The organism is Levilactobacillus mulengensis (assembly GCF_003946045.1).
GTDB classification, from domain to species: domain Bacteria; phylum Bacillota; class Bacilli; order Lactobacillales; family Lactobacillaceae; genus Levilactobacillus; species Levilactobacillus mulengensis.
The window spans coordinates 57672-115342 of record NZ_RHNW01000009.1; the positions used below are offsets into that span (position 1 = coordinate 57672).

At 50.2% G+C, this 57671-nt stretch carries 46 protein-coding genes (2 of these 46 cut by a window edge); 36 read left to right on the forward strand and 10 right to left on the reverse strand.

The window, feature by feature from the left end:
• On the forward strand, positions 1 to 124 hold the end of the coding sequence (locus tag EKM84_RS09210; RefSeq protein ID WP_164511368.1) for a helix-turn-helix transcriptional regulator. The gene continues 170 nt to the left of window position 1, outside the view; only the last 124 of its 294 coding nucleotides appear in the window; the start codon falls outside the window, past its left edge; its stop codon occupies positions 122 to 124.
• Between the two features lie 93 nt (positions 125 to 217).
• Here the strand turns inward: EKM84_RS09210 and EKM84_RS09215 are convergent, their stop codons facing one another.
• The 5 genes from EKM84_RS09215 to EKM84_RS09235 all read right to left on the reverse strand — a co-directional run bounded on the left by EKM84_RS09215 (position 218) and on the right by EKM84_RS09235 (position 4654).
• On the reverse strand, positions 218 to 634 hold the full coding sequence (locus EKM84_RS09215; RefSeq protein ID WP_125765475.1) for a MerR family transcriptional regulator: 417 nt from the start codon (positions 632 to 634) through the stop codon (positions 218 to 220).
• Between the two features lie 160 nt (positions 635 to 794).
• Positions 795 to 1604: a sugar-phosphatase gene (yidA, locus tag EKM84_RS09220; RefSeq protein WP_125765476.1), complete on the reverse strand. Its 810-nt coding sequence runs from the start codon at positions 1602 to 1604 to the stop codon at positions 795 to 797.
• A gap of 21 nt (positions 1605 to 1625) precedes the next feature.
• Positions 1626 to 2438, reverse strand: coding sequence for a Cof-type HAD-IIB family hydrolase (locus EKM84_RS09225; protein WP_125765477.1), 813 nt, complete (start codon positions 2436 to 2438; stop codon positions 1626 to 1628).
• A gap of 2 nt (positions 2439 to 2440) precedes the next feature.
• Positions 2441 to 3805 (reverse strand): HD domain-containing protein, encoded by a 1365-nt coding sequence (locus tag EKM84_RS09230; protein ID WP_125765478.1) that lies wholly within the window; start codon positions 3803 to 3805, stop codon positions 2441 to 2443.
• Between the two features lie 15 nt (positions 3806 to 3820).
• Positions 3821 to 4654: a lipoate--protein ligase family protein gene (locus EKM84_RS09235; protein WP_125765479.1), complete on the reverse strand. Its 834-nt coding sequence runs from the start codon at positions 4652 to 4654 to the stop codon at positions 3821 to 3823.
• Between the two features lie 212 nt (positions 4655 to 4866).
• On the opposite strand from EKM84_RS09235, the gene EKM84_RS09240 reads away from it, so the two are divergent.
• The 3 genes from EKM84_RS09240 to EKM84_RS09250 all read left to right on the forward strand — a co-directional run bounded on the left by EKM84_RS09240 (position 4867) and on the right by EKM84_RS09250 (position 7775).
• Entirely contained in the window at positions 4867 to 5307 is a 441-nt protein-coding gene (locus tag EKM84_RS09240) for a DUF1934 domain-containing protein (RefSeq protein WP_125765480.1), read from the forward strand.
• Between the two features lie 44 nt (positions 5308 to 5351).
• Positions 5352 to 6002, forward strand: coding sequence for a DNA-directed RNA polymerase subunit delta (gene rpoE, locus EKM84_RS09245; protein WP_125765481.1), 651 nt, complete (start codon positions 5352 to 5354; stop codon positions 6000 to 6002).
• A gap of 165 nt (positions 6003 to 6167) precedes the next feature.
• Positions 6168 to 7775 carry a CTP synthase gene (locus EKM84_RS09250; protein WP_125765482.1) on the forward strand — a complete coding sequence of 536 codons (1608 nt, stop codon included), beginning with the start codon at positions 6168 to 6170 and terminating at the stop codon, positions 7773 to 7775.
• Positions 7776 to 8172: 397 nt separating this feature from the next.
• On the opposite strand, the gene EKM84_RS09255 is transcribed toward EKM84_RS09250, so the two are convergent.
• Positions 8173 to 10503 (reverse strand): ABC transporter ATP-binding protein/permease, encoded by a 2331-nt coding sequence (locus EKM84_RS09255; RefSeq protein WP_125765483.1) that lies wholly within the window; start codon positions 10501 to 10503, stop codon positions 8173 to 8175.
• A gap of 319 nt (positions 10504 to 10822) precedes the next feature.
• Here EKM84_RS09255 and EKM84_RS09260 point away from each other — a divergent pair, with 319 nt between their 5' ends.
• The 14 genes from EKM84_RS09260 (at position 10823) to EKM84_RS09325 (ending at position 32710) form a co-directional block, all read left to right on the forward strand.
• Positions 10823 to 11359 carry a TetR/AcrR family transcriptional regulator gene (locus EKM84_RS09260; RefSeq protein ID WP_125765484.1) on the forward strand — a complete coding sequence of 179 codons (537 nt, stop codon included), beginning with the start codon at positions 10823 to 10825 and terminating at the stop codon, positions 11357 to 11359.
• A 126-nt stretch (positions 11360 to 11485) separates the two neighbouring features.
• On the forward strand, positions 11486 to 12772 hold the full coding sequence (locus EKM84_RS09265; RefSeq protein ID WP_125765485.1) for a UDP-N-acetylglucosamine 1-carboxyvinyltransferase: 1287 nt from the start codon (positions 11486 to 11488) through the stop codon (positions 12770 to 12772).
• A 101-nt stretch (positions 12773 to 12873) separates the two neighbouring features.
• Complete coding sequence (locus EKM84_RS09270) at positions 12874 to 13125, forward strand: type B 50S ribosomal protein L31 (RefSeq protein ID WP_125765486.1); 252 nt, start codon at positions 12874 to 12876, stop codon at positions 13123 to 13125.
• A 672-nt stretch (positions 13126 to 13797) separates the two neighbouring features.
• Positions 13798 to 14508, forward strand: a complete 711-nt coding sequence (locus EKM84_RS09275) for a class A sortase (protein ID WP_125765487.1) — start codon at positions 13798 to 13800, stop codon at positions 14506 to 14508.
• Between the two features lie 556 nt (positions 14509 to 15064).
• A complete protein-coding gene (locus tag EKM84_RS09280; RefSeq protein WP_125765488.1) occupies positions 15065 to 15730 on the forward strand; it encodes a WxL domain-containing protein in 666 nt (221 codons plus the stop codon).
• A gap of 581 nt (positions 15731 to 16311) precedes the next feature.
• On the forward strand, positions 16312 to 16758 hold the full coding sequence (locus EKM84_RS09285; RefSeq protein WP_125765489.1) for an LPXTG cell wall anchor domain-containing protein: 447 nt from the start codon (positions 16312 to 16314) through the stop codon (positions 16756 to 16758).
• A 19-nt stretch (positions 16759 to 16777) separates the two neighbouring features.
• Complete coding sequence (locus EKM84_RS09290; protein WP_125765490.1) at positions 16778 to 17506, forward strand: WxL domain-containing protein; 729 nt, start codon at positions 16778 to 16780, stop codon at positions 17504 to 17506.
• A gap of 37 nt (positions 17507 to 17543) precedes the next feature.
• The gene (locus tag EKM84_RS09295) at positions 17544 to 18263 is read left to right on the forward strand and encodes a WxL domain-containing protein (RefSeq protein WP_125765491.1); all 720 of its coding nucleotides are present in this window, start codon (positions 17544 to 17546) and stop codon (positions 18261 to 18263) included.
• Between the two features lie 93 nt (positions 18264 to 18356).
• On the forward strand, positions 18357 to 19418 hold the full coding sequence (locus EKM84_RS09300) for a DUF916 and DUF3324 domain-containing protein (RefSeq protein ID WP_225418180.1): 1062 nt from the start codon (positions 18357 to 18359) through the stop codon (positions 19416 to 19418).
• 351 nt (positions 19419 to 19769) lie between these two features.
• A complete protein-coding gene (locus EKM84_RS09305; RefSeq protein WP_125765493.1) occupies positions 19770 to 21989 on the forward strand; it encodes a hypothetical protein in 2220 nt (739 codons plus the stop codon).
• A 306-nt stretch (positions 21990 to 22295) separates the two neighbouring features.
• Positions 22296 to 24656: a hypothetical protein gene (locus tag EKM84_RS09310; protein WP_125765494.1), complete on the forward strand. Its 2361-nt coding sequence runs from the start codon at positions 22296 to 22298 to the stop codon at positions 24654 to 24656.
• 438 nt (positions 24657 to 25094) lie between these two features.
• Positions 25095 to 27401 carry an L-type lectin family protein gene (locus EKM84_RS09315; RefSeq protein ID WP_125765495.1) on the forward strand — a complete coding sequence of 769 codons (2307 nt, stop codon included), beginning with the start codon at positions 25095 to 25097 and terminating at the stop codon, positions 27399 to 27401.
• Between the two features lie 412 nt (positions 27402 to 27813).
• Positions 27814 to 30030, forward strand: a complete 2217-nt coding sequence (locus EKM84_RS09320; protein WP_125765496.1) for an L-type lectin family protein — start codon at positions 27814 to 27816, stop codon at positions 30028 to 30030.
• A 376-nt stretch (positions 30031 to 30406) separates the two neighbouring features.
• On the forward strand, positions 30407 to 32710 hold the full coding sequence (locus EKM84_RS09325; protein WP_125765497.1) for an L-type lectin family protein: 2304 nt from the start codon (positions 30407 to 30409) through the stop codon (positions 32708 to 32710).
• Positions 32711 to 32772: 62 nt separating this feature from the next.
• On the opposite strand, the gene EKM84_RS09330 is transcribed toward EKM84_RS09325, so the two are convergent.
• Positions 32773 to 33234, reverse strand: coding sequence for a low molecular weight protein-tyrosine-phosphatase (locus EKM84_RS09330; protein ID WP_125765498.1), 462 nt, complete (start codon positions 33232 to 33234; stop codon positions 32773 to 32775).
• Between the two features lie 104 nt (positions 33235 to 33338).
• Here EKM84_RS09330 and EKM84_RS09335 point away from each other — a divergent pair, with 104 nt between their 5' ends.
• The 10 genes from EKM84_RS09335 (at position 33339) to EKM84_RS09380 (ending at position 43537) form a co-directional block, all read left to right on the forward strand.
• Positions 33339 to 33914 (forward strand): LemA family protein, encoded by a 576-nt coding sequence (locus EKM84_RS09335; RefSeq protein ID WP_125765499.1) that lies wholly within the window; start codon positions 33339 to 33341, stop codon positions 33912 to 33914.
• Positions 33915 to 33922: 8 nt separating this feature from the next.
• A complete protein-coding gene (gene htpX, locus EKM84_RS09340; RefSeq protein ID WP_125765500.1) occupies positions 33923 to 34813 on the forward strand; it encodes a zinc metalloprotease HtpX in 891 nt (296 codons plus the stop codon).
• Between the two features lie 74 nt (positions 34814 to 34887).
• Positions 34888 to 35673 carry a hypothetical protein gene (locus EKM84_RS09345; protein ID WP_125765501.1) on the forward strand — a complete coding sequence of 262 codons (786 nt, stop codon included), beginning with the start codon at positions 34888 to 34890 and terminating at the stop codon, positions 35671 to 35673.
• 216 nt (positions 35674 to 35889) lie between these two features.
• Positions 35890 to 37275 carry a UDP-N-acetylmuramoyl-tripeptide--D-alanyl-D-alanine ligase gene (locus EKM84_RS09350; protein WP_125765502.1) on the forward strand — a complete coding sequence of 462 codons (1386 nt, stop codon included), beginning with the start codon at positions 35890 to 35892 and terminating at the stop codon, positions 37273 to 37275.
• Between the two features lie 192 nt (positions 37276 to 37467).
• Positions 37468 to 39060: a DEAD/DEAH box helicase gene (locus EKM84_RS09355; protein WP_125765503.1), complete on the forward strand. Its 1593-nt coding sequence runs from the start codon at positions 37468 to 37470 to the stop codon at positions 39058 to 39060.
• Positions 39061 to 39996: 936 nt separating this feature from the next.
• The gene (locus tag EKM84_RS09360; protein ID WP_125765504.1) at positions 39997 to 41139 is read left to right on the forward strand and encodes a baeRF6 domain-containing protein; all 1143 of its coding nucleotides are present in this window, start codon (positions 39997 to 39999) and stop codon (positions 41137 to 41139) included.
• 182 nt (positions 41140 to 41321) lie between these two features.
• Positions 41322 to 41681 carry a holo-ACP synthase gene (gene acpS / locus EKM84_RS09365; protein ID WP_125765505.1) on the forward strand — a complete coding sequence of 120 codons (360 nt, stop codon included), beginning with the start codon at positions 41322 to 41324 and terminating at the stop codon, positions 41679 to 41681.
• A gap of 2 nt (positions 41682 to 41683) precedes the next feature.
• On the forward strand, positions 41684 to 42805 hold the full coding sequence (gene alr, locus EKM84_RS09370; RefSeq protein ID WP_125765506.1) for an alanine racemase: 1122 nt from the start codon (positions 41684 to 41686) through the stop codon (positions 42803 to 42805).
• A gap of 82 nt (positions 42806 to 42887) precedes the next feature.
• The gene (locus EKM84_RS09375) at positions 42888 to 43121 is read left to right on the forward strand and encodes a hypothetical protein (RefSeq protein ID WP_125765507.1); all 234 of its coding nucleotides are present in this window, start codon (positions 42888 to 42890) and stop codon (positions 43119 to 43121) included.
• Between the two features lie 35 nt (positions 43122 to 43156).
• Positions 43157 to 43537, forward strand: coding sequence for a type II toxin-antitoxin system PemK/MazF family toxin (locus EKM84_RS09380; RefSeq protein ID WP_125765508.1), 381 nt, complete (start codon positions 43157 to 43159; stop codon positions 43535 to 43537).
• Positions 43538 to 43657: 120 nt separating this feature from the next.
• On the opposite strand, the gene cbpA is transcribed toward EKM84_RS09380, so the two are convergent.
• The 3 genes from cbpA to EKM84_RS09395 all read right to left on the reverse strand — a co-directional run bounded on the left by cbpA (position 43658) and on the right by EKM84_RS09395 (position 47529).
• Positions 43658 to 44299 carry a cyclic di-AMP binding protein CbpA gene (gene cbpA, locus EKM84_RS09385; protein ID WP_048732552.1) on the reverse strand — a complete coding sequence of 214 codons (642 nt, stop codon included), beginning with the start codon at positions 44297 to 44299 and terminating at the stop codon, positions 43658 to 43660.
• Positions 44300 to 44612: 313 nt separating this feature from the next.
• Positions 44613 to 46001 (reverse strand): L,D-transpeptidase family protein, encoded by a 1389-nt coding sequence (locus tag EKM84_RS09390; RefSeq protein ID WP_125765509.1) that lies wholly within the window; start codon positions 45999 to 46001, stop codon positions 44613 to 44615.
• A gap of 562 nt (positions 46002 to 46563) precedes the next feature.
• On the reverse strand, positions 46564 to 47529 hold the full coding sequence (locus tag EKM84_RS09395; protein WP_125765510.1) for an L-lactate dehydrogenase: 966 nt from the start codon (positions 47527 to 47529) through the stop codon (positions 46564 to 46566).
• 830 nt (positions 47530 to 48359) lie between these two features.
• On the opposite strand from EKM84_RS09395, the gene pth reads away from it, so the two are divergent.
• From pth to hpt, 8 genes are all read left to right on the forward strand, one after another.
• Positions 48360 to 48917 carry an aminoacyl-tRNA hydrolase gene (gene pth / locus EKM84_RS09400; RefSeq protein ID WP_125765511.1) on the forward strand — a complete coding sequence of 186 codons (558 nt, stop codon included), beginning with the start codon at positions 48360 to 48362 and terminating at the stop codon, positions 48915 to 48917.
• A gap of 16 nt (positions 48918 to 48933) precedes the next feature.
• On the forward strand, positions 48934 to 52485 hold the full coding sequence (gene mfd, locus EKM84_RS09405) for a transcription-repair coupling factor (protein WP_125765512.1): 3552 nt from the start codon (positions 48934 to 48936) through the stop codon (positions 52483 to 52485).
• A gap of 30 nt (positions 52486 to 52515) precedes the next feature.
• Positions 52516 to 54096 carry a polysaccharide biosynthesis protein gene (locus EKM84_RS09410; protein WP_125765513.1) on the forward strand — a complete coding sequence of 527 codons (1581 nt, stop codon included), beginning with the start codon at positions 52516 to 52518 and terminating at the stop codon, positions 54094 to 54096.
• Between the two features lies 1 nt (position 54097).
• Complete coding sequence (locus EKM84_RS09415; RefSeq protein ID WP_125584007.1) at positions 54098 to 54370, forward strand: RNA-binding S4 domain-containing protein; 273 nt, start codon at positions 54098 to 54100, stop codon at positions 54368 to 54370.
• Positions 54371 to 54607: 237 nt separating this feature from the next.
• Positions 54608 to 55015 carry an FtsB family cell division protein gene (locus tag EKM84_RS09420; RefSeq protein WP_125765514.1) on the forward strand — a complete coding sequence of 136 codons (408 nt, stop codon included), beginning with the start codon at positions 54608 to 54610 and terminating at the stop codon, positions 55013 to 55015.
• A 224-nt stretch (positions 55016 to 55239) separates the two neighbouring features.
• Complete coding sequence (locus EKM84_RS09425) at positions 55240 to 55803, forward strand: S1 domain-containing RNA-binding protein (RefSeq protein ID WP_125765515.1); 564 nt, start codon at positions 55240 to 55242, stop codon at positions 55801 to 55803.
• Positions 55804 to 55875: 72 nt separating this feature from the next.
• Positions 55876 to 57243, forward strand: a complete 1368-nt coding sequence (gene tilS, locus EKM84_RS09430) for a tRNA lysidine(34) synthetase TilS (RefSeq protein WP_125765516.1) — start codon at positions 55876 to 55878, stop codon at positions 57241 to 57243.
• A 16-nt stretch (positions 57244 to 57259) separates the two neighbouring features.
• On the forward strand, positions 57260 to 57671 hold the 5' portion of the coding sequence (gene hpt, locus EKM84_RS09435; RefSeq protein ID WP_125765517.1) for a hypoxanthine phosphoribosyltransferase. The gene runs 131 nt beyond the window's last position; only the first 412 of its 543 coding nucleotides appear in the window; it begins with the start codon at positions 57260 to 57262; its stop codon lies beyond the right edge, outside the window.

Sequence of the window (57671 nt, forward strand, 5' to 3'; positions counted from 1 at the left end):
GGACTTTGCAGAGAAATTGACGACCGTCATCGCGATGGAACCGGGATTCTGGTTGCGACTGGATAAAAACTACCAGTATTTCAAGCAGCATGGCCGGGAAATACCTCCAGATTTGCAAAAATAGGTTAACAAAAAATCGGAGCTTCCCGATGGACACTCCGATATCAGGGTTGCAGCATAGCAGCTATCTCCGCGCGGCACGGACCACGGTCTCGGGTTAAACGACTTGATCGTCCAGCTCACCAATTTCTTCAATCATGGCGTCCAGTTCACCCTTGGATAGGGTGGAAGTCGTGAGGGCCTCAGCCATTTGGTCGGTCAAGACGGCGAGTTCGGCGTAAAAATGTTGGTTATCAATGAACTGCGCGTGTTTTCCTGTGATGAACCGGAGGGTATCGGCACAGCAGGTGGCACAGACGTTGGCCGAGCGTAGGTGGAGAATGTCTTGGATTTCATCCAAAGGTAAGCCTGCGCGTTTGAGACTATGGATGATGCGGTAGGTCGTGAGGTCTTCGACCGTGTATTGACGGTAATTGCCGTTGGTGCGACCGGGCACAAGAATGCCCATCTTCTCGTAAAAGCGCAGGGTGTCTGGATGACAGTCCACCTTTTCAGCGAATTCTTTTATATTCATAAGCCATTCATCTCCTCTGATTGCGACAAGATTACCACGTGAGCTAATGATAGGGTTAGGAAATGCTATCTGAATCGGGATTTTAACCGAGGTTCGGTGAGTTAATTAAAAAATCGACTTATCCGCTTAGCGGGTAAGTCGATAACGGGTCAGATTAGTTTTACTGTAGGGCATACTTGCGAATGGCAGCGGCAACCCCATTTTCGGCGTTCGTCAGGGTGACCGCTTGGGCCGCTTCCTTGACCTCGTCGATGGCATTGCCCATGGCCACGCCTAAGCCGGCGTATTTGATCATGGTCAGGTCATTGCCTTGGTCCCCCAGAGTCATCACATCGTTAGCAGTTAGGCCCAACTGGGTAACCAATTCGCCCAGGGTGCCCCCCTTGCTGGCATGGTTGTTCATGACTTCGATAAAGTAGGGTGCACTTTGGACCACGCTGAAGCGCTCCTTAAAGCTCTGGGGCATGTTGGCCTTAACCCGGTCAATCACGGCGGGATCGTCAACAAACATGGCCTTTGAAATCGTCAGGTCGCGAGGGGTCTCACTGACTTCGCGGTACCGAATCAACATCCGGACTAAGTAGCTTTCCGCAATGGTATAGGCGCTGATGTTTTTGTTAGCCGTGTAGATGTAGTCGGGCGTTTCGATTTGAAAATGCGATTGCAGCTTGCGGGACAAGCTTTCCAGGTCAATGTAGTCATCGTAGGTCAACGAGTGATTCGTGAGAACCTTGCCCGAAATTGTTTGGGCGACGGAACCATTAAAGGTGATGGCGTATTGGTCGTCACCGCTGATTCCCATGGCGTCGAGGTAAGGCTGAACCCCGGTCAAGGGCCGGCCGGTACATAAAACGACCTTGATGCCCTGGGCTTTAGCGGCTTGTACGGCGTCAATCGTTTCTTGGGCCAGCTCGTTCTTTTCGTTGAGTAGCGTGCCGTCGATGTCAATCGCAATTAATTTGATGGTCATGGATGCGTCTCCTTTAGATAATTAAAGTGATAGTGCGTATTTCAAAATGGCGTTTGCCACACCGTCTTCGGCGTTACTGCTGGTAACGGCATCGGCCGCGGCTTGCACCGTTGCGGTGGCGTTACCCATGGCGACGCCTAATCCAGCGGCCTGGAGCATTGGCAAATCATTTTCGCCGTCTCCAATAGCCATGGTCTCGTCAGCAGTAATGTTCAGCCGGTCGGCGAGTTCCGTGAGCGCGGCGGCCTTGCTAACTTGGTGGTTAAGGACCTCGATGAAATGTGGGTCCGTCCGAACCATGTAGAACTGGTGATGCATGGCAGGTGGTAAGGTCTGTTCAAAGTGGTCAATGACGTCCGTCTCGTCAATGTAGACGAAGGTCAGCAGGTCCTCCCCAGCGGGAATCTTATCAGCTGGTTGGTAGTTTAATGGCAAATGGACCAGCCGACTCTCACGAATGGAGTAGGCACTGGCTGGCCGATTAGGTGTGTAAATGGCTTGAGGGGTAATCAAATGATAGTGCACTTTCGATTGATCAGCCAGGTCAGCCAACCGCTCAGCGTCATTTAGGCTGAGCGAATGGGTAATCAGGGGGTGACCATTGGTCGTTTGAATCGAGGCTCCGTTGTGGGTGATGACGTATTGGTCGTCGCCAGTTAAATCCAGCATGTCCAGGTAGAGTTGGACCCCAGCGAGAGGGCGGCCGCTACAGAGGACGACCTTGATTCCGGAAGCGGTCGCTGCTTTGATAGCGTCGATGGTAGAGAGCGCTAATTTATCATTAGGTGTGAGTAAGGTGCCGTCAATATCGAGTAAAATGAGTTTAACCGTCATGCTTAGGACTCCTTGGGTTGGATCAATTGATTGTTCTGAATGTAGGTACCAAATTCATCATAAATGGGCTGGAAGAGCTCGGGCGCGTCGTTGCCGGGGTTCAACATTTCCTTAGGGAAGAAGAACCGTTGGTCACCCGAGAATTTACCACGAATAGCGTTGACTAGGTCGGAAACCGTGGACAGTTCTAGTAAGGTGCCATCGGGTTCCTGCAATTCAATCTGGGTCAACGGGTAGGTCATTTTCGGATCGTAGGCATCATCGTAAGGCAAGTCATAACTGTTATCGGTGGCCGTATAGTAGTCCGTGTTAAAGCCCACGGAACGAATCATTTGGCGGAGCTGTGGTAACAGGGACTTGGTGGTCTCTGAGTATTCAGCACTCTTCAATGGCTTGCGGTCGAGAAAGCGATGGGCCAAGTCAGCCAGAATCTCATCTGGAGATTGGCGCCAGTGGATGAAGTAGGTTGTCAAGACACCGTCATCCAGGTTCAAATAATCTTGGAGGTCGAATTTGTGATTGAAGAACGGTAGGAGCAAATGGGGGATGAAGCTTTCGTCCGTTTCGTTTGCTTGGTACAGTTCGTTGGCCCGGCCTAAGAGGTGATCTAAGATGACTTCCATGGACCGAGAGACCGGGTGGAAGTAGACCTGTTGATACATCTGGAAACGACTGACGATATAGTCTTCAACCGCGTGCATCCCGTTCATGGCAAAGGCAATGCCATCCTTGTAGGGCCGCATCACCCGTAGAATTCGGGTCAAATCAAACGTCCCGTATTGGGTGCCCGTGTAGTAAGCGTCCCGCAGAAGGTAGTCCATCCGGTCAGCATCAATCTGACTGGAAATCATTTGGACGACCTGCGGATTGGGATAGGTCTTTTGAATCACGCTAGCCACTTCGGTTGGGAAGGTTGGACTGACCCGGCGGAGCACCTGGTTGACCTCAGTTTCTGGTGAGGTCAGAATTTCAACGGTGATGGCTTCGTGGTTGGTATGGAAAATATGTTCAAAGGTGTGGGAGTACGGGCCGTGGCCAATGTCATGGAGTAACGCGGCACATAGCGCGGTCAACCGCTCGTTGTCATCCCAGCCGCCATCGCCCGGTGTCTTGGTTGGGTAATTCCGTTGAAAGTTATCACAGATCTGTCGGGTGATTTCGTAAACCCCCAGCGAGTGCGTGAAGCGAGAATGCTCTGCCCCGTGGAAAATCAGTGAGGCGGTTCCCAATTGCTTGATACGACGTAGCCGCTGGAACTCGCGGGTATTGATTAGGTCAAGAATAATTTGATGTTGGACGTAAATGTAGTTGTGCACGGGGTCCCGGAAAACTTTCTCCCGGGGGAGCCGTTGTTGGGCATAAGTCACACTGATTCCTCCTTACTAGTTTGAAGTGAGCCGTGGTTGGCGGCGAGCCATTTGAGCCGTAGCGTGGTCGAGTGCTGTCGTGAACTTAGGTGAGGCCATTAAGGTGGCGAGTTTTTCACGGCCAACGTGCAGGCCAGCCGATTCCGCCGCGGTGATGAAGCGTTGTTCAGCGTCGGCAACCGTTAAGTCTTGGTGCAATAGTGCTGAAGTCGTGGTCATGACTGCGGGGTCGACGTCCGGGAAGTCCCATTTATTCTCGGCATCCCCGAGGCCAGCCTGGTAAAAATCACGAATCATTTGCCCACGGGCAGGCTGATCACCGTTCACGCCCAGGTACAGCATGGTGACTAGTGCGTGTGGGCTCCGTCGTTGGGCAATTCCCGCAATCTTATGACCGTCGACGCTCAGGTCGTAGTCACCCGGACAGTAGGAACGGGTAATCTCATAGTGCTTCAGCGTCAACTCGGGCCAGGCGGCATCGACCAGCGTAGTCATTTGCGCGTAGGCCGCTTCCACGCTAATCGGTGGCGTGGCTAGTGGGGCAAATAACGAGACGTTTAGGACGCCGGCATCGCTGACAACGGCCAAGCCGCCAGAATTACGGAGCACGTAGTCGTAGCCATGGGCCTGAACGGCATTGACAGCCGCTGTCAGGTTGGGAAGCCGCTTATCCTTCAGTCCCATGATAACGGTCGGTTGCATGGTCCAGAAGTGCAGTATGGGCTCCTGAAGGTCAACAACCAGGTCTAGGAGCGCATTGGTGTAACCAAAAGCTTGATTTTTATTGTCAGCCGGGATCGGTGTGGTCACGGTTTGAATCGTCTCTGTGGGGAGGTCAAAAGGAAACATGGCGCCCGCCTTCTTTCGTTCAGTATCTTCAACCTCCCATTATACTAGAAAACGCTTGCGCCGTCATGGTTCGGACCGGTTCTTACGCGGGGCTTAATTCCGGCACGAGCAGTGGAAAACTGTTCGGAACAGGAAATCAAGATAATTGGTAGGCTTTCCGCTGAAAATGAACTATAATTAACCCAGACAATTCGCGGAAAGGAAGTGTGCAAATGGATCAATTATCTACGGGGGTGCCCGTCATGATTCACTTGGAGACGCACATCAAGCAAGATCAGGACGTTTCCGACTACCGCTTGGATGTGGATGGTCAGTTAGTCCAGATGGGACACAACCTGTATTTACGGTACTTAGAGCCCAACAAAGAGACCGGTGAACAAACGCCCGTGACCATGAAGTTTACCCCAGAAGGTGACGTGCATCTGACCCGGAACGCCGAGGCAGAATTACGTCTACACTTTGTGAGTGGCAAGCGGGTCACGGCCCGGTATAACACGCCCTATGGCATGATGCCGATTGAAACGGTCACGCCTTACTTGGAAACGAGTTTTAAGGAAAAACCGTTTAGTGGCAACGTTAAAATTGATTATTTACTCTACGCAAATGATGATCTGGTCGGAAACTACAAGATTCGATTGCAATTTACGGCATAAACGAGTATCATATTTCGTAGACTGTGGAAAGGACGTGCACCAGTTTGGAATTAAAAGTCTTTGAGGGCCAGAATAAAAAGGAATTATCAATGATCGAAGTTGCTCACGCCATTTTGTCTCAGCACGGCGACGTGATGGGGTTTGCCGATTTGGCTAACGCCGTCCAATCATATTTGGGCGACAGCGACGAAGAAATTCGTGACCGGCTGTCCCAATTCTATACGGATTTAAATGTCGATGGTAGTTTCATTTCTCTGGGTGATAACCTTTGGGGACTGCGAACTTGGTATCCGTTTGAATCCATCGATGAAGCCACCGTTCACGCCGAGGAAGATGAAGATCAACCTAAGCGGAAGAAGCGGAAGAAGGTTAACGCCTTCTTGGCTGATACGACCGATGACGATGACGTGATCGATTACGACGATGATGATCCAGAAGATGACGACACCACCAGCACTTACAGTGACGATGATGACGATGACACCACCGGTTCAACGGCGCCAGATCTGGGCAAACTCCAGACCGGCTTAGGCATCGACGACGATGATGAAGAAGATGACACGGAAGATATTCCGGACGGTATCGAAGACCAGCTTTCCCAAATGGAAGCGCCGGACGACGATGACGAGAATCTCGACTTCTCCGCCGACGACGATGAAGACGATGATGATGAAGACGACGAGGAACAGAAATAATTTCTGAACTTCGCTTGACCTCCTGCCAAAAAGCAGGTATTATGTTTTTTGGGCTCCTTGCTACTTGTAGCGAGGACAACTGGACGGTAAGCTCCCTATTCGCAATGGATAGGGAGCTTTTTTTATAGTTTTCCGACCCTAAATAATCTTACGAGGAGTTTGCACATGACCAAATATATTTTTGTGACTGGCGGCGTGGTTTCATCACTAGGTAAGGGGATTGTGGCCGCTTCCCTAGGACGGTTGTTAAAAAACCGTGGTTTAAACGTGACCATTCAAAAATTCGATCCTTACATTAACGTGGATCCCGGCACGATGAACCCCTACCAACATGGGGAAGTCTTCGTCACCGACGATGGGACCGAAACAGATTTGGACTTAGGCCATTACGAACGGTTCATCGATAACAACTTGAACAAATATTCTAACGTCACGACTGGTAAGATTTATTCGGAAGTTTTGGAAAAAGAACGGCGCGGCGATTACTTAGGCGCGACGGTTCAAGTCATTCCACACATCACTGGGATGATCAAGGAAAAGATTATGCGCGCTGGTAAGACGCTGGGCGCAGACTTTGTCATTACCGAAATTGGGGGGACCGTTGGGGATATCGAATCCCAACCCTTCCTGGAAGCCATTCGGCAAATGAAGGCAGAAGTTGGCGACGAAAACGTGGTTTACATTCACACGACGCTGGTCCCAACGCTGCACGCGGCTCACGAAATGAAGACCAAGCCGACGCAACATTCTGTACGGGAATTGCGGAGTATCGGGATTCAACCCAACATCTTGGTGGTCCGGACGGAAGCCCCAATCACCGACGAGATGCGGCGGAAGATTGCGTTGTTCTGTGACGTGAAGCCATCATCCGTCATCGAATCCATGGACGTTTCAACCATCTATTCGATTCCTTTACGGTTACAAGACCAAGGGTTAGACCAGATTGTCTTGGATCATTTCCAAGTCAAGGCGCCTAAGGCAGACATGACGCAGTGGGCCGCAATGGTTGACCATATGCAAAACTTAACGCGGACCATCAAGATTGCTTTAGTCGGGAAATACGTGGCGTTGCATGATGCCTACATTTCCGTTGACGAAGCCTTACAACACGCTGGTTACCCAGTGGATGCCAACATTGACTTGAAGATGATTGATGCCGAAGAGATCACTGAGGACAACGTGCAAGACATGTTAGGCGACGCCGACGGAATCATCGTGCCTGGTGGTTTCGGTGACCGCGGAATCGAAGGCATGATTACGTCCATCAAGTATGCTCGGGAACAAGATGTGCCATTCTTAGGGATTTGCCTGGGGATGCAAGTGGCCAGCATCGAATTTGCCCGCGATATTCTGGGCTATAAGGATGCCAACTCCACTGAAATGGACCCAAGCACGACGCACAAGATCATTGACCTGATGGCTGACCAAGCCGACGTCCACGAAATGGGTGGGACTCAACGGTTGGGTCTGTACCCTTGCAAGCTGAAACCAGGCAGTGTCGCTGCCGCAGCTTACGACAATCAGCCAATGGTTGAGGAACGTCACCGTCACCGGTACGAATTTAACAACCAATACCGTGAAGAAATGGCAGCCAAGGGCCTGGTCTTCTCAGGAACTTCACCTGATGACCACTTGGTAGAAGTCATTGAATTACCAAAGAAGAAGTTCTTCGTGGCAGCGCAATACCACCCAGAATTCTTGTCACGACCAGAACGTCCAGAAGGTTTATTCCGGGACTTCATCGCGGCAGCTAGTAAGGAAGTTAAGGATTAGAGTGCGGAGCGAGCCGTTTAGACTCTGAGCATTAGCGAAGAAAGAGCTTCTGGTCGACAACGTCGGCCAGGAGCTCTTTCTTTTGCTAAGCGCAGGAGTCTGGCTCGCGTAGCACGTTTCAAAAGCCGCAAGTTTCCGGACATAATGGCGAGAGCAAAGTTAGCGGTTTACACCAGCATCTCCAGCAAGGTGATCAGGCATTTTTAAAGTCTAACCCCAAACTGATCCCGAGTTATAAACAACCACCTGTGAATAACTTCCCCAAACTACCCAAACGCAACACGTTATCCCCAAGAACTAAGCACTTATCCCCAATCTATCCACAAACGCACATAACCGCAAAAAACTGCGCCACCCCCAAAACGGGAGTGACGCAGTTTTTAATTGACCACTAAACCTATTCAGAACGTAAGGCGGTAGCGGCATCTTTCTTCGCGGCCATTCGAGCTGGGATGTGGCCACCCAACATCGTCAGGACGGTACTGATGATGATCAGCACGATACCGTGAACGGGGTTGAGGTGTGCCACGTTGCTCAGGTCGGTGATGTTCTTCAACACAATGTTGATGGGGAACGTCAGCAGCCAGGCGATGACGACACCCAGCGCACCGGAACCGACACCGAGGATGAACGTTTCGGCATCAAAGACACGCGTGATATCTTTCTTCCGGGCCCCTAAGGCCTTCAGAATTCCGATTTCCTTGGTCCGTTCCAGCACGGACGTGTAGGTGATGATGGCAATCATGATCATACTAGTGACCAGTGAAATCCCGGCAAAGGCGACCAGTACGTAGGTGATGGCGTCCATCAGCCCCCCCGTCAAGCTGGAAACCGTTCCGGCCATATCGGTGTAGATCACCTTATCGGACTTGCTCTTCCCCTTGTTGTACTTGTCCAAGTACGTCAACACCTTATCCTTGTTCTTGAAGGTGTTGGGATAAATCAGAATGCTAGCTGGCGTGGTGGAGCCACCGAGGTAGCTGATCAAGGTCTTCTTGGTCGTGCTATCCACGGTTTGACCAGTCATGACGTTATCGCTAGCCTTCTTTTGGGCCTTAACGATTTTGGAATCTTTATTGTCTTTAATGATGTTTTGGGTCAACTTATCACTGTAAGCAATCCCGGAAGCCAAGACGTTTTCGGAAGACTTCGCTTTAACTTTCACGATTCCCGCAATCTTGAGGGTCGTGTTATGACTGTTGTTGTACAGGGAGTTGGTGGCCTTGTTTGGCAGGTAGTTCCCGGTTGGCAAGCTTTGGTAGTAATCGTTGTTGTTCACGATTTTCATCTTGGTGCCAACAATCTTGTTGTAGTTGAAGGTCTGGTTGTTCTTCACGGTGTACCCCAAATTCTTCAACGCATTGATGTTGGTCGAACCATCGCGGTCAACGATTAAGATGACGTCGTTGGCGTTCTTCGGATAGGTTCCGGACACCAGCTTGTAGTGTTTCTTCAGGAAGCTGGTCCCGCCATCGTTGGCACTAGGGTAAACGGAACCGCCGACCCCGGTCGAGGCGCTCATCGCCGTTTGCATGGCGTTAGCACTGCTGGAGCCACTGTTATCAACGTTGGAGAAGGAGACCGTTTTGGTCTTTCCGTCGACTTGACGCAGGAGGTTCATCCCGGTCGAGTAGGTGTACGTGACGTTCTTGCTCAACTTGGTGTCGAGATTTTTAACATAATTTAAGTAACTCTTGGTAAGCTTATTGGTGTGGGTCGCCTTGTCTTGCTGGCTGACCTTAGCCGTGACGACCTTCTTGTTGTTCGCCTTGACCGTATCGTTGGACTGCGCCGTGGTACTTGTGGCCGTCTGTGAAATGGTAACGGGGAACTGCGCCAAGGTGTTGGCCTGGGTCTTATTAATCTGCGCCTGGAACCCGTTGGAGAGGGCCAAGACGATGGCAATCCCGATGATCCCGATACTGGAGGCGAAGGCGGTCAGTGCGGTCCGGCCTTTCTTGGTCCGAATGTTGTTAAATGACAGCTTTAAGGCCGTCCAGAACGTCATCCGGGTCTTCTTCAATTCAAATTGTTGGGCATCAGTGTGTTCGTCGTAGGGGTTGGAATCGTGTTGAATCTTCCCATCGGCAAATTCGATGATCCGGTCGGCATATTGGCGCGCCAGGTCAGGGTTATGCGTCACCATGATGACCAGTCGTTCCGCAGAAAGTTCCTTGATCAGCTGCATGATTTCTTCACTGGTCTCGGTATCCAGGGCGCCGGTTGGTTCGTCACACAACAGAATTTCGGGTTCATTGGCAATGGCCCGCGCAATGGCGACCCGTTGCAGTTGCCCACCGGACAGTTGGTTGGGCTTCTTGTTGATGTGGTCGGACAGACCGACCCGGTCGAGGGCCTTCAGCGCCTTTTCTTTCTTCTCGGCGTTGGAGACGCCACTCAGCGTCATCCCCATTTCCACGTTGTCCAGGATGCTCAGGTGACTGATGATGTTGTAGCTTTGGAAAATGAACCCAACGGAATTGTTCCGGTAGGCGTCCCAATCGGCTTCAGAGAAGTCCTTGGTGGATTTTCCTTCAATGGCGAGGTCCCCGGAGTCGTAAATATCCAGGCCGCCAATGCCGTTCAGCATGGTCGTTTTCCCGGAACCACTGGGACCGAGAATGGCGACGAACTCCTGTGAACGGAACGCCACGGAAACATCGTCGAGGGCCTTCGTAACGGAATCGCCCACATAGTAATATTTCTTAATATGTTTTAGTTCCAGCATTTTAAAATAATCCTTCCATATTTTGGCTTTCGGCTGTTGCTCAGGCTATTTTTCTGATAAAATAAACATTAATGCAACACCGTGTCTAATAGCATAAAAATAAATTGTGGTCGTGGCAACCGTCAATGTCGACGATTTTGTCGTGAACACAACAAAATTTATGAAAATGTTGTATACATGACGACGACAGCAATTAGCTGGCTTTTACCATACCATAAAGTACCTGCTTTCGGCACGTAATGTCTCCTTGAAATTACGGGGACTGGGGATGGGAGAGTCGTTGCGGCAGTAACGCGTTGTGCAATAGGAGTGAGAATTCATGGCTGGTGTGAAAAACAATCGGCGGGCCCAATACACCCAGCAGATCATTCAAGAAACCGTGCTGGGGTTGTTGGAGAGTAAACCGATCAACGCCATTTCTGTGACGGAGGTCTGCGCCAAGGCCGACGTCAATCGAACCACGTTCTACCGGTATTACACCGACATTTATGACTGCGTGGCCAGCATCGAGAAGGCCTTTGTCGCGGGGTTACATCCGCTGGAAGATGGCTCACCGACCGCGGCCTTGGAGCACCTGTTAACGGCCTTTTACGAGGACAAGAAGCTCAGTAATCTCGTCTTCGTTGAGGGTAAGACCAAGTTGCTCGAGCGCATGCAGGAATTGATGCAGCGCACGGGCCCGGAGCCACCGCTGATCGATGACTACCAGGGGACCTATATTGGCGCCGGTTTGCAAAGTATCCTTAAAAAGTGGGTCAAGGACGGCATGCCCGAGACCCCACACCAATTAACGCAAATTATTATCAACACCATACTAGCCAAGAACCTGTCAGAGATGCGGGATGCGGTTTTGTAGCTGCCAAATATTACAATTTGCCCGAAATACCGGGAAACTGTTGTCTTTTTGCCCGGTATTATTTATCATGGTATCTGACTGTATGGAATTACAATGGAAGATAAATTAAGTGAGGAACACATCACAATGAAGAAAATGATTATTCACGGCGGCCGACCACTCTCTGGAGAAGTGACGATCGGCGGCGCTAAAAATAGCACAGTGGCATTGATTCCGGCAGCGATTTTAGCTGATACACCGGTCCGTTTTGACATGGTACCGGATATCCTTGATGTGCACAACTTAATGTTAATTTTGAAATCGATGAACGTGCATTCCACGTTTGAAGATGGGGTCCTCACCATTGACCCAACGGAAATCGTTGAAGCACCACTTCCGAGCAAGGCCATCAAGAGCTTGCGCGCGTCTTATTATTTTATGGGGTCCTTGTTGGGGCGGTTCCAACGGGCCACGCTGAGCTTCCCGGGCGGCGATAACATCGGGCCACGGCCAATCGACCAACACATCAAAGCGTTTAAGGCACTGGGTGCGGCGGTCGACGAGCATGACGGCACGGTGCGTATCACCACGGGTCCCGAGGGGTTACACGGCGCACGGATTTTCTTGGACATGGTCTCAGTCGGGGCAACGATCAACTCGATTCTTGCGGCGGTCAAGGCTGTGGGGACCACGGTGATTGAAAACGCGGCGAAGGAACCGGAAATTATTGATATCGCCACCTTCCTGAACAACATGGGCGCTCATGTCCGTGGAGCCGGCACCGATGTCATTCGGATTGAAGGGGTGCCAACGTTACGGGCCATGAACACGCACACGATTATTCCCGATCGCATCGAAGCCGGGACGTACCTGTCAATGGCTGCGGCCGTTGGCGACGGTGTCGTGGTCAAAAACGTGATTCCAGAACATTTGGAAGCCTTCACGGCTAAGATGATCGAAATGGGCGTGCCGTTGGAAATCAACGAAGACAGCATTTACGTGCCTCGCTCTGAGGACTTGAAGCCGATTCAGGTCAAGACGATGCCGTTCCCAGGGTTTGCGACCGACCTGCAACAGCCGATTACGCCGCTACTCTTTAAGGCGGACGGCAGTAGTGTGGTCATCGATACCATTTATCCCAAACGCATCAAGCACATCGCCGAGCTGCGGAAGATGGGTGCCCACATTCGTTCTGAAGAGGGCACCATTGTGGTTGACCCGAGCGATGACCTGATTGGGGGCCAAGTTCAGGCCGGAGAAATCCGTGCCGGGGCTTCCCTGGTGATTGCCGGACTCATGGCCGATGGTGACACGGAGATTAGTCAGGCAGATAATATTTTGCGCGGCTATGACCGGATTGTTGAAAAATTAACGGCGTTAAACGCCGACGTAGAAATCGTTGATGACAGTTTAGTGGAAAACGGCCAAGATTAGCCATTGCCGCTATGTCGTTTTCATGTTATAATTCAACGGTTGACGATTAAAATCAATCTCTGATTCAGTCAATGGATCAGGGCAAAGGAGCGTATTACATTATGAAGCAAGGAATTCACCCAGATTACCACGAAGTTGTGTTCCAAGATTCAAGTACTGGTTTCCAGTTCTTATCTGGTTCAACGGCAACTTCTGACGAAACGGTTGAATGGGAAGACGGCAACACCTACCCATTGATCCGTGTCGAAATTACTTCTGATTCCCACCCATTCTACACGGGTAAGCAAAAGTTTACTCAAGCCGATGGTGCTGTGGACCGTTTCAACAAGAAGTACGGTTTATCCAACGACTAATTATAAAATTTATGATTTGTCTTACCGGTTACGGGGTTATCCCCGTGGCCGGTTTTTTTGTAGAAAAGAGTGCGGAACGAGCCGCTTAGACTCTGAGCATTAACGTGGCTAAGGGAATATCCCCGGGCTTGGGATATTTTCTTAGCCGGGTTAAGCGCAGGAGTCTGGCTCGTGAAGCACGTTTCGGAGGCCGCCAGGACCGGGATAGCTCTGTGGAGGACCGACCTAGCGAACTAAAGCAATCTAAATTGAACGGAAATTCCAAACTTGGGTCATTGCTTAGTCGGGGTTAAGCGCTGGGGGAGAGAATGGTAAGAGCCAGATTGATGAACTGAACCAGTATTCTAGATGCTAGTCAGTGCTGCTATCTCTATAGGAAGAAAGTGGCTGATTCACATGCCGCAACTGACCACTCACCTGAATAGTGCGCTAAAACCCACCCACAAGCCCAACACAACGTTCTGTGGTCTCCTATGAATAATCTTGTAAAGCACTAGAAAAACCGCTTAGTGACGCTCAGAACAGCCTGTGGACCTACCCACCGTTGTCATTTTCCGAATGAATTTGTTAATTTTCTGACACCGTCGAGCCTCAGACTTTGTTTTTGTTAGTAAAAAGGGTAGAATTCAAAGTCGTAGAGACCGAATTATTTGGGGATTGGAGTAACTAATTATGGCAGACAAAAAGAAGCAGCAGCCAAAACGTCGTTGGCGATGGCTATGGAGCACGCTGTTTGTCCTCCTGATTGTCATTTCGCTGGGCTTAATCTTTAACGAACAAATTAAAAACTGGTTGATTTCTTCCTATCAGCCTAAGATTACGCGTAAGGCTGTTCAGAATAACGAGAAGAAGAAGGCCTCGTATGATTTCAGCAAGGTGAAGTCGCTGGACTTCTCGACGGTAGCCAATGCCCGTTGGAACACGGCAAACATCCACGTGGTGGGGGAAATTCTGATGCCACAGTCGAAGATTCACTTGCCGATTGCTAAGGGCGTTAGCAACGAGGTCCTGGCACTGACGGCGGGGACCATGCGGCCGGACCAGAAGATGGGCCAGGGCAACTATCCATTGGCTGGACATCACATGTCTTCGCAATCGATTCTGTTTAGCCCTCTGTATTGGAAGACACGGGTCGGCCAAATGATCTACCTGACCAATGCCAAGACCGTCTTCGTTTACAAGGTCAGCGTCCGTAAGTTCATTCCAGCAACGGACGTGGGCGTAGTTGCCCAGACGAAACAAAAACTGGTCACCCTGATCACCTGTGACGCGACTGGGGCGAACCGGTTGATGATTCGTGGGAAATACGTGAAGCAGATGGCCTATAAGGATGCCCCAAGTTCCGTGCAAAAAGGGTTCCATGGTGGTTTTAACAACAAATAAGGGTAAAAAATCAGTGATTTCTGTCCAAAAAGCAGAAAACGCTGATTTTTTTTACTTTTTTTGAATTTTTTTAAAAATATTTTTAAAAAAATCGCGTCAAACGGGTAATTGGCGCACAATCTAGACGTATCAAGGGTTTAGAGTGCATAGTACATAGGGTATCCAATAGTAACTAAAGATATCGCATACTATAAAACAAAACAAAAATAGTTAGCAAATTTCGGAAAAATGCCATAAAATGTAAACTGTTTTCATTGATAAACGTGCCTACAAACATTGTCACATAGGCATTTTAATTGTAATAGCAAACATGGTATAAATCAATTAATCGTGCATGAAAGAATTACCGAATTAGTTATTCTCCCCACAGATGATTAAGAGTGGACAAAGAACGCAAAATGATGTACTATATCCTTGTAAGGTTGATACAGAGAAAACCACCGCACGTTGGGGGAACATGATTAACTAGGGTAATCCCGCGAGGTAGTTGAACGAAGATCAGCCAATGTTGACAGAAATTTATATTTAGCCAAAAGGCTTAAAGGGGATAATAAATATGTTTAAGAAGACTTTGGGTTTCGTTGCTGTTGCTGCTGCATTTGCTGGTTTAGGTTTAGCTTCAACGACGACTGCCAACGCGGATGTTGCCGCTGACGCAACTACTGGGACTACCGCTGCTAACGTTAATTTAACTGCTGATCCTAACGGTGCCGGTGGTGTTAGCTTGGTTCAAGTACCAACATTAACTTTTGCTGACAAGGTTTTGACTGGGTCCAAGGATACGACTACTTTGGGTGTTGCTAACAACTTGGTTGTTAAGAATGCCGGGGCTAACACTGGTTGGTCCGTCACTGTTGACAGTACTGCAATGACTTCCGGCACCGATAAACTTAGTGGTGGTTCCTACGACTTGAAGAGTGCTTCAGCTAACGCCCTTCCAGTTCAGTCAGATTTTTCTACGGAAGATACCAGCAACCAGACGACTGCCACAGTTAGTTCTGCAACTGACTCAGTTACTGGTACTAGTTTTAATGGGGTAGCTGTTAATACTGGTGTTGACACTAGTGCACAATCAGTTATGAATGCTGTTGCTAATCAAGGTATTGGGACTTTCAGTGCAAACTTTGGTAAGGATTCAGTTCTGAATATCCCCGCTTCAGCAGTCGCTGGTAAGTACGAATCAACCTTGACTTGGACTTTGAAGAACGCACCATTAGCTTAATTTAAATGAATTTGTTTTATGAGACGGCTGAAAAGCCGTCTTTTTTTGTTTGCCCTTGTTTTCAAATGTAGTTGCGTGATTTCTAGGGTTATAGTTAATCGTTGTCTTTGAAATCGGATTGAGAGGAGGTCTTTGATCAATGAAGGTATATCATGCGAATAATTTTTTGCTGAAAATTACCTGTAAAAGATAGATTAAGTAGAGAAAACGGTAGCTATTTTACCTACGCCTTTAGTTGAGGGGTGTAAAACAATAGCAATTGGATAAAACAAATTAGACAATCACGTAGAAATGGGATACAAACTACTAACCAATTAACGAATCAACAAGCCTAACATAGACCACTTGAATAGGAATTAAACAGATCGTTGGTGAACTGACTAATCGTTTATACACCCCTGACAATACTTCTTATAAAAACGTTTGTTACCACAGATGATTAATTGTGGACAAAAGCTCAAAACGGTGCTATTATAACTTATGTAATCAGATGAATTCATCAGATAGCTTCATATAAGTTTCATAATTTAGGTAAGTGTTGTGGTTGTGACAAGGAACAAAGACGTGAGGATGGGACAGCGATGCGATTACGAGATTTAGGTTTGCTGGTACTGAGCCTGCTGATCGTCAGTTGGGGCATGCCAGCAACTGCTCGTGCGGATGATGTTCAGCAATCACACTATTCGGTAGCGTTAACCAAACCACCAGCAACAGGCACATCTGATGTGACCGGCGGCGGTGCGGGAGCCACTATCAATGGTAATGACGGCGATACAGTGACTGGGAACGACAATTCCGGGAGCTCATCAACATCACCCGCCACGAATACTAACGGTGGTCAAGGGGCGACCGTTAGTCCCACGAATGGTAAGGTTACGCAAGCTTCACAGGCATCACACCATGTTTTAGCGGGTCGGTTACCACAAACATCTGAAGTGTGGTTCGGCTTTAGCACACTAGCAGGAATTATCTTGTTACTACTAGCTTGGATTGGAATTCTACTTAAAAGAAGAAAACAACAAAATTAAGTTGAGGGAGATTTTCATTATGACTAAAAAAACTTTACAATTATTAGCTTCTGCTGCATTGGTTGCTGGCCTTGGATTTACGACTGTTCAAGCAAATGCGTCTGCAACTACTAATACCGGTTCTCAAGATACTACTGCTAAGGTTACCTTGAGCAGTAAGGGTGCTGGCGATAACGGTAACAACGGTAACGGTGATGGCGATGGTGGTAACGTTGCTGGTTCATTAGCTATCACTTCAGCTCCTGATGTTACTTTTAGCGATGGTAAGGGGAATGTCTTAGATGGTAAGACAGCCTTAGACTTAACGGGTACTTTTACCAAGGGTGCAAATTCTTGGAAGGACGCAGAACTTGGTGCTGTAACGGTTGTTGATCCTGGTACTGCTTCAGGTTGGAAGGTTCAAGTTTCTAACACGGCACTGACGAACGATTTGAACACAGATGCTGACAAGACTAATGATGTTGCTGGTGCCGCTGCAACTATCCAGGGTGGTAACATTAACTTCACTGGTGCTAAGGTTGCTTCAACTGATTCAACGAACCCTGCCGGGGCAACTGCAGATGCTGACAATATTTCGTTACCAACTGGTGGTACTGAAAACAAGCCTGTTTACAATGCCAAGGTTGGCGCTGGTGTCGGGACTTGGACGGATACTTTCTCAGGTGCAGATTTGACCGTTCCTTCAGGTAACGCTGCTGGTTCATACACCTCTACCTTAACTTGGACTTTGACTAACACTCCTGAATAATCGCTCAGCAGTCTAGAATGAAAAGGGGGGCTGCGCAGTGACTAGATGGACATCGGTTGTAGTGGCTTCGTTAGCCCTCGCAACGTTCACCATGAGTGCAACAGCGACAGCTCAAGCTAACGCTAGAAGCGGTGGCGGAGATCTATCGACGACTGCTAAAGTGACTTTAGTAGGTGGCGATACCTCTAAGCCGGTTAGCCCCAAAGATCCAGACGGGTCTGGCGGCGAATTTCCGGGCGATAACCTTGATCCTGACAATAAAGGGACCGGGTCGACCGGAGATTTGACCATTGATTATGCGTCGAACCTGGTGTTTGATGAAAATAGTTATGCGGACGGTTTAATTACTGCCACGGCTACCAATAATCGGGCCTTTGTGCAGGTCAGTGATCGGCGGTACACCGGTGATGGGTGGCAATTGATGCTGACGCCGAGTGTTTTGACAGGGCAATCGGATAACCAGAAAATCTATGGTGACGGTGCCTCAGTTGAAATGGGTGCGACCAAGTTTCTGGCTTCCGGCGCGACCGTTAGTCAGTACCCACACGTCACGACGGCCAGCACGACCCGGTTACCCCTGGGTGAGATGGCCAAGGTCGGTCAGGCCGATGCTGGTACTGGACTGGGGACCTGGATCTATCGCTTGAACTACGACACCACTGCACCAACTAAATTGTTAGTAAACGGCAGTCACGTCTCCGAGACGCAGACCTATACAGGTGTGTTGACGTGGACCCTGACTGACTCACTACATTAAAAATGGTAAAGATAGTGAATGCGGTGGCGACAGCTACCGCATTCTTTGTTACAATGAACATAAAGTTGAGTTTTTATGGAGGTTGGGAGAAACATGAAACGTTGGCTAAAGATTTTAGTAACATTAGGGACGTTACTGATGGCGTTTGGCTGGTATCAACAGACTGCTCAGGCCGAAAGCGTGGGCTATTCGGTAAGCGCCATTTTGCCAAAGAACCAGGACGACAAGAAGGTCACGTACTTCGCCTTGCGGGTCAAGCCTAAGCAACAGCAAAAATTGACGATTGTGATTCGCAACACGAGTAAGTCCATGAAACGATTCCAAGTTGGGGTCAATCAAGCGATTACCAACGACAACGGGGTCATCGACTACAGCAAGGCCAATCCAACCCTGGATAGTTCACTGAAGGTCGGTATCAAGGATGTCTTCAGTAAGGACAGCACCCAAAAGGTCAACGTTCCTGCTAAGAGTACCAAGAAGGTCTCCGTGTCCTACACCATGCCTGCCAAGACGATTGACGGGATGATCCTTGGGGGCGTTTACGTTAAGCAATTGAACAACGATGACAGTTCCAGCGCGAAGAAGGGTGTCACCATCAAGAACGCCTTCGCCTACGTCATTGGGGTTCGGTTACGGGAAAGCAGCGTTGACGTTGCCCCCGACATGAAGCTTAATGCGGTCAAGGCCGGTCAGATCAACTCCTACAACCAAATCCAAGCAAACTTACAAAACCCACGTCCGGGTCTGATGAGCGAGTTAAAGGTGAAGTCCAAGGTCACCAAGGCCAATGAAACCAAGACGGTTTTGAGCAACGAGAAGAGCAACATGTCCATGGCGCCTAACTCTAACTTCAACTACTCCATTCCTTGGGGTAGCACGCAGTTAAAGGCCGGCGAATACACGTTGACCCTCGATGCTTACGCTAAGGGTGGTTACCACTGGCACTTCGTTAAGAACTTTAACGTCACCCAGGCCCAAATCAACCAATTAAAGAATAAGATCAACACACCACAACAAAAGAGTTACCTCTGGTGGTTCGTGGCCGGTGGGATTTTAATCCTGTTGCTGCTGATCATCATTATCTACTTGTTAATGAAGAACCGCCGTCACGATGACGACGATGCTGCGACTGACAAGACGGATACGACCAAATAATTGAAAATCGCAAACGTCGTCGACCTGACAGCCCGTGCTGTTGGATTGGCGGCGTTTTTTTGCGTCGAAAAGTAAATAGAGTGTTGCGTCATCTATTCACAGAAATGTCTGTAAGTTTACTTAACTGAGTAAGTCTAAATTATGGGGGACAAGCCGTCCCTAAAACGGGGAGGGCCCGCAATGTGTGGGTGGAACATCGTATAATAGGATTAGATATTGAAGTTGATAATCAATTTGACTAGCGGTGTTTAAATGCATTGATTACCACGAAAATCCAGAAAAGTCACAGGCTGGCGTGACGCGAAAACCGGTTTCGTAACTTGGGGACAAAGTTGGGGGAGGCGTAAGCTTATGCGGCTAAAAGTTAAAATTGTCAGTGTGCTAACCTTGCTGCTGACTTGGGGGTTAGTTGCCTGGCAAACGGACACGGTGCGCGCAGATACCACGGACGCGGACTACGACAGTGCGTTGTCCACGATGCCAGAAGGGTTGAACATCGATCAGTACTTCACGCCGGGGAATTTTAATGGCACGAACTCGGCCTCGGTGACGGCGCCCAAGAGTTCGACCGACCCGACTCAGGCGGTACGGTTGACCTATGACCACAATCAATTAGGGACAATTTGGGCGAAGAATGATTATGACATCGATTTGACCAAGAACCAAAAGGCTTCGATGTGGATGTATTTTGGGAACAATTCGGCGAATAATCAAATGGGTGATGGGATGGCCTTTGTCATGCAAAATGATCCGCGGGGGACCAAGGCCACGGCGACCACCGATACCGGTGCGACGGCCCGAGGAGAAACGCTCGGGACTTGGGGTTATCCGTACGACTATCTGACCCAGGGGAACACGAGTAAGATTTCCGCGCTGGCCATTCAGGACAGCTGGGCGCTCGAATTTGATACGTTTATCAATAATCAAAGCATCAATACCAACCAAGCTAACGCGACCGACTTTGATTACTACACCGCCAATGCCGGGCTAGACGCTGGCACGACCAAGCAGCATATTGCCGCGGGGTATCCGGCCGTTAGTGGGACCTACGCCAAGCGGTATGCCTCGATGAATGGTGGGGCCACGGATGCCTACTTTACCGTCTTCAAGCATCAGGGCCTGGTCCCCAATCTCCCCACGCTGACCAATGGCTCATGGCATCACGTGACCTTGGCCTATACGGCCCCAACTGGTAGCGATACCAAGGGTCTCATGACCTACACGATCAATGACAAGAATCCGCTGACTGGCGCTACCCAAGCTGGGCAAAGTAACGCGTATGAAGTTGATCCGGCCAAGCTAACGCCTCAGGGCGACCCCACGGCCACCTCAGCGATGTGGGGCTTTACGGGGTCCACCGGTGATAAATATGAAAATAACCTGGTCGTCTTTGAGCAAATTCCTGGGCTGGTTGATGCGACCGCCTCAGCGTCGATGACTGACGTGACGGCCGGTCAACAGCTGACGACCGGCACCGCGATTACCGGTGGGGACCGCCTGAAGATGACGTACAAACTGACCTATAATGAGGGACGAGCCGCCTGGAAGAACATCCAGGCCGTGATGAACCTCCCCGCTAACGTGACATTACGCACGGCCAACATTGCCTACGCGGATGGGACTTCGGCAACGATTCCGATTGACGGCTTAAACGGGCGTGAGTTGGATTATACGTTGGCGAAAACGTTGAATCGGGATACCAGCGATGGCAGTGGTGGGCAAACCGCGACCATCACGTTGAGTGGTCAGGCCGACAACGTGAATGCGTCAGTCGACGCTAGCTCCAGTACCTTCCGGGGGAGTAACGCGATTGCCACGGCCGACTTGCCTAGCTTTAGCATCGTTCAAACGACCGGGACTATGGCGCTCAACTTAACCTCGAACGCGTCCGTTAGCATGGCGCCGACTGATTCGACGACCATCACCGGGAAGGCGACGTTGACCGGGACGATGCCGAGTGATCGACTGTTTACCCTGCACAGTGCCATCAATGGCGGTGCGGAAACGACCAGTAAATTTACGACTAGCGGGAATAGTGGCACCTTCAGCTTGCCAATCAAAGGGAGCGAGTTGAAGAATGGGACCAACACGGTGGACCTGTACGTCGTGGATGCCTACGGAGATTCTTCGCCGACTGTGACCGTCACCATCAACGTGGGCATCTTTGGCTTCGGTCAGGTGTCACCCAAGAGTTCGTTTAAGGAGACGGTCTTGACGGGACAGGCACAGACGATTCAACGCAGCAACGACTGGTCCCTGATTATCGACGATACGCGGGGCAGTGGCAGCGGGTGGACCTTGCAAGCCAGTGCCACCCCATTTACGGGAGCCAACCTGCCGGACAACCAACTGAAAGGCAGTCTGGTGTACGTGGATGCTGACCATAACGCTACGACACTCAATTCGACGGCAACCACCGTTTTGACGCATGCGGACGATGGCAGTGCCACGACGAACGTGGTTGACAGTTGGTCGAGTGACACGGGCCTGTTGTTAAAAACGCATAGCGATGCCTTGCAGGACACTTATTCGGGCACCGTGACCTGGACGCTGTCGAACACGGTTCACTAAGATAAATACAAGATTAAGACCATCACTGTAGGTCTCCTTAAAGGGAGCAGCCTAATCAGTGGTGGTTTTTGTTTGGGGCCATGAATGACTTAATTTCGGCAAAAGATGATGTTATACTGTATTTATTAGGATGGTTAAATATTGCATAATGCTATTTTAACTGTGAAGTAAGTTTTCCTCCGTTACTAAAGATGACTATAGGTATATTGGGGGATAAATTGCTAATCTGGACGAATTTAAATTGGATTTGCGTCGGGGCTCGTTGGTTATTGTCACGGACACCGTAATTGTGAGGGAGGATTTTGCATGCGTTTACGAGCAAAATGGCTAGTGGTCTTTGGGGTGATTATGGCTAGTTTAGGCTGGGGACTCTGGCACGGAACCGTTGTCGGTGAGGCCCTGGATGCATCACCGGACGATGTGATCAAGTCGGCGCCCCAAGGCTTAAAAGTTAAGGCCGACACCTATTTTAACTTGCCACAAAAGATTGGTCCCCAGGATTCGATTAGCAACTCTGCGACGTTCAAGACCAGTGCGACAGGGGATGCCGTGGCGCTGACGCAGGATGGCAGTGCCAATCAGGGGGGAGCTATTTGGACCAGTAAGCCCGTTTTTGACGCGTATCAGAACCAGCAAGCTTCGATGTGGTTTTATATTGGGACTAGTGGGACCACCCCCGGTGATGGGATGGCTTTTGTCTTGAATAAGAATAGTAATACGGCTTTTTCTGGGTTGGGTGAATCCCTGGGGGTCTGGGGTGTTGACCCTAGAACGGTCAATGGGACCGTGCAAGATTTGGCAGATACGGCAATTCCTAATAGCTGGGCATTGGAATTCGATACTGGTGTGGATCAGGTATTGCCGGCTAATAATTGGATTGTAAACCAGACTACGCCGGATTCGTTTGATGTGGGGAGAATGACAGAGGCAGGTGATCCGCCGACAAAGCAGTTTTTGGGATCAGGATATAATCCTGGTAGTGATAACGATAATGTCGATGAGACTATCAAAGGGGAACATATTGCTTCGGGCTACCCCGGACAATCTAGTTCCTATCTCGCCTATCAACAAACGGGGCGATACTATGCGGGCACGACTGGAGTCTTTATTAAACAGCCGAAGTATAATTACGGAACCTATAATTATTATGGGTTGGTTCACCACGGCCTGGTGCGTGATCAATTTGGCGATCGGTTCATGTCAGATGCCAAGTGGCATCATTTAACCTTAAATTATCAGGCGCCAACGGATGATTCGAATACGGGAACGCTCACATATTCCTTTAACGATCGTAACTTGACGACCGGGGCACCTCAGAAAATGGATAGCGGTACGTTTGCGAAAGAGAAAATCAATCTTAGCAGTTTAGGTGTCTCTAGGGGCGATTCGAAACTCTATTGGGGGCTTACCGGAACGACTGGCGCAACGGATACGGAAACCAGTATGGTCGCTTTCGAACAGGTCCCTGGACAGGTGGATGCGAGTGCTTCGTCTGCTTTAACGGATGAAACGACCCACTCGGCAATTACCAGCACAAACCCGACGACGAGTGTGAATGGCAATGATAAAATTAAGGCCACATATACGCTGAATTATCTGGGCGGTGGGGCCAATTGGACCGGTATCAAAGGAAAGCTCGGGCTGCCTACCAATGTTAATTGGACGAGTGGGCGGATCAGTTATCCAGACGGTTCGATTACGCCACTCGCACTGACAACCCAGAGTGATAATCAACTGGCAGTAGACGTTCGCGACCTCGGGAACAAAGATGATCTTCCTAAGCAGGCAGTTATCACGCTGGAGGGGACGGCCACCAATCAGGATGTCAAATCACCCGCGGCGGTGGCGAGCTTCGTCGGGGATAATGCGATTACCAAGACGGTGACACCGGAATTTGATATCAAGGCTTCCCCATTTACAGTTGCGGTGACGCCGACTACGGCAGCGAATGCGAATACGACGGGAACCGTGACCGGCAGTATCTCCTCGACTGATAAGCTAGTCAACGGGCAAGACACCACGCTTAAGGCAGTTCTGACCGCACCGGATGGCACGACCACTGATATTGCCAGCGATAATGTGAAATTAGACACGACGGCCAATACGAATAGTGGCTACGACTTTAAGGTGACGATTCCGAAAGTACCGGTGGGAACCTCAACCTTACAGGTCAGTGCGACTGCGCAAACTGCCGGCAATACCTATCAGGGAAGTGGCACGGGTAAAGTTACCGGCGGGACCATGGACTTTGGGAGCACCAGTGGTGACCTGACCTTTGATACGACTCAGCTGACTGGACGGGCCATGACGGGCATTGCCCGTGACGAGACTGACGGACCCTGGAAACTGAACGTGGATAGTTCCCTGGTTGCCGGTACCAGTTGGCAGCTAACGGCGCAGACGGACGGATTAACTAGCGACAATGCGCCAGGCAAGTCGTTGGATGGTCACCTCATCTATAAGGATCAGAATGGTGGGATGACCCAGCTGTCGAGTGGCAATGCTGCTCTGATTGCCAGTGGTACGGCTAATGGTCAGGTACAGACGACCAATATCGCTGCGGACTGGACGGCCAATACCGGAATCCTGCTGGACTTGAATAGTAGTGCCGCCGTTGGTGACTATAGTGGCACAATTGATTGGACATTGTCTTCGGGTCCGCAATAAATGAATGATGGATAGGTGTCGATGGCTGACCTTCAGGGATGAAGGTCGGGCGTTGGCACCTTTTTTGGTCGACGAAATTAAGTTGAGTTGTAACAAAAGTGTGTTTTCAAATCTGGACGGCCCTAACTGGGGGAAGGTTAGGGTCGTCCTTTTTTATTTCGATTGCCTCTAGTCACTGGGCAGCCTAAACAGACTTTAAGCTAGTTTTATGGTTCAGTTTGCCTTTAATGACGAGAAACGACTATAATACTTTTTTGTTCAGACGCGAAATGGTTGCGGCGGGTTCTCATTTAATCGTAATTGCAACCGGTTGTTCCTGGGAACAACGTTTAGAAAAATCACTGAAGGCGGTAACGCCCGCAACGTGGTGTTTGGGGTGGGAAAGATTGCTGGGATGACTAGTACCGGCAGGCTTTCGAGCGCTAGGAGAGGATCAATATGAAAGTAAAGGCAGTCGTGTTAGGCATCTTAACGGTCGGAACATTACTCGGTCTACAGACGATGCCCGGACTCGCTTCGACTAAGGAAAATGTGACCGCTGCGCTGGGGACGGCGCCACAGGGAATTGCTATCGATAGCTACTTTGAGAGAGGAACCATCGCCAATAATTCGGCTAAAATCTCAGATACGGATCATGGAAAAAATCAGGCCGTTCAGCTGACGGATGCGACGAATGGCGGGAATGAACTGGGAACGATTTGGACCAGCGATGCGGCGGCAATGGATTTGGGCGAAGATCAGACGGCTTCGATGTGGCTGTACACGGGGGATTCATTTACGTCTAGCGGTGACGGAATGACGTTTGTCATGCAAAATGATGATCGCGGAACTGGTGCAAGTGCCATTAATACCAGTGATGAAGCGAATCCCACACCCGCAACCGGTGAAACACTGGGTGTCTGGGGTGATGACATCAACGAAAAATATAAGAACGCTGCGGACTTGGCCGCGACCGGGATTCAAAATAGTTGGGCATTGGAATTTGACACTTATGCCAACAAAAGCCTGCCAAGCACAAACTCGGATGACAGTGCAGCGGACCAGAAAAAGACTTGGGATAGTTATTTTGCCAATTCAGCTAATTCGGCGAATCAATTTGATTTGAATGAAAATAGTATGCATATTGCCTCGGCTTACCCGGGAGATAAGTCTTCCTATGATCTGTCGGGGCAGAACCTGACCGTGACCACGTACGGGGGCTTTTTGAATCTGACGCCAACGAACACGACGTACAATTATCCTTATGCGGTGCTGAACCACCAAGGCGTGATCACCAACGGCTTTAGCCTCCTGGGGACCGGGACCTGGAAGCATTTAACTTTGAAATGGGATGCGTCGCGTAGTCAAATGACTTACACGTTTGATGACAAGGATCCCGATACCGGGGCCGCTAAGACGGGCCTGTCGCAAACGGTCACGGTGGATAAGAATAAGCTCAATCTAGGTAGCGACAATAAGATTCGTTGGGGATTTACGGGGTCGACCGGGTCCAACTTTGAAAACAACCTGGTCGTCTTTGAACAGGTCCCCGGGTTGGTCAGTGCGAGTGCGACGGCCAAGTTAACGGACAGTACGCAGAGTGACAAGGAAATCACGTCAGCGAGCGATACGGTGAATGCTGGTGACCGGATGAACCTCAAGTACAATTTGAATTATAATGGGGGCCGGGATTCCTGGCAGGACATTCAGGCGAAACTGAATTTGCCCAGTAATATTGTCTTTAACAACGCGACGATTACTTATGCTAACGGGGACACGCAAACGGTGACGGACTTGGATACGCAGAGTAGTACCGGGCAAGCCCTTAGTGAGGCCTTGAGTAAGGAGCTGTCTAGTGACAATGACGGCGCCACCATTTTATTGAATGGGAAGGCCGTGGCCGGCGATAGTAGCGAAACCACCGTGGCCGCGACGAACAACAACTTTAACGGCTCGAATGCGATTACGCAGGCGAGTCTCACGGGTTTCAAAGTTGAGAAGAACGATGACGCCACTGTTAGCATGACGCTGACGGGGGAGGGCGTTAATTCAGATAACACGACGGCCAGCAAACGATTGACCAAGGCGGCGGACGTTGCTGTGACGGGGAAAATTTCCTACGTTACGGGCACCGCCGACCCGAATAGCAGTCTGACCCTGCACCCAGTCTTAAACGGTAAGGAACGCCAGACCCAAACACTGAGTAACAGTGATGCGGCCGGGGCCTTCACTTACACCATCCCAGGCAGCGCACTAGTTGCTGGTCAAGATAACGTGCTGACGTTGTACGCAACGGACAGTAAGGGTCATGCGACTAATGACGTGAGTGAGACGGTAAATCTGTCGGCGGGGTCTCGGAGTTTGGTAGCTTCCCCGAAGTCCTCATTTAACAGTGATGATCCGCAGAGCATGTCCGGGTCGGAAATGACCTTGACGCCTGATAGTAATTGGGATGTGACCGTTGATGATACCGAGGGTACCGGTGACCAATGGACCTTGACGGCGAGTGCGACCCCCTTCATTTCTAAGTTGCGGGGGAGCCTTTCTGCGGACATGACTTACGTGACCAGCGACGGCACCAGTAGTAGTCTGATGAGTGGGGCAGTCGATGTTTTAAGTCATACGACCACTTCGGATGACGATGTGGTAAATATCACGAATGGTTGGAACGATTCGCAAGGACTGTTCCTGAATGTTCATTCCGATGCACTTGAGGGCACGTACTTCAGCACAATCACTTGGACGCTGGGTGATACCCCGACATAGGCCAATCATCTCGCGGGTTGCCGGCTCGTTAAAAAATTGAATTAGTTGTCACTTAGAGGACCTTAGTTGTGAAAACTGAGGCCCTTTTTTATGATCTGGTGTCGGAATCCTATTAAACCGCGAATGGTTGTCGGATTAATTAGGCAGGTGGAAACATTTATTGCTTTCCGGTTGTGTTTCTCCCGCAAACCGAATATAATCACATTAGTTAATAGCTAGACTGTTCTAGGGGAGTCTTTAAAATGCTGACTAGCACTTTGAGCCTTGGTTAAGCTTAAGAGTCTGCTAAATCAGCGTTTCTTAGATAGAAAAGTCAATATCTTTTCACCAGTTGAAACTATTTGTGCGATTAATGACTAGGGCGACCAAGTATCGGAGTACGGCGGAAGTTTCCGCTTAAGGAGTGACTTGAATGAAGTTGAAGCGGTTAGTAACGGGGATAGTGATTGGCTTGGCGGGAGCGACCCTGGGGTGGGAGACCTCGGCCCAAGCCGACGATTTAACAACTGTATTAAACAATGCACCGCAAGGAATCAAGATTGGCAGCTATTTTCAGGCGGGAACAACCTCAGATAACTCAGCCGTGTTAGCCAAGACACAGCATGGTGAGAATCAAGCAGTCCAATTAACTGATAAAACAAGCCAGTTGGGCACCATTTGGACTAGTGATTCGGCTGAAATGAACTTGAATGAAGATCAAACAGCGGCGATGTGGATGTACTTTGGGGATGGCAGCAACTCGAGTTCTGGTGATGGGATGGCCTTTGTCATGCAAAATGATACCCGTGGCCTCGGTGCCAGTTCGGTCGACACGAGTGGCAAACCAGGCCGTGGGGAAACCCTGGGTGTTTGGGGAGATGACACGGGAAACGGCTTTACGAGTACAACTGAACTAGCCAAGTCAGCCATCCATAACAGTTGGGCAATCGAATTTGATACGTATGTGAACAAGTTTGGCAAGACGGATGATACGAGTATGGCGGATGCGATTAAGGACGGCATTCCTAGTTATTTTGATGTCGATATTGCGGGAGCCTACCCACATATTGCGTCGGCTTATCCTGGGAAGGCTAGTACGTATTCGATTGTTAACGTGGGCGCGACAGGTTATCATTACGCTAAGATGAACCATACGGGAATTCTAACCAATAATTATAGCGGATTAGCTGACGGATTCTGGCATCACGTCACCCTTCATTGGAATCATATGGCTAAGACGATAACCTACACCATTAATGATAAGAGTCAGACAACGGGCGAACCTCAGAATTCGAGTTACGAAAAATATAAGACATTTACGACCGCACCACTAGATATGACCGAAATTGATCCACATAATACGGGGAAGATTCGTTGGGGATTCACGGGATCAACTGGTTGGAATGCTGAAAAGAACTTGGTCATTTTCGAAAAGGTCCCTGGCCTGGTCGATGCCAACTCGACCGCTAAATTAACGGATACGACCAGTGGTAATACCGTAACCAGTGGCACGACGATTAATTCCGGTGACCGCTTACGACTTGATTACAACTTAACTTATGCAAGTGGTCGAGAAGATTGGAAAAACGTGGTTGCCAATTTGAAATTACCTAAGAACGTGAGCTTTACGTCTGGTTTGGTTACTTACGCCAACGGTCAGAAGGAGACCATGGACTTAAGCGGCCTCAGTGGCCAAAGCCTGAAGACAGCTCTAACCCAAAACTTGTCCAAGACCAACGCGACGGCAACCCTGTCGCTGAATGGCAAGGCGGCGCCGGTTGACGGTTCGGGTAAGCCAGCGACCGCGGGAACGACTACGAACACGCCGGTTGCGACTAGTAATTTTGTCGGGGATAACGCGATGACTTCGGCGACGGTGAATGCGTTTAACGTGAAGGCCGTCAATAGTGCGATGACCCTGGCGTGGACCGGCGACAGTGCCAACGGCGCTAGCAACACGATTGGCACAACGTCGGTGACCGCAGGCAAGTCGGTCACGCTGACCGGGAAGACCGCGTACGTGACCGGGAGTGCGGATACCAACAGCAATATCAAATTGCACGGGGAACTGAACGGCGAGGCACTGCCGGTGACTACGCTGAAAGATACGGATGCTAGCGGAACGTTTAGCTATACGGTGCCCAGTTCGGCACTGACGACGGAGAGCAACCAGCTGATTCTGTACGCGTCCGATAGCAAGGGTAACAATAGTAACGACGTGAGCTATACCATCATGCAGGGGTCACTGAAATTGGCCGTGGCGCCGACGATTGCGTTTAGTGGAACACTTACCGGACAGCACCAGCAATTGGCGGCTAACGGTGACTGGGATGTCGATGTGCGTGACACCCGGGGAACCGGTAGTCACTGGACTTTGCAGGCGGCGGCTTCGGCGTTTACGACTGGCGCGGATGGTTCGGGAACGGTGTTGCCAGCAAATCTGATGTATCAGGATGGGGCAATTGCCGCCAACTTAAGCGCGGGAAACCAGGTTCTGATGGATCGCACGACGACCAGCGCCAACGACCTGACCAACGTGTCGGGGGATTGGGATAAGGGGCGCGGTCTGCTGCTAGATGTTGGTAGTGGTGCCACTGAAGGCCGGTATCAGGGCACGGTGACCTGGAGTTTTGTGGACGCTGTTAAATAGAGGACTGATGTGAGAGCTTGGATGACTGAGCTCTTTTTTGCGTTGGAAATGCTTATCCAGCTAAAAGTGAGTTACTAAATTATGCATGAACCCCTTATAAATATTGTTATATCAACATTTTTACTTAATTTTGGTGATGAATGTGCTATACTAATTTCAGATAGTACATGAAGTTATTATTACACGGGTGATAATATAATAAATGTTATAAGTCGCTGATGGTGAAAATCAGTGGGCAACGTTAATGGCTGCGACCGGAGAACTACCGTAACGATTGAAATTGAGATTGACGTCTGGTGTTAACCAGACTGATAGGGTGCGGTAGTCTGAGCCGGTTATGTAGCTTGGCAGATTGAGTTAAATTGGGGGAATTAACATGTTGTTAAAACACGTCTTGTTAGGGGTTATTTTGGGGTTGATGGGGATTAACTTTGGCTGGGAGATTAAGGCTAGAGCACAAGGCCGGAGTGATCAAGATCATGCTAGCTTGGAGGAAATTGTTAAAAAAGCACCACAGGGAATTGATATCAGTAGTTATTTCGAAATTGGCAGCATTCCGGAAAATTCTGCTTCTTTAGTTGGTACGGATTATGGAAAGAATCAAGCGGTTTATTTAACCAATGGACCGGATCAGTTGGGAACAATTTGGACGAAGGGCGAGGCAGCCATGCGTTTGAATGAAGATCAAACGGCATCCATGTGGATGTTTTTTGATAAGGGTGGCTATAACATGCATTCAGGAGATGGTATGGCTTTTGTGATGCAAAATGATGAGCGTGGGTTACAGGCCAGTTCAACGACTAAGGATTTGAAACCAGCGTCTGGTGAAACTTTGGGCGTTTGGGGAGACGATAGTAAAAATGTTTTTTCTAACTCTAAAGATATAGCGGCAAGGGCTATTCAAAATAGTTGGGCTTTGGAGTTTGATACCTTTTCTAATAAGGTTGAAGCTCCCAATATTGCTTCGAATTTGGACCAGGGGATTGCTTCCTTTTTTGATGAGGGCGGGTATGAGGGTAAGCCAATGATTGGAGATGAGTCAGCAGATGCTCACCATGCAATTGGACGAGGATATCCACACATCGCTTCGGGTTATCCAGGAAGCTCAGAAACCTATCAACTTAAGCAAAATGACAATAGATATTATGCTGTGATGAAGCATGAAGGTGTTTTATATAAGAATGGTAAGCCTAGTTTTTTGGCAAATGGTGAGTGGCGTCATGTGACTTTATCTTGGAAACAGGAAAAGAAAGAAATGACCTACACTTTCAATGATAAGGATCCAAAAACTGGTGAGAATACACCGGATGAGCAACAGTCTTATACGAAAAAAATCGATTTAAATAAAATCGATCCTAAAGGTAGTCACAAAGTTCGTTGGGGATTTACAGGATCAACTGGTGGAAATTGGGAAAGCAATTTAGTTGTATTTGAAAAGGTCCCTGGTTTAGTAGATGTGAATGCTAAGGCGGTTCTGACGGATACGACTGATAATAATCGTGTGGTGAAGACAGATGATAGTATAAAAGCAGGGCATCAGGTCAAACTTGATTATGACTTGAGCTATGCTAGTGGTTGGGAGCCGTGGCGAAAGGTGGAGGCCAACATCGATTTACCCAAAAATCTGAGCTTTACGAATGGGGTCATCACATATTCCAATGGTCAAACGGAAGATCTTAGTTTGAACGATCTCAAAGGACAGGACATTAAGACCAAATTGGCGCAGAACTTGTATAAAGCAATCAATGAAAATAGTAAAACACCCAAGGATAGTCAGCGCGCAACTTTGTCACTGAATGGACAGGCGGTGCTATCAGGAAAAGTGGCTCAAGCTGATTTTACTCGAGAGGTGGCTTCCGTCCCGGCAACTACCAGTAAATTTATTGGTGAAAATGCGGTGACAACGGCAACCTTAAATGGATTCAAGGTGAAATCGGTCGATGATCCAATCAGTTTGCAGTGGACAGGAGACAGCGTTACCGGGAACATGATGGTGAGTGACGGCAAAGATGTTACGCTAACTGGAAAAGTTTCTCGGTTATCTGGACTGGACGGAATTAAGTTACACGTTAATTTAGATGCGAAGATACAGATGGATGAGGAAGGAAACTTTACGCTTAAGATACCAAGTGATCAGCTGCAGGCGAAGACGACTCAGTTAAAGGTTAGCGCATCTGATACTAATGGCATTAATAGTACCAATGTTTTGGAGTATACGATTACGCAAAGGTTGTTGGAATTGTCTGCTGATTCTGACTTAACGTTTCAGCATGTCCTGAAGGGTCGGTCGGAGAAAATTTACCCCAAAAAAACTTTTAACGTTAGTGTCATTGATACGGGGGGGCCAAAACCAGGATGGCAGTTAACGGCTTCGCTAAATTCAGATACACTGATGACTAAAAATAATGCGCAGGCATTAGATGGTAAGCTCACCTATGTTGCACCAGCCACACAACAGGGGGTGGTGGCGTCTGGCCTTGAGCAATGGAAGGACCTGTCTAGACAGTCTATTGTCATTGCCACTAGTCAGGAGGTTAAGCCCGAAACTGAAAACAAAAGTGAAACTCTCATCGCAGGTGATTGTAAAGGCCCCCGTGGACTCTTACTACACTTGAATTCAAGTGCTATCCCGGGCCAATACTCAGGCCAAATCACGTGGGAACTAAAGAATGCACTCTGATGCACACAAATAGCCCAACCTGAATCAAGTCACGATTCAAGCAGGGCCAAGGTATAGGCAGCTTATTTGTTCAACGTATCTAACCAGGCAGGCAAGGCTTCAGCCAGTTCCTGATAGGTCAGTTCAAATTTATGCGTATACCAGGGGTCGTCAATGGCTTCGCCTTCACGACCGGGTAGGATGTCCAAGCACAACTTGATTTTGGCCTGGTCTTCTGCGGAAGGGGCTAACCGTTGTAGGTTGTACAGGTTGCTGTGATCCATGGTAATAATGGTGTCCGCCCACGCAAAGTCGGCGTCTGTGATGGGGCGTGATCGGTGTTGACTGGCATCCAAGCCATGAGCGCGCATGGTTTTTAGAGCACCCGGATGGGGATGATTTCCCGCTTCTTCCGGACTGGTGGCCACCGACTTAGCCGTAAACTTATCGGTGAGCTGGCGGTCGACCAACAACTGATTAAAGATAGCTTCGGCCATCGGAGAACGGCAAATATTGCCAAGGCAAACAAACAGAACGTGTTGCATGGGGTAACCTCCTAATTAATGGTAAAGACGGGCGTAGTTGCTGGAGTCCGCCTTGACCGTTTGTTATGATGAGTGTACCAGAAAAAATAGGAGGAGTGCACAATATGGTAGCAATTATTTTAGTCATCGTGCTGGTCTTATTGGTCGTTTGGTACATTAGTTCTTATAACGGCTTGATTCGGACCCGGACGCACGTTCAAGAATCATGGAGTCAGATTGACGTTCAGTTAAAGCGGCGGAATGATTTGATTCCCAACCTGGTTTCGACAACCAAGGGTTACGCCAACTACGAGCAGTCAACGTTAAAAAAGGTGGTTGCATTGCGGAACCAACTGACCGAAGTGCCAGCTGGTGATCACCAACAAACAATGGAAGTTTCTAATCAACTTTCGACGACGTTGCGGTCGTTATTTGCCTTGTCTGAAAATTACCCAGACCTGAAAGCTAATACGCAGTTTACCCAATTAATGGAAGAGTTAACCAACACCGAGAACAAGATTTCTTACTCCCGGCAGCTGTACAACAGTTCCGTGGCTAGTTTAACGGTGAAGATTCAATCCTTCCCAAGTAACATTGTCGCTAAGGTTCACCGTTTCCAAGAGAGCGACTACCTGCAAGTTCCTGAAGAAGAAAAAACGGCGCCGAAGGTTAACTTCGATGACTTTGGCCAAGATAAGTAGGCGATAACATGTTGTATGACCAAATTGCCATGAATAAACGGCGAACGGGCTACGTCATGTTTGGCTTCGGGGTGCTGACCCTAGCGATTGGCGCGGCCTTAGGCTACCTTTTCTGGAATAGCTGGTTTTCCGGGACCGTGATTGCGGCGATTGTCGCAGTTGTGTACATGCTGATTATGATTAGTCAGTCAACTAATGTGGTCATGAGTATGAACCACGCACGTGAAATTACGGATGTCAGTCAGGCACCACAGCTGTGGCATCTGATTGAGGACATGGCGATGGTGGCGCAGGTTCCCATGCCCCGGGTCTTCATTATTGATGATGCCAGTCCCAATGCCTTTGCTACCGGTAACGACCCGCAACACGCGGCAGTCGCGGTGACCAGCGGCATTCTCTCACGGCTCAATCGTGAGGAAATGGAAGGCGTCATTGGCCACGAGATGTCTCACGTTCGGAACTATGATATTCGCCTGCAAACCATTGCCCTGGCGCTGTCTGCCGCAATCAGTTTGCTGGTCAACTTTGCCAGTAACTGGTTCTGGTGGGGTGGCAGTCGACGGCGTGATGACCGCGACTCAGGCGGTAACGTGATTGGACTGGTGATTTCTGTCTTCCTGATTATCCTGGCCCCGCTTGCGGCCAGCATTGCCCAGATGGCATTGTCGCGTAACCGGGAGTATCTGGCTGATGCCTCTAGCGTGGAACTGACGCGGAACCCACAAGGCCTAATTAGTGCTTTAGAGAAAATTGACGATAGCGCACCGATGAAAGAGGCCGACCCGAACAGTGCCGCCCTTTACATCAGTGACCCCTTCAAGCACAAGCAGAAGTTTGCGGATCTGTTTGCGACCCACCCACCAATGGCTGCCCGGATTGCCCGGTTAGAAAAAATGTAAAAATAGTGAGCGGTTGTGGTCGGTTTCGTAGTACAATTAAGTGTGATTGAAACTAGGGGAAAGAGTGTGCGACCATGCGCGGAAATTTTATCTATTTGAGTCTAGAACCCGTTACGAATATGATCTATTCGCTGGGCATTTCACCAGCTGATTTTTTGAATGGGGTGCCAGCCATCCCCAACCAACTGCTCTTGCTGAACGAAGAATCGGGTAACGATGTCGAAATTAATCCGCACACCCGGTTGCAGACCGTCACGGGGCAAGCGCAGATTCGGCGGTATTTATTAGCCAAGCACGAGCACGCTGTGAAGTGGTTAGACTACGCGCACGGCGATGACTTGGACTTTTTGTTGCCCAGCGAAATCGCTGAGCTCCTTTACCTAGCACACATGGAAACACACCTGCGAACCCCATTTTACGCCAAGCTTCAAAATGAGTATGCGTACCTGACCTTGCGGGATGGCTTTTACAAGACCTACTACCGGCACCTGTCAGACTTTGACCACGTGCTGGAGGTTAGCATCAAACGCCACTTGCGGTCGATGCACAATAACCGGTGGGTCTTTGCCCGACCATTAGCTATTTCGGATGTGCCGCACGAAATTTTACTGCAGTTAATTCAGGGCCTACTCGATGGCATGATTGTGGCCTTTGACCAGTTGGTTGAGCGCCACCGCATCTACGTGATTCCGGTACGGGCTATTACCCATCCGGAACGACAAAATACCTGGTACTCACAGGAAGAAGTCTATGCGGATTCTCGTGAAGTAGCGAGTCTGCGGTATGATTTAGCCACCCGTGAATGGGCATTAAGCATTCACGATAACCAAGTTTTTAGTGACGTTGGCGATTTAATTTAATGCGTGTTAAGGGGAGCTGGACCGGTGTCTGGCTCCTTTTTTGCGTCCACAACCGGGAAGTTTTTGCAGGACTTTTAAGTTAGCCGGTGGCAATCCATGGTATAATGTGACTCAGAATCTAATGCGGAACAAACCGGACGGCCACGCTGCTGTCTGGCTAGTAATTTGAAACCGGGGCGATCGAGGGGATCGTTTCGTTAATTAGGAGTAGAAAACATGAAGATGCAGCTTGCTGAAATTGCTCATGCGGTTGGAGCAATCAATGATTTCGAACAATGGCGTAGTGTTAGTGTAACGAGCGTGGCTTTTGATAGTCGTCACCTGCAACCGGGTGGCCTCTTTATTCCATTGACTGGCGAACAAGACGGTCATCAATTTATTCAGTCGGCCATCGACCACGGTGCCGTGGCAACGCTCTGGGCCCGTGACCTCGCAACTGCGCCAGCCGATTTTCCAGTGATTCAAGTCGCTGATTCATTAAAGGCGCTGCAAGCGCTCGCGCAATATTACCTATCTAAAATTAATCCCCGGGTCGTTGCCATTACCGGGAGTAACGGGAAAACGACGACGAAGGACATGATTGCTTCCGTTCTGAGCACGCAGTTCAACGTGACTAAGACTCATGCCAACTTCAACAATGAGATTGGGGTTCCCATGACCGTGCTCTCCATGGAACCCAACACGGAAATGTTAGTAGTTGAAATGGGGATGGACCGACCAGGCCAGCTTGATTTCTTGAGTAAACTGGTTTCACCCGATTTAGCGGTCATCACCATGATTGGTGAGGCTCACATCGAGTTCTTTGGGACCCGCGACAAGATTGCGGACGCCAAGCTAGAGATTACCCATGGCCTAAGCGATGATGGCATCTTCGTCTACAATGGCGACGAGCCCTTGCTGCAGGAGCGGGCAGCCCAGTTGACTCAGCGTCAATTTACCTTTGGCCAAACCGCGACGGACACCATCAACGCCACGAGTGTTGAAGGAACGTCCACGGAAACCCAATTTACCACGAACCAATGGCCAGACCTGACGTTTACGATTCCGATGATTGGGACCTACAACGTGAACAACGCCTTGGCTGCGTTAACAGTGGGGAACGTTTACCGGATTCGGCCGGAGAACATGCAACGGGCGCTGAAGACGGTCAGTCTGACCGAGAACCGGGCTGAATGGGTGCAGAGTACCAGTGGCGCCGCAATTCTGAGTGACGTTTACAACTCAAACCCCACGGCCGTCAAGGAAGTCCTAGCCGCCTTCTCGAAGACCCCGGTCACGGGTAAGCGGTACGTCGTATTGGGTGACATGTTGGAACTGGGCGACCAGGCGGATGCCATGCATGCGGGTCTGGCAAGTGCCATTGATTCAGCGGCCATCAGTCACGTGTACCTGGTTGGGCCCCACATGGCTGCACTGCAGACAGCACTCGCTAAGCAGGAACCAACATTGCCAGTCTCACATTACGAAAGTGCTGATCTGGCAACGCTTTCAGCCAATTTACAGACGCAATTAACTGCCGATGATCAGATTTTATTAAAGGGATCTCACGGCATTCATTTGGAGCAAGTGTTGGCGGCGTTACAGGATTCTACTGAAAATTAAACTGAAAAATAAGCAGCTTCCACAAGTCGTGGGAGTTGCTTATTTTGTTTCAGCGTTGTATGATGGCTTAGTTGTATTTATGAAACGAACTTATCCCGCCATAGCCAATCACAGTCCGCACCACGGAAAACGGATTTTTTCCAAGAACCCTGAGGCACTATGGCGACGTACCCATTTAGGAGGAAATTATTTTTGAAGTTTAAAGAACTGGGTCTTTCCGAAGACCTACTGAAAGCAGTTACGACAGCAGGTTACGAGGAAGCGACCCCAATTCAAGCCGAGACAATCCCCATGGTTTTGGCTGGTCAAGATGTGATTGGACAAGCCCAAACCGGGACAGGGAAGACTGCGGCCTTCGCTTTACCAATCTTGGAAAAGATCGATAAGAGCAACGAAAACGTTCAAGCGTTGGTTGTTTCTCCAACACGTGAACTTGCTATCCAAACCCAAGAAGAAATTTATAAATTAGGCCGTAACGAACGGGCTAACGTCCAAGTCGTTTACGGTGGGGCTGACATTCGTCGCCAAATCAAATCCTTAAAGAACCACCCGCAAGTGGTTGTTGGGACCCCGGGTCGTTTATTAGACCACATTCGTCGTCATACGCTGAAGTTGGACCACGTGCAAATGCTGGTCTTGGATGAAGCCGACGAAATGTTAAACATGGGTTTCTTGGATGACATTGAAGACATCATCAAGCAATTGCCAGAAGAGCGTCAGACGATGCTCTTCTCCGCAACTATGCCTCCCGAAATCAAACGGGTCGGTGTCCAATTCATGCAAGACCCTAAGCACGTGAAGATTAAGGCTAAGGAATTAACGACCGACTTGATCGATCAATTCTACGTCCGTTCACGTGACTTCGAAAAGTTTGACGTGATGACACGGTTCTTCGACGTGCAATCCCCAGACTTGACGATTGTCTTCACGCGGACTAAGCGCCGGGTTGATGAAATCTCAAGTGGTTTGCAAGCTCGTGGTTATAACGCTGCTGGGATTCATGGTGATTTGACGCAAAAGCGTCGGACCCAAATCATGAACGAATTCCGTCATGGTAAGTTAGATATCTTAGTCGCAACCGACGTGGCTGCCCGTGGTATCGATATCAATGACGTGACCCACGTTTACAACTACGATATTCCACAAGATCCAGATAGCTACGTTCACCGTGTCGGCCGTACCGGTCGTGCCGGGAAGCATGGGGTTTCCATGACTTTCGTAACGCCTAACGAAATGGATTACTTGCGTGAAATTGAAAAACTGACGAAGGTGCGTATGCTGCCTTTGAAGCCACCTTCGGATGAAGAAGCCCTGGTTAGCCAACTGGGCGCTGCTAAAGAAGAAGTTGACGCTTTAGTTAGCAAGACGGATACCGAAAAGTATGCTAAGACGGCCGAGAGCCTCTTAAGCCAATACGATGCTGAAGACTTGGTTGCAGCGCTCTTAAACGACTTAACCAAGGACAGCAGTCAGGTTCCGGTTAAGATCACGCCAGAACGTCCATTGCCTAAGCGCGGTGGCAAGGGTCATGGCGGTGGCGGTTACCATCACGGTGGTGGTAATCATCGTCGTGGCGGTAACGGCGGCGGTGGCTACCGTGGCCATCGGAACAACGATTCACGCGGCGGTAGTCGTGGCGGTTCACGCGGCCATGATTCTCGCAACCACGACTCCCATGATTCACGGAGCCATGGTGACAACCGGAGTCACCGTAGCAACGGTGGCAACAGTGGTCGGCGTAACGAAGGTGGGAGCCGCGGCTTCACCATTCGTAAGAAAGACTAGTCTCATTTAAATTGATTAGAGGGGTCCTCACCAGTCGCATACTGGTGGGGATTTTTTTGTATAGAGAGCGTGGAGCAGGGCGGTTAACTGGCGAGCATTAACGGCGAAAAGTGAAAGTCCCTGATCCTGGGACTTTTGCTTTTCGGTGTTAAGCGGAACCAGTTGCGCTGCGTAACGCGTTTCAGAAGCTGCCAGAATCGGGATTGCTTGGATAACAACTAGCTTATCAATCTGAGATATCTGTTAAGCGCAGGAGTCTGGCTCGTGGAGCACGTTTCGGTGGCTGCCAGGATCGGGATATACACTTGGGAGAAAATCTAATGACCTGAGATAGGTTAGTTAAGCGGAACCAGTTGCCCTGTGGAACGCGTTTCGGAAGCCGCCAGGACCGGGATATACAATTGGGAGGAAATCTAATGACCTGAGATAGGTTAGTTAAGCGCAGGAGTCTGGCTCGTGGAGCACGTTTCGGAAGCCGCCAGGACCGGAATATACAATTAGAAGAAAATCCAATGGCCTGAGGTAGCTGGGTTAAGCGCAGGAGTCTGGCTCGTGGAACGCGTTTCGGCGGCCACCAGGATCGGGATATACAATTAGAAGAAAATCTAATAGGTTAGTCTAGGCAAGTGGAAACCAATTGGCTAAACCATCGACTGAAGGTCCGACAACAAGAAAGTTCGTGCACCAATCTGCTGAATTACACGATTTTGGCCAGATGTTTGCTAGAAAGTTGTCTAATTCAGACTAAATCTGAAACTTTTTTCAAAAAATTTCACCTAAAATAAAAGCCGGTAAATCAACGCTTATGCAATATATTTATACTATAAATGTATTTTAATCAAAAACATTAGTTGCAATTTAAAATTGAACATGATATAGTTTCCTTATCGAATTGATACGGCAAAACTTATGACAATAACCACGGAGGTTAATTACATGGCAAATCACTTTGACTTACACGCTGCACTGACGCTTGCCACTCAGCCCGGGCCATTCGTTACCATGACTCTACCGGTTACGGGGGTTCCGGCCACTGACCGCACCCAATTCAAGAGTTTGCTTAAACGGGGGAAGGAACGGTTACTTGCCGTTGCACCTGACAGAACGTGGTCGGCTTACGCGGATGCGTTTGCTCCCTTTGACCACGGTCCGTTGACTAACGGAAGTGCGAGTGGTCTGCTGATTATGGCGGGGGCCACGGATAGTTATCATTACTGGCTCCACTCACCAGTGTCGGCAACGGTCACGGTGACTTACCAACCAAACGTCCTGCCTATTTTACAGGCTCGGGACAAGACGAGTGACTATGACTTGCTTCTCCTGGGGCAGAAGTCCTTCGAGCTAGCGCAGGTGCGGAGTGGTCGACCGGAATTGGTCAATCTCCCTGTGGATGCGCCAGCCACCATGGACCACGCCTTAGGGACTGAGCAACGCGAACGGGGCCGTTGGCAACGGTCAGCGGGCGAGCACACCCATTACAGTGGGACGGGCTCCCTCGACACGGCCAAGGCTGCTGACTTGCGGAATTACTATATGATGGTTGACAGCTACGTTAGCCAGCACTATTCCAATCTGGATCAGGTACCGTTGATTTTAGTAGCGAGTGCCAGTGATCAGGGGAACTTCCGGAAAATTTCGCAAAATGCGTATCTGGATCCCGCTGTCCGGTTGGTGCAAAATCCTAACTTAGCGGCGGCGAACCAGACCTTAGCGGCATTGACGCTCAGCGTGACCGAGCAACGGCACGTCCAGGCCACCCAGATTCGCCACGACGCGTATCAACAAGCGCGGCAGGGTGAACAAGTCGTATCAGACTTGGGGGCCCTCGCGACCGCCACGGTTCAGGGGCAAGTGCTCCGACTATGGTTGCGTGAGGATGCCAGTCAACCTGGGCACCTGACGGAAAAGGGTGAGGTCTTAACCACGACCGCCCTGAGCCGGCAGAATAACCTGTACAACGACTTAGCCCTCTTGGTTAGCCGTTTAGGCGGCCAAGTTGAGGTCCTCCCGGCAGATGCCATGCCGACCCGGAGCCCCGTAGCTGCGCAACTGCGGTTACGTGCGGCGGTGTTACACTAAAACACGACATAACATAGTTCATCAAGGAGAGCGGACGGAGAGACGCTTTCCTTTTTTACATAGTCAGGGTCGACATGTTTCTGCAATTAAGTTAAGATTCGGCTTAACTGGTTAAGTTGAGGGGGTCAATGAGGGGGCGCTGTGCTAAAATATAACGTAGACATTATAGGAGAGGTGACGCCATGATTTACGGAACCGGCATTGATATTACGGACTTAGCCAGGGTCAAAGACGTGGTGGCGCGCCAGCCGTTATTTTTGAATAAGGTTTTAACGGCTGCCGAGTTGCAAGCGTATCAGCGGTTGAGTGGGCAACGAGCGGTAGAATACATTGCCGGCCGGTGGTCAGCTAAGGAGTCCTACAGTAAGGCCATGGGGACCGGAATCGGGGCTGCTGTGGGGTTCCAAGACGTTGAGATTCTGGACAGCGCTGCTGGGCAACCAATCGTGGTCCGTCACCCATTCGGGGGAGTCGCTCACGTGTCCATTTCGCATACGGCCACGCTGGTGATGACTCAGGTCATCTTAGAAAGAGGGAACTAGTCATGGTAGTTGGGGTACATCGGCCGACGCAGTTAGTGATTGATCGGCAGGCTTTAAGAGAAAATATTCACGCAGCGGTTTCACGGTTAGCGGACGGTTGTGTCTTGTTCATGGTCGTTAAGGCAAATGGCTACGGCCACGGCGCAGTTCAGGTGGCGCAAGCGGCTAAGGATGCGGGGGCCACGGGCTTTTGTGTGGCCATTTTAGATGAAGCGTTAGAGTTACGGGCCGCTGGGTTCAACGAGCCGATCCTGGTGTTAGGGGTCAGTGATCCCGCTGATGCGCCATTGATGGCGGAACAACGAATCTCGGCGACGGTCGCCGCTCAAGATTGGTTGGTCGAAGCCAATGAATACCTGACGTTGGCGCACCCGGCGCAACCATTGCGGGTTCACTTAGGCTTGGATACCGGGATGGGACGGATTGGCTTCAAGACGCCCGCTGCCTTAAAGTCGGCGGTAGCTTATTTAAATGACAACGACACCCTTGATTTTGAAGGAATTTTCACGCATTTCTCGACGGCCGATAGCGCAGATGACCGCTACTTTAAGCAACAAGTCACAACCTGGAAAACACTGACGGGCGCGTTGGACCAATTGCCGCGCTACGTGCACGTGTCAAATTCAGCAACCAGTCTCTGGCATGCGGAGTGCAATGCCAACATGGTCCGGTTTGGGGTAGCCGGTTACGGTCTAAATCCCTCGGGAACGGCTATCGAACTGCCGTATACCTTACACCCAGCGATGAGTTTAACCAGTGAATTGGTCCACGTAAAAAAGGTTGCGGCCGGTGAGTCTGTGGGCTATGGCGCGACCTATACGGCTAGTCAAGCCGAATGGGTCGGCACGGTGCCAATTGGGTATGCCGACGGCTACGAACGCCGGTTACAAGGCTTTCATGTGCTAATTGACGGTCAACCTTGTGAAATTATTGGTCGGGTCTGCATGGACCAGCTGATGGTGCGCTTACCCGCCGAGTATCAACGTGGAACCCAAGTCACACTAGTCGGTCGTGACGGTGACGAGACCATTAGTCTTCAAGACGTGGCAGACTATTGTGGGACGATTCATTACGAAATTGCTTGCGGTTTCACGAGCCGGTTGCCTCGGTGTTACCGTCATTAATTTACGGTGTTATTGTGTCCTGAATTGCCGATTCGTGGTAAACTAGATGAGACGAAGTGATTAACTTGAGGAGGGGCAATTCATGGCTCAGTCACAACAATTAAATCAACCACAGTTACGGCTCCACATTACCCGCAATGCGCGGCATGAAGCACTGATTCCACTGCATTCGGCGGCAGCACGCAAGTTAGCTTTGATTGTTGGATACCAAGCGATGGCTCTGATCAACCGGGATTTAGCCCGGGCCTTTACACCCTGTGAAGAGGAAGCCGAACGGCGGTTAACCCAGTTTCGTAGAACCGAGATCAAGAATTAAGAACTAAAATCTAATCAGATAGGGGATGGCGGCCCATGGCCCGTGTTGAAGTCAAACGCGGTGACGTTTTCTTCGCCGACCTATCACCAGTCGTTGGTTCGGAGCAAGGTGGCATGCGCCCCGTGTTAATCATCCAAAACAACGTGGGGAACCACTATAGTCCGACCGTAATCGTGGCGGCAATCACCGCTCGGATCGAGAAACCAAAGATGCCAACACACGTGGGCATCTCGGCTGAACGAACCGGAATTGAGCGGGATTCCGTCATTTTGCTTGAGCAAATTCGGACAATTGATAAACAACGGTTGAAAGACCAGGTGACCCATTTGGATGTCAAGACCATGGCGGCAGTAGATGCTGCCCTTGCAACGAGTATCGGCTTGGTGGACAAGGCGCGTAAGAAAAAAGCGAAGTAGATTTAGTACATAGCAGTCATGCACGTCAAAAAACGGTCACGCACAGTTGGTTTGTGGGTGACCGTTTTTTCGTACAAAAATAGACCCGCCGGCAAATGCCAGGGGTCTAAAAGGGTGCGGTTAGTTTTCGTGACGCAGATCTTCAATTTCAGGAACGTGGAATTCTTTGCGTTCCAGTGCCTTGACGATCCGATCAAGCTTTTCTTCGTCAACTTCTGCGGGGAGGGTGAACATGGTCCGGTGAACCAGTTCACCTTCCTGGGCGTCCAGACTGATGACACTGGCAATCGACGTGTACTTGGTGATGATCTTGGCCATCCCAGCCAGGTCACCACGTTCACCGGCTGAAACGACGGTGATCACGTAACTACCAATGTTCACGTTCCAGGACTGTGACAGCATGTCCATCAACCGGGTGTGCGTCAAGATACCATAGAAGGCGTTCTTGTCGTCTAACACGGCGATGTAAGGCAAGTCCTTGATGGAGAAGAACACGTTGAAGAAGGCCGCGTTAACGGAAATGAACTTCGTGGCATTCTTCAGCAGTGATGTCACTGGGAGCTGCATGTCGCCGCCGCGAGACTTGTGGCGATAGATATGCATTTTGTAGATGTTCCCCCGGAAAATTTGCCCCGTTTCATCTAGAATCGGCACACACCGATAGCCCGAGTCTTCCAAGACCTTTAAGGCTTGTTCCAAGGTGACGTCCTCGCGAACCGTAACTAAGCGTTCTTTCGGTTTCACTAGGGATTTAAGCAGCATAGCAGATGACCTCCTAAAATTAGAAACTTCTAATAATCTCTTCTAATAATACCATATTTCACCCACGAACGGGTAGCAATTTTCGGGGAATTTCGTGGTAAAATAAAAGAAAGCGTGGTTAAGGAGGGTGGACTCGTGAAGAATACAGATGATCCCGATAACAAGCCGATTATCACGAAGAAGTGGCTTTACTGGACCCTAGCGGCCTTCGTGGCGATCTTGGTCTTGCTGGCTATCGGCATGATTTTCTAAACGACCAAATAAAAAGTTGCGTCACCGTTAAAAAGGTGGACGCAACTTTTTTAGATTTCCATTAGAAGACCAGGACGGGGGTGCCGACCTTAACGTTCGCAAAGACGGATGCAATCTTGGAAGGTGGCGTGTTTACACAGCCGTGTGAGCCGTGTGCCTTGTACCAGGTGCCACCGTACTGAGGTTGCCATGGCGAATCGTGAATCCCGACACCGGTATCATCGATTGGCATCCAGTACTTAACCTTGGATGCGTAGCTGGAACCGTTATCGTTTTGACCTCTTAATGTGGTGTTCCGTTGTTTACTCCAGATGACCCAAGCCCCATTAGGCGTATGGTGCGCCGTGGTTGGTAATCCGGTTACAACGTCAGTAGAAACGACGACTTTTCCATTTTTATAAACCCACATGTGCTGATTGACTTTATCGACTTCAACGTAAGACTTGCCAATATCTGTACCGTTATTGTGGTAGCCGCTCCCTTGAATAGCAGGGGTGCGGTCCATGCCTTTACCGGCCAGAACCAGTTTGCTCAGCGCTGGCGTCTCGGTCTTCACCTTGATGCTCCAGCCATACAAACCAGCAGGAATTTTAACGGTTCCGCGCTTGGTGGACTTAAATGTCCGTGTCTTGTGAATGGTACCATATTTTGTACTTAACTTGGTCAGGTAAGCCTTGATGGCAGCGTCATTCGTTGCCAACTGACCACCCTTGAAGGTGACCCAACTAGCTAACGTTTCGCTAGGAACCGTGATCTTGTGACCACTCAGCTTGTAGACGTAAGTTTGTTGTGTGATGGCCGTGGCCTTGGTCTTAGCCGCCTTAAATGCGGCAGAAGTGGTTGTGACCTTAGGCTGAATGTAATCGCCGGCAACGTTGATTGTCGTCGATCCTTGTTCAATGGCCGTTGTGATGGACTTGGCTAACTTGTCGGTGTCCAGTTGATTACCCTTTTGTTCCTTGGTCACAGCCCAAGAACCATCCTGGTAACTGAACGTGGCGTCCTTAGCAGCCGTCCGCGTCTTGTTCGCTTTGGTTGCAATCTTGGTCGCCAACGTTTGGACACTTTCTTGATTCTCGTCACTGGCGTTGAGCGCAATGCTATCTGCCGTGGCGGTCGTCACGTGAACGGGCCAGCTCCAAACGTTTTGTTTGCTGATGAGTTGCTTGAGGGCCGATTGTGACGTGACCTTCAAGTCGACTTGGTTCGTTTTGATCGTGGTGACGGTCTTGCTGCCGTCCTTTAACGTGTACTGCTGATCCTTCAGAGCCGCTTTTAACTTGGTGGCCGCTTGGCTCGCCGTGCTCCCACCGACGTTGACGCCGGCAATCTCAGTGTCCTTGAAGAAGACCTGAGCTGAAGAATAGTGTAAAGCTTGTCCCACGTAAATGGCACCGACCGCTACAGCAGCGGTAACGATGCCAATCACGAAGGCGTTTTTCTTTTTCATAGGTGTGACCTCCTAAAATAGCCAGTGGAGGAAAAGTCGTCATGCTTAACTATCACCAATAGCATACCCCAAGCTTACTTCAAACTACCTTAAATCGCAACGTAGAAGCATTAATGTTAACGGTTACATTACTTTCATATCAGCATCTAAAAGAATTAAAAAAATTTCAGGCGTGGTTATTCCGGGCGGTTGACCATTAATTGATTAATAGACCGCGGTCATAGATTGACGATTTTTAAAGGTAAGGGGGCCCTAAATAAAATTGGGTGAGTCCATTGCAACTAACTTAATTGTGTACATCTAGTCTTGAACACTAGGTAAACGCCGTTTTAACGGGATTCTTCTTCGTAATTGATTAAAATAGTCAGTGAGTAAATCGTCAATGAACAATTGACGTATTATTTTGACCTAATTATGTCACATGCGTACGCTTATGCAAAAGCCACAGCAGAATGCGTTAAGGCTATCTCAGCTTTTGCCAGCATGGGTGCTATCCGAAAAAATGGCACAAAAAAATCGCCGCTCCGCAGGGGAACGACGATTCGAAAATTTAAGCTAAAGCTTAGCCTTCAAGAGCAGCTAAACCATCAGCAGTAACCTTCTTCAAGGTAGCAGCTGACTTAGCCATCAAGTCTTTTTCTTTGTCTGAAAGTGGAACTTCGATAACCTTTTCAATACCCTTAGCGTTGATGATTGCAGGAGTACCGATGAAGATATCGTCCAAACCATATTCACCGTTCAATGGGGCACCAACAGGCAATACGGCGTTTTCGTCACGCAGAACAGCCTTAGTGATCCGCATCAAGCAGGTAGCAACACCATAGAAGGTTGCGCCCTTACGGTTGATGATTTCGTAAGCTTTGTTACGCGTGTCATCTTCGATCTTAGCTAAGTCGTCATCAGAGATGCCGTGTTCCTTAGCAATGGTCTTCAATGGCTTTGAACCGATAGTAGCTTCGTCGTAAGCGGCGAATTCGGAGTCACCATGTTCACCCATGATGTAAGCTTCAACGTTCCGTGGGTCAACATCCAGCTTGTTAGCCAGAGCAACGCGCAGACGAGAAGTGTCCAATGAAGTCCCGGAACCGATAATCTTTTCCTTAGGGAAACCAGAGAACTTCCAAGTAGCGTAAGTTAAAATGTCAACTGGGTTAGCAGCGATGATGAAAATCCCGTCGAAGCCGGAATCAACAACTGGCTTAACAACAGCCTTGATGATCTTAAGGTTCTTGTTAACCAAGTCCAAACGAGTTTCGCCTGGCTTTTGAGCAGCACCGGCGGTAATTACAACAACGTCTGCATCTTTGCAATCGTCGTAGCTACCAGAGTATACGTTCTTAGGTGCGGTGAAGACTTGTGCATCTTCAAGATCAAGAGCGTCTCCTTCAGTCCGTTCCTTAACAACGTCCACAATAGCTAATTCTTCTGCTAATCCTTGGTTTACCATTGAGTAGGCGAATGCTGAACCAACAGCACCGTCCCCAACTAAAACAACTTTTTGATGAGTCTTAGTAGTCAAATTCTTCATCTCCAAATAAGTATTTTGACATCAAGGTACGCAATAATACCCGTGAGTTAGTATACCATGTTAAAAGGATGAAAGCCATTGCGTGAGCCAAAATTTTGTGAAAAATATCATTTATCTTTTCAGTGACTGACCAATTTGTGGAAAAGCACTCGTGAATTTAGCCAAAGAAGTGGGGAAGATGACCAGTGTAAAGTGCTGGTAAATCCCGGTATAGAGATATTTGTATTTGAAATGCTGGTTGATTGTTTGGCTGAGCAAGCCTTACGTGAATAACGCAACCAGCCGCTCGACCAATGTGTTAAGGAATGGCCGGTCTACCGCCGGTGGTAGCGAAAAACTTTCACAAACTCGTTGAAATGGCGTGGTCGTGAATCGTGAAAGCGCCTGAAAATTTTCACATGGAGAACGGGTAAAAACGGTCACACTGGAATTTTGTGCAAGTTAATGAAGGAAAATAAATGTGAAAGTTTACCGAAACGGGAGCGAGGCGGTTGGTGTTTCACCGGACCTAGCGGCAGTGATTGTGCCGGGGCATTTTCGGATGGATGGGCCGGTCACTGAGAGATTGGAGAAAGCAAGGTTAACGGGAGGTGTGGCCACCTTTCGTGAGCGAGCCAATCGACCACTGGGAGTCCCGTCAGGCGGAGAGTGGTAAACCGTTGTGAAGACGGTCAGGATGCGTGAAGTTCAGGGGGGACTATGCTATACTGACAGGTGGTAAATTTAACAAAAAAAGATAACCTGAGCGGCTGAACGGGGAGCAATGGCTCCCGTCCAGCTCTTTTGTCTCTAGCTCGGAATACACAGCTTTAAGGGAGAAAACTTTAAAAATGAAAATGATTGTTGGTTTAGGAAACATTGGTCCCCAGTACGATGGCACCCGGCACAACACCGGCTTTATGGTTGTCGACGCCTTTGCCAAGGAACACGGCATTGACCTGACGACGCGGAAGATGGACGCCAAGTACGGCAGCGGCATGGTTAATGGTGAAAAAGTGTTAGTCGTTAAGCCCACGACGTTCATGAACGAATCTGGCCGGGCCGTTCATCCCATCATGAACTACTTTAAGATCGACGTGGCAGACATCATTGTGGTCCACGACGACATGGATCTGCCACTGGGCCGGATTCGCTTACGGGATCACGGCTCTGCTGGGGGTCATAACGGGATCAAGAGCATCATTGCCCACGTCTCGACCGAAAAATTTGCCCGGTTACGGGTCGGCATTGCCCACCCCGAGCAACACACCGTGGTCGACTATGTCTTGGGTAAATTTACCAAGGACCAACAGCCCCTCTTCAATCAAGCCACCGATAAGGCCGTTGCTGCGTTGGATGACTGGTTAAAGGGAACCGAATTTACTCAGTTGATGAACCTGTACAACTAGGATAGGAAGTTATCGCGTGAATTTAGAAGCATTTATGACGCAGACGACGCAGTTTAAAGACATCAAGCGGACGCTAGCGCCCGGTCAACGCCAACTGGTGACCGGACTCAACGGTTCTGCCGAGACTTTATTCATCGCCAGCCTGCTCCATGATCAACAACGATCGATCGTCTACGTGACGGATACGCTCTATCACGCGGGCCAACTTGTCGATGACCTGGCGAACCTGCTCAGGGACGACGAGTTATTTGAATTTCCAGTAGAAGAGTTATTGGCAGCGGAAGTGGCGACTAGCTCGCCCGAGTACCGGTCATCACGGATCGATGCCTTACGGGCCTTGCAGAGCGACCATCCAGTGGTAATTGTGACGGCACTGTCCGGACTCCGGCGATTCTTACCGGCACCGGCCAACTTTGCGGCGGCCCGGTTTACCGTTAAGGTCGGCGACGACTTTGACCTGGAAGACTTGCAACAACGGTTGTTTGCCATGGGCTATGCCCACCAGAAATTGGTGGCTGGCCCGGGGGACTTCGCCGTGCGGGGGTCCATCGTGGACATTTACCCGTTGGCGGCCGACTATCCGGTTCGGCTGGACTTCTTTGACACCGAGGTCGATTCGCTCCGTTACTTTGACCCAGCGACCCAGCGCAGTATTGAAAATGCTGAGATGGTCGAGGTCTTACCAGCCACCGATTTCATCTTAACGGCGGCGGAACGGACGGCGGGTGCGGCAGCCCTGACGGCGGAACTGACCAAGCAGGCTGGCAAATTGGCTGCGGATGCGGCCACGAATCTGACGGATCAGGTTCAACCGCTGATCGATGGCCTAAAAAAAGGGTCCGTCGATCCCCAGTTAATGGAGTTTGCGGATTATTTATTCCCAGAACACAATCAATTGCTGGACTACTTACCGGCTGATGGATTGGCGTTGTTCGGGGACTATTCGCGGTTACAGGACGCCGAACGGCAATTATTAGAGGATGAAGCCAACTGGGCCACCGATAAGCTGAGTCACCACCAGATCTTTGCGCAGCAAATTTTTGGCGGTGAGCTGCGGCCCATTGTGAAAGAAGACCAGCACGCACAGCTGATGCTAGCCCTGTTCCAGAAGGGGATGGGGAGCTTACGGTTCCAAGCCATCACCAACATCACGACACGCGCCATGCAACAGTTCTTTGGCCAATTGCCCGTGATGAAGACGGAAATCGACCGCTGGCAGAAACAAAAGCAGACGGTCGTGCTCCTGGTTCAAGACGAGGAGCGGCTAGAAAAGATTGAGCAGACGTTGGATGATTTTGAAATCAAGGTCGTCTTGACCAAGTCCGCCAATCTTCAGCCTAATTTGACCCAACTGGTGCCCGAACGGTTACGCACTGGGTTTGAACTGCCCGAGGCCAACCTGGTGATCATCACGGAAGCCGAAATGTTCCAGAAAATCACGAAGAAGCGGGCCCGGCGACAAACCATGGCGAACGCCGAACGGCTGAAGAGTTATACCGACTTGAAGCCCGGCGATTACGTCGTACACGTTAACCACGGGATTGGGAAGTTCATCGGGATGCAGACGCTGACGGTCGATGGGGTCCATCAGGACTACATGACCATTGATTACCAGGACAACGCGCAGTTATTTATCCCGGTTACCCAATTAAACCTGATTCAAAAGTACGTTTCCTCAGAAGACAAGAAGCCCCGCATCAACAAGCTGGGCGGTTCCGAGTGGGCCAAGACCAAGCGAAAAGTCGCGGCTAAAATTGAGGATATCGCGGACGAACTGGTCGACCTCTATGCTAAGCGAGCGGCCGAAAAGGGCTTTGCCTTCCCCGTCGACGACAGTCTGCAGACGGATTTTGAAAACGATTTTCCGTATGCCGAGACGCCTGACCAACTCCGAACCATTGAAGAGGTCAAGCACGACATGGAAAAGCCCCGGCCAATGGACCGGTTATTAGTCGGTGACGTGGGTTACGGGAAGACCGAGGTTGCCTTGCGGGCGGCCTTTAAAGCGGTCGAAGCGGGCAAACAAGTGGCCTTCCTGGTCCCGACGACTATTTTGGCGCAACAACATTACGACACCATGGTCAGTCGATTCGAGGGTTATCCCATTAATGTCGAAATGTTTTCGCGGTTCCGGACGACCAAGCAGATTCACCAGTCCATCAAGGATTTGGAGAGCGGTCAGCTGGATATCGTGGTGGGCACTCACCGGTTGCTTTCCCAGGACGTGAAGTTTAAGAATCTAGGCCTGGTCCTGGTCGATGAGGAACAGCGGTTTGGCGTTAAGCATAAGGAACGGTTGAAGGAATTAAAGGCCAACGTGGACGTCTTAACGCTAACGGCGACCCCCATCCCGCGGACGCTTCACATGTCCATGCTGGGTGTGCGGGACCTCTCAGTAATTGAAACGCCACCAGCCAACCGATTCCCCATTCAGACCTACGTCATGGAACAAAACGCGGGTGCAATTCAGGACGGGATTCGCCGGGAAATGCAACGGGGCGGCCAGGTTTTCTACCTGCACAACCGGGTGGATGACATTGAAAAGACGGTCGGTCAGGTGCAGTCCCTGGTGCCAGAAGCCCGGGTCGGCTACATTCACGGGAAGATGACGGAGGCTCAGCTTGAAGGGGTCCTCTTTGACTTCCTGCGCGGGGAATACGACGTGCTGGTCACGACGACCATCATCGAAACCGGGATTGATATTCCTAACGCCAACACGTTATTCGTCGAAAATGCGGACCGGATGGGTCTGTCACAGCTGTACCAGTTGCGGGGTCGAATCGGCCGGAGCAACCGGGTGGCCTACGCCTACTTCACGTACAAGCCGAACAAGGTTTTGACCGAGGTCAGTGAAAAGCGGTTGGAGGCCATCAAGGACTTCACCGAACTGGGTTCCGGTTTCAAGATTGCGATGCGGGACTTATCCATTCGGGGGGCTGGTAATTTGCTTGGTAAGCAACAACATGGCTTCATCAATTCCGTCGGGTATGACTTATACACGCAAATGTTAAGTGAAGCCGTTGCCAAGAAGCGTGGGAAGCAAACGCAACCGAAGACCGATACGACGGTCGAACTGGGGGTTGAGGCTTACCTGCCAAGCGACTACATCGAAGACGAGCAACAGAAGATTGAAATGTACAAACGGATTCGCCAATTGGAGAATGACGATGAGGTCAGTGAGATTCAAGCGGACCTTATCGACCGGTTTGGGGAATACCCGGACGCCGTCAGCCAACTGCTGACAATCGGTCAGTTAAAATTGGCGGCGGACTTAGCCTTAGTCGATAAGATTCGTCGCGTCAACGGGGATGTCTTTGTCACGATTTCTAAGCGCGGCACCAATATTCTGGGCGGCGAGGATGTCTTCAAGGCTTTGGCAGCCACGGATCTGAAGGCGACGGTCGGGATTACCGATGACCGCCTTCACGTGAAGCTGGTCATCCAACCGAAGATGACGGTCAACGACTGGTTGCCGCAGGTGCAACAGTTTATGGCGGCCCTCAGAGACATTGTGGAAGTCACCACGAAACCCAAGGCGGATGACAAACAACCCAAAGAACAGGCTTAGGACGTCCGTCTTTGGGCAGGAGGAGGAACCATGGGCAAACGCAACGTGAATACGACCTTGCAGGGTGCCCTGATTCTCTCGGTGGCGGCGTTTATTGCGAAGCTACTGAGTGCGGTCTACCGGGTTCCCTTTCAAAACATGGTCGGCAACACCGGGTTCTACGTGTATCAACAGGTTTATCCCCTGTATGGCATTGGCATGACCTTTGCCCTGAGTGGATTACCGGTCTTTATTTCCAAATTAATTGCGGAGGCGCCCGACCTGCCCAGTCAGCAGGCCGTAGCCCGGCAAGTCTATCGCTGGGTGTGGGCGCTGGCACTGGTGCTCTTCGGTGGCCTGATGGTGGGCGCCCCCGACATTGCCCGAGCAATGGGGGATGCCCAACTAGCCCCACTGATTCGGATGGTGGCGTGGATGTTCCTATTAATGCCAGAGCTGTCGGTCGGCCGGGGGTACCACCAGGGACAGTTCCGAATGCTGCCGACCGCGCGCTCACAGGTGGTCGAGCAGCTGGCCCGGGTGGTCGTGATCCTGGTGGCCGCCGGCTGGGCGGTGACCCACGACTGGTCCGTTTATCGGATGGGCATGTGGGCGCTGAGTGGCGGCACGATTGCGGCCGTGGCGGCACTGGTTGTGCTACCGCGGTGGCGGCAACCCGAGGTTCGGACTGGCTGGCGCCTGCCACACTTGGGGCGGCGGTTACTGATCGAGGGGGGGACGCTCTGTCTTCTCACGGCCATGATGGTCCTGCTGCAACTGGTCGATTCATTTACGGTTAAAAATGGTCTGGTGGCCGGTGGGATGGCCGATGCGGCTGCCAAGAGTTTGAAAGGGGTCTACGACCGGGCCCAACCGTTAGTCCAATTGGGCCTGGTGGTGGCGGTGGCCTTTGCCACGTCACTCCTGCCGGCGCTTAGCGAGGCCCAACATCAGCAGCGACCCAAGGCCTTCAAACGCCTGACGACGACCATGATGCGGATTGCTTTGATGATTGCGACGGCGGCGACCGCGGGGCTGATCAGTCTGATGCCGTGGATCAACCGGCTGCTCTTTGGCAATATCACGGGGAGCTGGATGCTGAGCGTCTACATGCTGAGCATCATCCTGGCAACACTGATTCAGACCTACAACAGCGTGTTGCAGAGCCAGAACAGCTATCGGCTAACCGTCATGGCACTGGTCGCCGGTCTGGTGGTCAAGGCTATCGCCAATCACTGGGCCGTGGTCAACTTTGGTGCGAGTGGCGCGAGTTGGCTGACGGTCATTAGTCTGGGCGTGACGTTCCTGGTAATCTGGTACGGCTCGCCCGTCACACTGCGGACCGACATCTGGACGCGCAACTACATTCGTACCCTGCTAGGCTGTACCATCTTGATGGTTGCCGGGGTGAAAGTCGCCGTGGTGGTCCTGGAACGTGGGTGGCCGGTCTTGGCGACGGGACGGTTAGCAGCTGGCGTCGGGCTTCTGATCACCATTCCCATTGGGGTGGCCATCTTCTTGGGCCTGGCGCTCAGTTGGCAGTTACTCAGTGTGCGGGAGTGGTTAGCGATTCCGCACGCAGAAACAGTTTTACGATTATGGCAGAAACTTAGCCAACACGGAGGAAAATAATATGCGATTAGATAAATATTTGAAAGTTTCTCGAATCATCAAGCGGCGGTCAGTGGCTAAGGAAATTGCCGACAAGGGCCGCATCGAAATCAACGGGAAGGTTGCCAAGTCTTCAACTGAGGTGGCCCCTAAGGATGAATTGGTCATTAAGTTTGGGAACAAGACGTTGACCGTCCAAGTCGACGAGCTCTTAGAAACCACGAAGAAGGACGACGCCGAACGAATGTACACCATCGTGAAGGAAGAGTACGCTCAAGATTTTCGGCAAGAATAATTAGCGACCCCAAAGGTGTCAGTTGTGGCGGGTTAAGTTAGGTCGTTCACTTACCAGACAGCTGAGGGGCTCAGCAACGGCGAACGCGATGTTTGTGCGCTTTCTGCGGGTCAATGCCGCCGATTTAAGCGACTAATGTGACGAATGTTTTACAATATGCTTAACTAGCTAGACGTCTAAATTGAAACTTGCTATACTCAAGTTAAACTATTTGGTGAACATGGAGGAGTGAGTGGCATGGCTGACGCGAAACCGACGGCAAAGATTAAGCGGTTAGACAATGACTATACGCGAAAGATTCAGCATCAGCAGGCGGTGCAGCACCATACCCGGTGGCTAGGTCATCGGCGCGTGCGGCGGGCCGCTCGGATCCTAGTGGTCTTCGCAGTCTTCGCAATTATTTTGGGTGTGCAATTGATTCGGACCCACGCGAGTCTGCATCAGGTCAATCAACAGGTGGCAACGAGTGAGCGGACCTTGACCAAGACTAAGGCCAAGAACGCAGACTTGAAGCAAGAGATCAAACAGTTGAACGATAAAGACTATTTGGCCCAGTTGATTCGGTCTAAGTACTACTATTCTAAGTCGGGCGAAACGATTTATAGTTTGCCTGGCGATCATGCTAGCGATGTGACAGCTAAATAATCAGGTGAAATCCGGTGGTTCGCTTTCATGAGGACTGCCGGATTTTTTACTAGTAGCGGAAATCATTCGTGTCACTGACTAATTAGCTTGAAAGTTAATTTAACAGGCTTTGACCGGGGGTAGCAAGTTGGTCAAGGGACTTTATTTTTTTCATGTCAGCGTGTGGGATTGGGAAGAATTGTGTTATACTGAAAGCACTTATTTTAAGGAGGAACTTCTTGTTTATGGCAATCGAGGTTGGAGCTAAAGTTACCGGAAAGGTCTCCGGAATTACGAACTTTGGTGCATTTGTTGATTTAGGTGACCACAAGACCGGACTGGTGCACATTAGTGAAATTTCTGACGGGTACGTTAAGGACATCCATGACGTCTTATCCGTTGGTGACGAAGTAACGGTTAAGGTATTGACCGTGGGCGATGACGGCAAGATTGGTTTGTCGATTCGTAAGGCCACGGATCATCCAGAGTCAGATCGGCCACATCACAGCCACAATGACCATCATGACAGTCATCACGATAATAATCGTGGCGGCAACCATGAGTTCCATGGCAACGGTGGTAATCGTGGCGGGGAAAGCAACGGCCATGGCCGTCGGTTTGAAAATAACGGTCCCCGGCCACATCACAGTTCAGCTAATGGCCGCTTCTCGGGTCATCACTCGGCTAAACATGAAGAAAGCTTCGACGACTTGATGTCAGGGTTCTTGAAGCAAAGTGAGGACCGTTTGGCAACGATTAAACGTAATACTGAAGGCAAGCGGGGCGGTCGTGGTGGCCGGCGTAGCTAAATGTCTTTAATCAGGACCGCATTCGTGCGGCCCTTTTTCTTAACACAGGTAAAGTGAAACGGGGGCAAGGCAGTGACACTGGCAACGGATTTTCAGCAGAATTTTCAAGCACAGGGATGGGCTGATCCCCAGCAACGGGGGCTGGTGGCCGTGTCGACTGGCGTCGATTCCATGGTCCTGCTGAGTCTCCTGCTAGGGTTGCCCGCAGATCAGCGGCCTAGATTGACCGTGGTTCACGTCAACCATCACTTGCGAGAGCAAAGTCAAACGGAGGCCGCCTTCCTGGAGCGCTGGTGTGCGGCGCATCACGTGCCACTGGTCAAGACGGACTGGCCAGCTGACCAGCATCCGGCACACGGGATTGAAGCGGCGGCGCGGCAGTTTCGCTATCGTTTTTTTGCGGAACAGCTGACGCAGCAGGGGGCCGCTTGGGTTGCCACGGCCCATCAAGCCGATGAGCAAGCTGAGACCCTGCTGCTGAAGCTCATTCGGGGCGGTGACCTGACCCAACTGACGGGGATGGCCCCTAGCCGTCCGCTGGCATCGGGACGAGTGATTCATCCGTTGTTGCCATTTACCAAGGCACAGCTGGTGGCGTACGCGCGTCACCAACAGATTCCCTGGTATGAGGATCAGACGAACCAGGAGCTGGTGGCTAGCCGTAACCGGGTGCGTCACGAGATTTTACCGCAACTCAAGCGGGAGAATCCCCAGGTTGTTTCGCATTTGCTGGCGTATGCTGAGCAGTTGCAGGCGACGTTGACGGTGGCGGAACAGGCTTTGACGACGAAGCTTCAGGATATTGTGGTGACGGCTACGCCCCTGACTGGGGATGGCGCCAAGTTGTTAGCCCGGCCGGTGGCGGAGCAGCGATTGTTACTCGGTCGCTTCATTAAGCGAGCGATGCCGGCAGAATCGACTAGTGAGTCGCACATCACTCAGTGTTTACAGCTGTTAGCCAACCCCCAACGGCCAACCGGAACGGTGTCGTTTGCGGGTGGTTGGGCCTTTTATAAAGACTATGAAAGGTTTCAATTTTTACCAATAAAAAATTTACAGCAAAAATCCGTGGAACATTTTAGATTTATGGTAGACTTAAACCAATGGCGGCCAGTTGGTAACGGCTGGCAACTCGGTTGCTTCACGGCAAGCCGCCTTCAGGAACACACTCCCCACACGACCGTGGCGTTGACGGCGGACCAGTTACCGTTGATCGTCCGACCGTGGCAGGCTGATGATCAGGTACGACTCGCAACCGGTCATCATCAATCGGTCCGGCGCGTTTTGATCAACGCAAAGGTGCCCCGCGACCAGCGACCTGGACAACAGGTTTTGGTTACGGCAACGGGAGAACTCCTGGCGGTACTTGGCGTGAAGTGGTCGGTTTGGCCACCACGACCGCACACAAAAAACTATCATATTGTTTGGAAGCATGAATAGGCGAAAGGGGAACAGCATGAATAACGATATTTTGAAGGTCCTATATAGTGAAGAAGACATTGCCGCAGCCTGCAAACGGTTGGGCACCCAACTCTCCGAGGATTACAAAGACAAGACGCCCTTAATTATCTGTGTGTTAAAGGGGGCTATCTTGTTCATGACCGATGTGATTCGCGACATGGATATTTACGCTACCATTGATTTTATCGATGTTTCCAGCTACAACGGGGGCACAGCCTCTTCTGGAACCATCAAGTTACTCAAGGACCTGGATACCGACGTCTCTGGGCGCGATATTTTGTTAGTTGAAGACATTATCGACACTGGACGGACGCTGAAGTACTTGGAAGACCTGTTGAAGGACCGGAATGCCAAGTCTATCAAGGTCTGCACGCTGATGGATAAGCCTAGTGGCCGGGTGGTTGAAG

What these genes read in the sequence shown, in the direction of transcription:
- EKM84_RS09215 (WP_125765475.1), bottom strand. Translation starts at nt 634, where the DNA reads ATGAATATAAAAGAATTCGCTGAAAAGGTGGACTGTCATCCAGACACC.
- yidA (WP_125765476.1), bottom strand. Translation starts at nt 1,604, where the DNA reads ATGACCATCAAATTAATTGCGATTGACATCGACGGCACGCTACTCAAC.
- EKM84_RS09225 (WP_125765477.1), bottom strand. Translation starts at nt 2,438, where the DNA reads ATGACGGTTAAACTCATTTTACTCGATATTGACGGCACCTTACTCACA.
- EKM84_RS09235 (WP_125765479.1), bottom strand. Translation starts at nt 4,654, where the DNA reads ATGTTTCCTTTTGACCTCCCCACAGAGACGATTCAAACCGTGACCACA.
- EKM84_RS09240 (WP_125765480.1), top strand. Translation starts at nt 4,867, where the DNA reads ATGGATCAATTATCTACGGGGGTGCCCGTCATGATTCACTTGGAGACG.
- EKM84_RS09250 (WP_125765482.1), top strand. Translation starts at nt 6,168, where the DNA reads ATGACCAAATATATTTTTGTGACTGGCGGCGTGGTTTCATCACTAGGT.
- EKM84_RS09255 (WP_125765483.1), bottom strand. Translation starts at nt 10,503, where the DNA reads ATGCTGGAACTAAAACATATTAAGAAATATTACTATGTGGGCGATTCC.
- EKM84_RS09260 (WP_125765484.1), top strand. Translation starts at nt 10,823, where the DNA reads ATGGCTGGTGTGAAAAACAATCGGCGGGCCCAATACACCCAGCAGATC.
- EKM84_RS09265 (WP_125765485.1), top strand. Translation starts at nt 11,486, where the DNA reads ATGAAGAAAATGATTATTCACGGCGGCCGACCACTCTCTGGAGAAGTG.
- EKM84_RS09270 (WP_125765486.1), top strand. Translation starts at nt 12,874, where the DNA reads ATGAAGCAAGGAATTCACCCAGATTACCACGAAGTTGTGTTCCAAGAT.
- EKM84_RS09275 (WP_125765487.1), top strand. Translation starts at nt 13,798, where the DNA reads ATGGCAGACAAAAAGAAGCAGCAGCCAAAACGTCGTTGGCGATGGCTA.
- EKM84_RS09280 (WP_125765488.1), top strand. Translation starts at nt 15,065, where the DNA reads ATGTTTAAGAAGACTTTGGGTTTCGTTGCTGTTGCTGCTGCATTTGCT.
- EKM84_RS09285 (WP_125765489.1), top strand. Translation starts at nt 16,312, where the DNA reads ATGCGATTACGAGATTTAGGTTTGCTGGTACTGAGCCTGCTGATCGTC.
- EKM84_RS09290 (WP_125765490.1), top strand. Translation starts at nt 16,778, where the DNA reads ATGACTAAAAAAACTTTACAATTATTAGCTTCTGCTGCATTGGTTGCT.
- EKM84_RS09300 (WP_225418180.1), top strand. Translation starts at nt 18,357, where the DNA reads ATGAAACGTTGGCTAAAGATTTTAGTAACATTAGGGACGTTACTGATG.
- EKM84_RS09305 (WP_125765493.1), top strand. Translation starts at nt 19,770, where the DNA reads ATGCGGCTAAAAGTTAAAATTGTCAGTGTGCTAACCTTGCTGCTGACT.
- EKM84_RS09310 (WP_125765494.1), top strand. Translation starts at nt 22,296, where the DNA reads ATGCGTTTACGAGCAAAATGGCTAGTGGTCTTTGGGGTGATTATGGCT.
- EKM84_RS09315 (WP_125765495.1), top strand. Translation starts at nt 25,095, where the DNA reads ATGAAAGTAAAGGCAGTCGTGTTAGGCATCTTAACGGTCGGAACATTA.
- EKM84_RS09320 (WP_125765496.1), top strand. Translation starts at nt 27,814, where the DNA reads ATGAAGTTGAAGCGGTTAGTAACGGGGATAGTGATTGGCTTGGCGGGA.
- EKM84_RS09325 (WP_125765497.1), top strand. Translation starts at nt 30,407, where the DNA reads ATGTTGTTAAAACACGTCTTGTTAGGGGTTATTTTGGGGTTGATGGGG.
- EKM84_RS09330 (WP_125765498.1), bottom strand. Translation starts at nt 33,234, where the DNA reads ATGCAACACGTTCTGTTTGTTTGCCTTGGCAATATTTGCCGTTCTCCG.
- EKM84_RS09335 (WP_125765499.1), top strand. Translation starts at nt 33,339, where the DNA reads ATGGTAGCAATTATTTTAGTCATCGTGCTGGTCTTATTGGTCGTTTGG.
- htpX (WP_125765500.1), top strand. Translation starts at nt 33,923, where the DNA reads ATGTTGTATGACCAAATTGCCATGAATAAACGGCGAACGGGCTACGTC.
- EKM84_RS09345 (WP_125765501.1), top strand. Translation starts at nt 34,888, where the DNA reads ATGCGCGGAAATTTTATCTATTTGAGTCTAGAACCCGTTACGAATATG.
- EKM84_RS09350 (WP_125765502.1), top strand. Translation starts at nt 35,890, where the DNA reads ATGAAGATGCAGCTTGCTGAAATTGCTCATGCGGTTGGAGCAATCAAT.
- EKM84_RS09360 (WP_125765504.1), top strand. Translation starts at nt 39,997, where the DNA reads ATGGCAAATCACTTTGACTTACACGCTGCACTGACGCTTGCCACTCAG.
- acpS (WP_125765505.1), top strand. Translation starts at nt 41,322, where the DNA reads ATGATTTACGGAACCGGCATTGATATTACGGACTTAGCCAGGGTCAAA.
- alr (WP_125765506.1), top strand. Translation starts at nt 41,684, where the DNA reads ATGGTAGTTGGGGTACATCGGCCGACGCAGTTAGTGATTGATCGGCAG.
- EKM84_RS09375 (WP_125765507.1), top strand. Translation starts at nt 42,888, where the DNA reads ATGGCTCAGTCACAACAATTAAATCAACCACAGTTACGGCTCCACATT.
- EKM84_RS09380 (WP_125765508.1), top strand. Translation starts at nt 43,157, where the DNA reads ATGGCCCGTGTTGAAGTCAAACGCGGTGACGTTTTCTTCGCCGACCTA.
- cbpA (WP_048732552.1), bottom strand. Translation starts at nt 44,299, where the DNA reads ATGCTGCTTAAATCCCTAGTGAAACCGAAAGAACGCTTAGTTACGGTT.
- EKM84_RS09390 (WP_125765509.1), bottom strand. Translation starts at nt 46,001, where the DNA reads ATGAAAAAGAAAAACGCCTTCGTGATTGGCATCGTTACCGCTGCTGTA.
- EKM84_RS09395 (WP_125765510.1), bottom strand. Translation starts at nt 47,529, where the DNA reads ATGAAGAATTTGACTACTAAGACTCATCAAAAAGTTGTTTTAGTTGGG.
- pth (WP_125765511.1), top strand. Translation starts at nt 48,360, where the DNA reads ATGAAAATGATTGTTGGTTTAGGAAACATTGGTCCCCAGTACGATGGC.
- EKM84_RS09410 (WP_125765513.1), top strand. Translation starts at nt 52,516, where the DNA reads ATGGGCAAACGCAACGTGAATACGACCTTGCAGGGTGCCCTGATTCTC.
- EKM84_RS09415 (WP_125584007.1), top strand. Translation starts at nt 54,098, where the DNA reads ATGCGATTAGATAAATATTTGAAAGTTTCTCGAATCATCAAGCGGCGG.
- EKM84_RS09420 (WP_125765514.1), top strand. Translation starts at nt 54,608, where the DNA reads ATGGCTGACGCGAAACCGACGGCAAAGATTAAGCGGTTAGACAATGAC.
- EKM84_RS09425 (WP_125765515.1), top strand. Translation starts at nt 55,240, where the DNA reads ATGGCAATCGAGGTTGGAGCTAAAGTTACCGGAAAGGTCTCCGGAATT.